Annotated in this window: 77 protein-coding genes and 2 tRNA genes (2 of these 79 cut by a window edge); 49 read left to right on the forward strand and 30 right to left on the reverse strand. The window is 61.7% G+C overall.

Annotated features, from left to right (window positions below; genetic code table 11):
• Positions 1-733, reverse strand: partial view of a DNA gyrase subunit A gene (gyrA, locus tag ACP150_RS14010; RefSeq protein WP_424967282.1) — the 5' portion only. The gene continues 2,003 nt to the left of window position 1, outside the view; only the first 733 of its 2,736 coding nucleotides appear in the window; it begins with the start codon at positions 731-733; its stop codon lies off the left edge, out of view.
• A 190-nt stretch (positions 734-923) separates the two neighbouring features.
• Here gyrA and ACP150_RS14015 point away from each other — a divergent pair, with 190 nt between their 5' ends.
• Positions 924-1,193 (forward strand): usg protein, encoded by a 270-nt coding sequence (locus ACP150_RS14015; RefSeq protein ID WP_424967283.1) that lies wholly within the window; start codon positions 924-926, stop codon positions 1,191-1,193.
• A gap of 26 nt (positions 1,194-1,219) precedes the next feature.
• Here the strand turns inward: ACP150_RS14015 and ACP150_RS14020 are convergent, their stop codons facing one another.
• From ACP150_RS14020 to ACP150_RS14030, 3 genes are all read right to left on the reverse strand, one after another.
• Positions 1,220-1,723, reverse strand: coding sequence for a DUF4188 domain-containing protein (locus tag ACP150_RS14020; protein ID WP_424967284.1), 504 nt, complete (start codon positions 1,721-1,723; stop codon positions 1,220-1,222).
• Positions 1,724-1,779: 56 nt separating this feature from the next.
• Positions 1,780-2,247: a disulfide bond formation protein B gene (locus ACP150_RS14025; RefSeq protein WP_424967285.1), complete on the reverse strand. Its 468-nt coding sequence runs from the start codon at positions 2,245-2,247 to the stop codon at positions 1,780-1,782.
• 75 nt (positions 2,248-2,322) lie between these two features.
• Positions 2,323-2,934, reverse strand: a complete 612-nt coding sequence (locus ACP150_RS14030; protein ID WP_424967286.1) for an exopolysaccharide biosynthesis protein — start codon at positions 2,932-2,934, stop codon at positions 2,323-2,325.
• A 506-nt stretch (positions 2,935-3,440) separates the two neighbouring features.
• Here ACP150_RS14030 and ACP150_RS14035 point away from each other — a divergent pair.
• From ACP150_RS14035 to ACP150_RS14050, 4 genes are all read left to right on the forward strand, one after another.
• Positions 3,441-4,484, forward strand: a complete 1,044-nt coding sequence (locus tag ACP150_RS14035; protein ID WP_424967287.1) for a TRAP transporter substrate-binding protein — start codon at positions 3,441-3,443, stop codon at positions 4,482-4,484.
• Between the two features lie 237 nt (positions 4,485-4,721).
• Entirely contained in the window at positions 4,722-5,303 is a 582-nt protein-coding gene (locus tag ACP150_RS14040; protein WP_424967288.1) for a TRAP transporter small permease, read from the forward strand.
• A complete protein-coding gene (locus tag ACP150_RS14045) occupies positions 5,300-6,652 on the forward strand; it encodes a TRAP transporter large permease (protein WP_424967289.1) in 1,353 nt (450 codons plus the stop codon). Before ACP150_RS14040 ends, ACP150_RS14045 begins: the two co-directional genes overlap by 4 nt.
• A 61-nt stretch (positions 6,653-6,713) precedes the next feature.
• Positions 6,714-6,798, forward strand: a tRNA-Leu gene (locus tag ACP150_RS14050).
• Positions 6,799-6,884: 86 nt separating this feature from the next.
• Here the strand turns inward: ACP150_RS14050 and ACP150_RS14055 are convergent.
• From ACP150_RS14055 to ACP150_RS14150, 20 genes are all read right to left on the reverse strand, one after another.
• The gene (locus ACP150_RS14055; RefSeq protein ID WP_424967290.1) at positions 6,885-7,382 is read right to left on the reverse strand and encodes an HNH endonuclease; all 498 of its coding nucleotides are present in this window, start codon (positions 7,380-7,382) and stop codon (positions 6,885-6,887) included.
• A complete protein-coding gene (locus ACP150_RS14060; RefSeq protein ID WP_424967291.1) occupies positions 7,382-8,398 on the reverse strand; it encodes a tyrosine-type recombinase/integrase in 1,017 nt (338 codons plus the stop codon). The genes ACP150_RS14055 and ACP150_RS14060 overlap by 1 nt, the downstream gene beginning before the upstream one ends.
• Positions 8,395-8,535 (reverse strand): hypothetical protein, encoded by a 141-nt coding sequence (locus ACP150_RS14065; protein WP_424967292.1) that lies wholly within the window; start codon positions 8,533-8,535, stop codon positions 8,395-8,397. The genes ACP150_RS14060 and ACP150_RS14065 overlap by 4 nt, the downstream gene beginning before the upstream one ends.
• A 78-nt stretch (positions 8,536-8,613) precedes the next feature.
• The gene (locus tag ACP150_RS14070; protein ID WP_424967293.1) at positions 8,614-8,817 is read right to left on the reverse strand and encodes a hypothetical protein; all 204 of its coding nucleotides are present in this window, start codon (positions 8,815-8,817) and stop codon (positions 8,614-8,616) included.
• A 218-nt stretch (positions 8,818-9,035) separates the two neighbouring features.
• Positions 9,036-9,329, reverse strand: a complete 294-nt coding sequence (locus ACP150_RS14075) for a hypothetical protein (protein ID WP_424967294.1) — start codon at positions 9,327-9,329, stop codon at positions 9,036-9,038.
• Complete coding sequence (locus ACP150_RS14080; protein ID WP_424967295.1) at positions 9,326-10,051, reverse strand: hypothetical protein; 726 nt, start codon at positions 10,049-10,051, stop codon at positions 9,326-9,328. The genes ACP150_RS14075 and ACP150_RS14080 overlap by 4 nt, the downstream gene beginning before the upstream one ends.
• 37 nt (positions 10,052-10,088) lie before the next feature.
• Positions 10,089-10,913 (reverse strand): phosphoadenosine phosphosulfate reductase family protein, encoded by an 825-nt coding sequence (locus ACP150_RS14085; RefSeq protein ID WP_424967296.1) that lies wholly within the window; start codon positions 10,911-10,913, stop codon positions 10,089-10,091.
• Positions 10,910-11,089 carry a hypothetical protein gene (locus ACP150_RS14090; protein ID WP_424967297.1) on the reverse strand — a complete coding sequence of 60 codons (180 nt, stop codon included), beginning with the start codon at positions 11,087-11,089 and terminating at the stop codon, positions 10,910-10,912. Before ACP150_RS14090 ends, ACP150_RS14085 begins: the two co-directional genes overlap by 4 nt.
• 385 nt (positions 11,090-11,474) lie before the next feature.
• Positions 11,475-11,801, reverse strand: coding sequence for a hypothetical protein (locus tag ACP150_RS14095; protein WP_424967298.1), 327 nt, complete (start codon positions 11,799-11,801; stop codon positions 11,475-11,477).
• The gene (locus ACP150_RS14100; RefSeq protein ID WP_424967299.1) at positions 11,798-12,034 is read right to left on the reverse strand and encodes a hypothetical protein; all 237 of its coding nucleotides are present in this window, start codon (positions 12,032-12,034) and stop codon (positions 11,798-11,800) included. The genes ACP150_RS14095 and ACP150_RS14100 overlap by 4 nt, the downstream gene beginning before the upstream one ends.
• Positions 12,031-12,423 carry a hypothetical protein gene (locus ACP150_RS14105; protein ID WP_424967300.1) on the reverse strand — a complete coding sequence of 131 codons (393 nt, stop codon included), beginning with the start codon at positions 12,421-12,423 and terminating at the stop codon, positions 12,031-12,033. The genes ACP150_RS14100 and ACP150_RS14105 overlap by 4 nt, the downstream gene beginning before the upstream one ends.
• Positions 12,420-12,788: a hypothetical protein gene (locus tag ACP150_RS14110; RefSeq protein ID WP_424967301.1), complete on the reverse strand. Its 369-nt coding sequence runs from the start codon at positions 12,786-12,788 to the stop codon at positions 12,420-12,422. The genes ACP150_RS14105 and ACP150_RS14110 overlap by 4 nt, the downstream gene beginning before the upstream one ends.
• On the reverse strand, positions 12,785-13,246 hold the full coding sequence (locus ACP150_RS14115) for a hypothetical protein (RefSeq protein ID WP_424967302.1): 462 nt from the start codon (positions 13,244-13,246) through the stop codon (positions 12,785-12,787). Before ACP150_RS14115 ends, ACP150_RS14110 begins: the two co-directional genes overlap by 4 nt.
• Complete coding sequence (locus ACP150_RS14120; RefSeq protein WP_424967303.1) at positions 13,243-13,851, reverse strand: ERF family protein; 609 nt, start codon at positions 13,849-13,851, stop codon at positions 13,243-13,245. Before ACP150_RS14120 ends, ACP150_RS14115 begins: the two co-directional genes overlap by 4 nt.
• On the reverse strand, positions 13,851-14,543 hold the full coding sequence (locus ACP150_RS14125) for a hypothetical protein (protein ID WP_424967304.1): 693 nt from the start codon (positions 14,541-14,543) through the stop codon (positions 13,851-13,853). The genes ACP150_RS14120 and ACP150_RS14125 overlap by 1 nt, the downstream gene beginning before the upstream one ends.
• Before the next feature lie 2 nt (positions 14,544-14,545).
• The gene (locus ACP150_RS14130) at positions 14,546-15,502 is read right to left on the reverse strand and encodes a hypothetical protein (RefSeq protein WP_424967305.1); all 957 of its coding nucleotides are present in this window, start codon (positions 15,500-15,502) and stop codon (positions 14,546-14,548) included.
• Positions 15,499-15,693: a hypothetical protein gene (locus ACP150_RS14135; RefSeq protein ID WP_424967306.1), complete on the reverse strand. Its 195-nt coding sequence runs from the start codon at positions 15,691-15,693 to the stop codon at positions 15,499-15,501. Before ACP150_RS14135 ends, ACP150_RS14130 begins: the two co-directional genes overlap by 4 nt.
• 89 nt (positions 15,694-15,782) lie before the next feature.
• Entirely contained in the window at positions 15,783-16,031 is a 249-nt protein-coding gene (locus ACP150_RS14140; RefSeq protein WP_424967307.1) for a hypothetical protein, read from the reverse strand.
• Positions 16,032-16,041: 10 nt separating this feature from the next.
• Positions 16,042-16,395, reverse strand: a complete 354-nt coding sequence (locus ACP150_RS14145; RefSeq protein WP_424967308.1) for a hypothetical protein — start codon at positions 16,393-16,395, stop codon at positions 16,042-16,044.
• 469 nt (positions 16,396-16,864) lie between these two features.
• Complete coding sequence (locus ACP150_RS14150) at positions 16,865-17,284, reverse strand: helix-turn-helix domain-containing protein (RefSeq protein ID WP_424967309.1); 420 nt, start codon at positions 17,282-17,284, stop codon at positions 16,865-16,867.
• Here ACP150_RS14150 and ACP150_RS14155 point away from each other — a divergent pair.
• The 16 genes from ACP150_RS14155 to ACP150_RS14230 all read left to right on the forward strand — a co-directional run bounded on the left by ACP150_RS14155 (position 17,264) and on the right by ACP150_RS14230 (position 25,069).
• Positions 17,264-17,500, forward strand: coding sequence for a helix-turn-helix domain-containing protein (locus ACP150_RS14155; RefSeq protein ID WP_424967310.1), 237 nt, complete (start codon positions 17,264-17,266; stop codon positions 17,498-17,500). The two genes, ACP150_RS14150 and ACP150_RS14155, sit on opposite strands and share 21 nt — an antisense overlap.
• 34 nt (positions 17,501-17,534) lie before the next feature.
• Positions 17,535-18,101, forward strand: a complete 567-nt coding sequence (locus tag ACP150_RS14160; RefSeq protein ID WP_424967311.1) for a winged helix-turn-helix domain-containing protein — start codon at positions 17,535-17,537, stop codon at positions 18,099-18,101.
• Positions 18,098-18,370 carry a hypothetical protein gene (locus tag ACP150_RS14165; RefSeq protein ID WP_424967312.1) on the forward strand — a complete coding sequence of 91 codons (273 nt, stop codon included), beginning with the start codon at positions 18,098-18,100 and terminating at the stop codon, positions 18,368-18,370. Before ACP150_RS14160 ends, ACP150_RS14165 begins: the two co-directional genes overlap by 4 nt.
• Positions 18,363-18,899, forward strand: coding sequence for a class I SAM-dependent methyltransferase (locus tag ACP150_RS14170; protein WP_424967313.1), 537 nt, complete (start codon positions 18,363-18,365; stop codon positions 18,897-18,899). Before ACP150_RS14165 ends, ACP150_RS14170 begins: the two co-directional genes overlap by 8 nt.
• Before the next feature lie 469 nt (positions 18,900-19,368).
• Positions 19,369-19,569, forward strand: a complete 201-nt coding sequence (locus tag ACP150_RS14175) for a hypothetical protein (protein WP_424967314.1) — start codon at positions 19,369-19,371, stop codon at positions 19,567-19,569.
• Positions 19,566-19,988: a putative PDDEXK endonuclease gene (locus tag ACP150_RS14180; protein ID WP_424967315.1), complete on the forward strand. Its 423-nt coding sequence runs from the start codon at positions 19,566-19,568 to the stop codon at positions 19,986-19,988. Before ACP150_RS14175 ends, ACP150_RS14180 begins: the two co-directional genes overlap by 4 nt.
• Positions 19,985-20,533 carry a GIY-YIG nuclease family protein gene (locus tag ACP150_RS14185; RefSeq protein WP_424967316.1) on the forward strand — a complete coding sequence of 183 codons (549 nt, stop codon included), beginning with the start codon at positions 19,985-19,987 and terminating at the stop codon, positions 20,531-20,533. The genes ACP150_RS14180 and ACP150_RS14185 overlap by 4 nt, the downstream gene beginning before the upstream one ends.
• Positions 20,530-21,258 (forward strand): MarR family transcriptional regulator, encoded by a 729-nt coding sequence (locus tag ACP150_RS14190; RefSeq protein WP_424967317.1) that lies wholly within the window; start codon positions 20,530-20,532, stop codon positions 21,256-21,258. Before ACP150_RS14185 ends, ACP150_RS14190 begins: the two co-directional genes overlap by 4 nt.
• Positions 21,224-21,607, forward strand: a complete 384-nt coding sequence (locus ACP150_RS14195; RefSeq protein ID WP_424967318.1) for a hypothetical protein — start codon at positions 21,224-21,226, stop codon at positions 21,605-21,607. Before ACP150_RS14190 ends, ACP150_RS14195 begins: the two co-directional genes overlap by 35 nt.
• Positions 21,604-21,903, forward strand: a complete 300-nt coding sequence (locus ACP150_RS14200; protein WP_424967319.1) for a helix-turn-helix domain-containing protein — start codon at positions 21,604-21,606, stop codon at positions 21,901-21,903. The genes ACP150_RS14195 and ACP150_RS14200 overlap by 4 nt, the downstream gene beginning before the upstream one ends.
• A complete protein-coding gene (ssb, locus tag ACP150_RS14205; protein ID WP_424967320.1) occupies positions 21,888-22,397 on the forward strand; it encodes a single-stranded DNA-binding protein in 510 nt (169 codons plus the stop codon). Before ACP150_RS14200 ends, ssb begins: the two co-directional genes overlap by 16 nt.
• Complete coding sequence (locus tag ACP150_RS14210; protein ID WP_424967321.1) at positions 22,394-22,774, forward strand: hypothetical protein; 381 nt, start codon at positions 22,394-22,396, stop codon at positions 22,772-22,774. Before ssb ends, ACP150_RS14210 begins: the two co-directional genes overlap by 4 nt.
• Entirely contained in the window at positions 22,771-22,926 is a 156-nt protein-coding gene (locus ACP150_RS14215; RefSeq protein ID WP_424967322.1) for a hypothetical protein, read from the forward strand. The genes ACP150_RS14210 and ACP150_RS14215 overlap by 4 nt, the downstream gene beginning before the upstream one ends.
• Before the next feature lie 292 nt (positions 22,927-23,218).
• Positions 23,219-23,878, forward strand: a complete 660-nt coding sequence (locus tag ACP150_RS14220) for a hypothetical protein (protein WP_424967323.1) — start codon at positions 23,219-23,221, stop codon at positions 23,876-23,878.
• A gap of 679 nt (positions 23,879-24,557) precedes the next feature.
• On the forward strand, positions 24,558-24,848 hold the full coding sequence (locus tag ACP150_RS14225; protein ID WP_424967324.1) for an HNH endonuclease: 291 nt from the start codon (positions 24,558-24,560) through the stop codon (positions 24,846-24,848).
• Positions 24,824-25,069 (forward strand): hypothetical protein, encoded by a 246-nt coding sequence (locus tag ACP150_RS14230; RefSeq protein ID WP_424967325.1) that lies wholly within the window; start codon positions 24,824-24,826, stop codon positions 25,067-25,069. Before ACP150_RS14225 ends, ACP150_RS14230 begins: the two co-directional genes overlap by 25 nt.
• Here ACP150_RS14230 and ACP150_RS14235 read toward each other — a convergent pair whose 3' ends face one another.
• Complete coding sequence (locus ACP150_RS14235) at positions 25,070-25,390, reverse strand: hypothetical protein (RefSeq protein ID WP_424967326.1); 321 nt, start codon at positions 25,388-25,390, stop codon at positions 25,070-25,072. It lies immediately after the preceding gene.
• A gap of 156 nt (positions 25,391-25,546) precedes the next feature.
• On the opposite strand from ACP150_RS14235, the gene ACP150_RS14240 reads away from it, so the two are divergent.
• The 26 genes from ACP150_RS14240 to ACP150_RS14365 all read left to right on the forward strand — a co-directional run bounded on the left by ACP150_RS14240 (position 25,547) and on the right by ACP150_RS14365 (position 45,848).
• Positions 25,547-25,957, forward strand: a complete 411-nt coding sequence (locus ACP150_RS14240; RefSeq protein WP_424967327.1) for a hypothetical protein — start codon at positions 25,547-25,549, stop codon at positions 25,955-25,957.
• 98 nt (positions 25,958-26,055) lie between these two features.
• A complete protein-coding gene (locus tag ACP150_RS14245) occupies positions 26,056-27,498 on the forward strand; it encodes a terminase large subunit (RefSeq protein ID WP_424967328.1) in 1,443 nt (480 codons plus the stop codon).
• Positions 27,498-28,712: a phage portal protein gene (locus tag ACP150_RS14250; RefSeq protein WP_424967329.1), complete on the forward strand. Its 1,215-nt coding sequence runs from the start codon at positions 27,498-27,500 to the stop codon at positions 28,710-28,712. Before ACP150_RS14245 ends, ACP150_RS14250 begins: the two co-directional genes overlap by 1 nt.
• Positions 28,699-29,283 carry an HK97 family phage prohead protease gene (locus tag ACP150_RS14255; RefSeq protein WP_424967330.1) on the forward strand — a complete coding sequence of 195 codons (585 nt, stop codon included), beginning with the start codon at positions 28,699-28,701 and terminating at the stop codon, positions 29,281-29,283. Before ACP150_RS14250 ends, ACP150_RS14255 begins: the two co-directional genes overlap by 14 nt.
• 68 nt (positions 29,284-29,351) lie before the next feature.
• A complete protein-coding gene (locus ACP150_RS14260; protein WP_424967331.1) occupies positions 29,352-30,599 on the forward strand; it encodes a phage major capsid protein in 1,248 nt (415 codons plus the stop codon).
• Positions 30,600-30,659: 60 nt separating this feature from the next.
• Positions 30,660-30,842 carry a hypothetical protein gene (locus ACP150_RS14265; RefSeq protein ID WP_424967332.1) on the forward strand — a complete coding sequence of 61 codons (183 nt, stop codon included), beginning with the start codon at positions 30,660-30,662 and terminating at the stop codon, positions 30,840-30,842.
• A complete protein-coding gene (locus ACP150_RS14270) occupies positions 30,842-31,402 on the forward strand; it encodes a head-tail connector protein (protein WP_424967333.1) in 561 nt (186 codons plus the stop codon). Before ACP150_RS14265 ends, ACP150_RS14270 begins: the two co-directional genes overlap by 1 nt.
• Positions 31,399-31,731, forward strand: a complete 333-nt coding sequence (locus ACP150_RS14275) for a phage head closure protein (protein ID WP_424967334.1) — start codon at positions 31,399-31,401, stop codon at positions 31,729-31,731. Before ACP150_RS14270 ends, ACP150_RS14275 begins: the two co-directional genes overlap by 4 nt.
• A complete protein-coding gene (locus ACP150_RS14280; protein ID WP_424967335.1) occupies positions 31,728-32,141 on the forward strand; it encodes an HK97 gp10 family phage protein in 414 nt (137 codons plus the stop codon). The genes ACP150_RS14275 and ACP150_RS14280 overlap by 4 nt, the downstream gene beginning before the upstream one ends.
• Positions 32,138-32,596, forward strand: coding sequence for a DUF3168 domain-containing protein (locus tag ACP150_RS14285; RefSeq protein WP_424967336.1), 459 nt, complete (start codon positions 32,138-32,140; stop codon positions 32,594-32,596). Before ACP150_RS14280 ends, ACP150_RS14285 begins: the two co-directional genes overlap by 4 nt.
• Before the next feature lie 12 nt (positions 32,597-32,608).
• Positions 32,609-33,004, forward strand: a complete 396-nt coding sequence (locus tag ACP150_RS14290; RefSeq protein ID WP_424967337.1) for a phage tail tube protein — start codon at positions 32,609-32,611, stop codon at positions 33,002-33,004.
• A complete protein-coding gene (locus ACP150_RS14295) occupies positions 32,994-33,389 on the forward strand; it encodes a hypothetical protein (RefSeq protein ID WP_424967338.1) in 396 nt (131 codons plus the stop codon). Before ACP150_RS14290 ends, ACP150_RS14295 begins: the two co-directional genes overlap by 11 nt.
• A gap of 199 nt (positions 33,390-33,588) precedes the next feature.
• Positions 33,589-35,364: a hypothetical protein gene (locus ACP150_RS14300; protein ID WP_424967339.1), complete on the forward strand. Its 1,776-nt coding sequence runs from the start codon at positions 33,589-33,591 to the stop codon at positions 35,362-35,364.
• Positions 35,361-36,185, forward strand: a complete 825-nt coding sequence (locus ACP150_RS14305; protein ID WP_424967340.1) for a hypothetical protein — start codon at positions 35,361-35,363, stop codon at positions 36,183-36,185. The genes ACP150_RS14300 and ACP150_RS14305 overlap by 4 nt, the downstream gene beginning before the upstream one ends.
• Positions 36,178-37,908: a hypothetical protein gene (locus ACP150_RS14310; RefSeq protein WP_424967341.1), complete on the forward strand. Its 1,731-nt coding sequence runs from the start codon at positions 36,178-36,180 to the stop codon at positions 37,906-37,908. The genes ACP150_RS14305 and ACP150_RS14310 overlap by 8 nt, the downstream gene beginning before the upstream one ends.
• On the forward strand, positions 37,905-38,465 hold the full coding sequence (locus tag ACP150_RS14315; RefSeq protein ID WP_424967342.1) for a hypothetical protein: 561 nt from the start codon (positions 37,905-37,907) through the stop codon (positions 38,463-38,465). Before ACP150_RS14310 ends, ACP150_RS14315 begins: the two co-directional genes overlap by 4 nt.
• A 2-nt stretch (positions 38,466-38,467) precedes the next feature.
• Positions 38,468-38,902 (forward strand): hypothetical protein, encoded by a 435-nt coding sequence (locus ACP150_RS14320; RefSeq protein WP_424967343.1) that lies wholly within the window; start codon positions 38,468-38,470, stop codon positions 38,900-38,902.
• Positions 38,903-38,955: 53 nt separating this feature from the next.
• On the forward strand, positions 38,956-40,359 hold the full coding sequence (locus ACP150_RS14325; protein ID WP_424967344.1) for a glycosyl hydrolase family 28-related protein: 1,404 nt from the start codon (positions 38,956-38,958) through the stop codon (positions 40,357-40,359).
• Between the two features lie 173 nt (positions 40,360-40,532).
• Complete coding sequence (locus tag ACP150_RS14330) at positions 40,533-40,736, forward strand: pseudouridine synthase (protein ID WP_424967345.1); 204 nt, start codon at positions 40,533-40,535, stop codon at positions 40,734-40,736.
• A complete protein-coding gene (locus ACP150_RS14335; protein ID WP_424967346.1) occupies positions 40,729-41,145 on the forward strand; it encodes a hypothetical protein in 417 nt (138 codons plus the stop codon). Before ACP150_RS14330 ends, ACP150_RS14335 begins: the two co-directional genes overlap by 8 nt.
• The gene (locus tag ACP150_RS14340; protein ID WP_424967347.1) at positions 41,142-41,720 is read left to right on the forward strand and encodes a glycoside hydrolase family 19 protein; all 579 of its coding nucleotides are present in this window, start codon (positions 41,142-41,144) and stop codon (positions 41,718-41,720) included. Before ACP150_RS14335 ends, ACP150_RS14340 begins: the two co-directional genes overlap by 4 nt.
• Positions 41,717-41,893, forward strand: coding sequence for a hypothetical protein (locus ACP150_RS14345; protein WP_424967348.1), 177 nt, complete (start codon positions 41,717-41,719; stop codon positions 41,891-41,893). Before ACP150_RS14340 ends, ACP150_RS14345 begins: the two co-directional genes overlap by 4 nt.
• Before the next feature lie 144 nt (positions 41,894-42,037).
• Complete coding sequence (locus tag ACP150_RS14350; RefSeq protein ID WP_424967349.1) at positions 42,038-42,235, forward strand: hypothetical protein; 198 nt, start codon at positions 42,038-42,040, stop codon at positions 42,233-42,235.
• 102 nt (positions 42,236-42,337) lie between these two features.
• Positions 42,338-42,616, forward strand: coding sequence for a hypothetical protein (locus tag ACP150_RS14355; RefSeq protein WP_424967350.1), 279 nt, complete (start codon positions 42,338-42,340; stop codon positions 42,614-42,616).
• Between the two features lie 14 nt (positions 42,617-42,630).
• Complete coding sequence (locus tag ACP150_RS14360) at positions 42,631-44,958, forward strand: hypothetical protein (protein WP_424967351.1); 2,328 nt, start codon at positions 42,631-42,633, stop codon at positions 44,956-44,958.
• Positions 44,955-45,848: a right-handed parallel beta-helix repeat-containing protein gene (locus ACP150_RS14365; RefSeq protein WP_424967352.1), complete on the forward strand. Its 894-nt coding sequence runs from the start codon at positions 44,955-44,957 to the stop codon at positions 45,846-45,848. The genes ACP150_RS14360 and ACP150_RS14365 overlap by 4 nt, the downstream gene beginning before the upstream one ends.
• 7 nt (positions 45,849-45,855) lie before the next feature.
• Here the strand turns inward: ACP150_RS14365 and ACP150_RS14370 are convergent, their stop codons facing one another.
• Together ACP150_RS14370 and ACP150_RS14375 are read right to left on the reverse strand one after the other, a co-directional pair.
• A complete protein-coding gene (locus ACP150_RS14370; protein WP_424967353.1) occupies positions 45,856-46,053 on the reverse strand; it encodes a hypothetical protein in 198 nt (65 codons plus the stop codon).
• A 12-nt stretch (positions 46,054-46,065) separates the two neighbouring features.
• Positions 46,066-46,422, reverse strand: a complete 357-nt coding sequence (locus ACP150_RS14375; RefSeq protein WP_424967354.1) for a hypothetical protein — start codon at positions 46,420-46,422, stop codon at positions 46,066-46,068.
• 78 nt (positions 46,423-46,500) lie between these two features.
• Between ACP150_RS14375 and ACP150_RS14380 the strand changes: the two genes are divergently transcribed.
• Positions 46,501-46,590: transfer RNA gene (locus tag ACP150_RS14380), tRNA-Leu, on the forward strand.
• Between the two features lie 34 nt (positions 46,591-46,624).
• On the opposite strand, the gene ACP150_RS14385 is transcribed toward ACP150_RS14380, so the two are convergent.
• Together ACP150_RS14385 and ACP150_RS14390 are read right to left on the reverse strand one after the other, a co-directional pair.
• Positions 46,625-47,224 carry a nucleotidyltransferase family protein gene (locus ACP150_RS14385; protein ID WP_424967355.1) on the reverse strand — a complete coding sequence of 200 codons (600 nt, stop codon included), beginning with the start codon at positions 47,222-47,224 and terminating at the stop codon, positions 46,625-46,627.
• A gap of 80 nt (positions 47,225-47,304) precedes the next feature.
• A complete protein-coding gene (locus ACP150_RS14390; RefSeq protein ID WP_424967356.1) occupies positions 47,305-49,719 on the reverse strand; it encodes a GcvT family protein in 2,415 nt (804 codons plus the stop codon).
• Positions 49,720-50,027: 308 nt separating this feature from the next.
• Between ACP150_RS14390 and ACP150_RS14395 the strand changes: the two genes are divergently transcribed.
• Positions 50,028-50,804 carry a Stf0 family sulfotransferase gene (locus ACP150_RS14395; RefSeq protein WP_424967357.1) on the forward strand — a complete coding sequence of 259 codons (777 nt, stop codon included), beginning with the start codon at positions 50,028-50,030 and terminating at the stop codon, positions 50,802-50,804.
• On the opposite strand, the gene ACP150_RS14400 is transcribed toward ACP150_RS14395, so the two are convergent.
• On the reverse strand, positions 50,785-51,768 hold the end of the coding sequence (locus ACP150_RS14400; RefSeq protein ID WP_424967358.1) for a dipeptide ABC transporter ATP-binding protein. Its footprint extends 1,098 nt past the window's final position; the window shows 984 of its 2,082 coding nt (coding positions 1,099-2,082); its start codon lies off the right edge, out of view; the stop codon is at positions 50,785-50,787. The genes ACP150_RS14395 and ACP150_RS14400 overlap by 20 nt on opposite strands.

Here is a 51,768-nt window from a genome sequence, read left to right on the forward strand (position 1 = left end):
GCGCGCCGGACCGTCCGAGGATCTGCCCGCCCGTGGGGAAATCCGGGGCCGGGACGTATTGCATTAGGTCCTCAACCTCGAGATCCGGGGTCTCGATCAGCGCGAGCGTCGCGTCGATCACCTCGCCGAGATTGTGGGGCGGAATATTCGTGGCCATACCGACCGCGATACCGCCAGCCCCATTGACCAGCATGTTCGGGAAACGCGCCGGAAGGACCGTCGGCTCCTGATCCTTGCCGTCGTAATTGTCCTGAAAATCGACGGTGTCTTTCTCGATATCCGCCAGCAGCGAGGCGGCGGGTTTGTCCATCCGCACCTCGGTGTACCGCATGGCCGCCGGGTTATCTCCGTCCATGGAGCCGAAATTGCCCTGTCCATCGAGCAGCGGCAGCGACATGGAGAAATCCTGCGCCATCCGCACCAGCGCGTCATAGATCGCCCCATCCCCGTGCGGGTGGTATTTGCCCATGACATCGCCCACGGGCCGCGCCGACTTGCGATAGGCCTTTTCGTGAGAGTTCCCGGTTTCGTGCATGGCATAGAGAATCCGCCGATGTACCGGTTTGAGCCCATCACGCAGATCCGGGATCGCGCGGCTGACGATCACGCTCATGGCATAATCGAGATAGGAGCTCTTCATCTCCTCCGCGATGGAGATGGTCGGCCCCGTATAATCGGACCCGCCGCCGGGGGTTTCGTCCATGTTCTCAGGGGGTTCCGGGGTGTCGGTCACGTGGGCCGAACTCCTATGTCAGAGGCACAATATTTAGTCCTTTGGAGTATAACAGAACCTTTATCTTGCGCACAAGTTGTGCATGACATTTACGAGCAGCCTCTGCCATGGAGTGCTAACATGCTGTTCTTATTGAATTCTTAAACACGATATGTCTCGATGAAGGGAACGGACCGGAACGGAGACGCATATGGCAGGCCACGAGACCGAATTGATGCTGCGCGGATACGGGTTGACCACGGCGGAGATGTATTACCGCATGCCCGACCATCCCAGCGTTCTGAACACCTTCATCTGGCAGGATTATGACCTCGCGCCGGACTACCCGGCGCTGTTCAAGTTCATCGAATTCTGGCAGGCCGAGATCGAGGGCGCGCTGCATTCCGTGCGATTTGCCCATCGCAAGATGATCTCGCCCGGTGAGTGGCGCCATGTCACCCATGAGCTGCCGCTGCACTGACGCGGCGGATCTGGGGTCCGCGGGATCTAGCCCGTCAGGCGCGCGCGGGCCTCGGCACGGTTGCCCGTGGCGGGCACCAGCGATGCCACCCGGCCGAGCCCGAAGGGCGGCATGCCGGAATAGATCGCTTCATAGGCCCCGTCGCGCACCAGATAGGTTTCGTGCCAGATCCCCACATCGCCCCGCGCGCCTTTCATCCGTTTGTTGAACGCGGTCCAGGCGGGGCGGTGGTGATGGTCCTCGGCGCGCGCATACGCCTCCAGATGATCGAAGCTGCGCCAGTATTGCACCGTGATCCCCAGGCCCACGCCGCTATGGCCGAGAAACCCGGTTTCATCCGCCGGTAAGGCCTCCAGCTCCTTGATCATCCGTGGCATGGCAAAAAGTGCGGGCAGCCATTTGGCGATCTTCCATGGCTTGTTGATCCGCATGCCGATCAGGAACAGCACGAAATCCCCGTCGATCTGCGCCGCCATGCGGTCCTCGATGATATGTGCGATCCCGTACCCTCCCCGTGGTTGCCCGCGCACAGGCTAGAGACGCAGCGATGTCTTGCCAACTGTGCGCCACGTGCGGGCGGCCGAGCTCAGCTGCGCCGCGCCCGGATCAGGGCCAGCGCCCAGAGCAGGGCGAGACCGAGGCTGATCACCATGTTCCAGCTCGCCATGGAAAGGCCCAGCATCTCCCACGCGACCTCGTCACAGCGCACGAGCGGGGCCTCCATGATCGAGGCCAGCAGGTCCTCGGGGCTCATGCCGGTGATGTCGCCGGAGGTGCAGGTGGTGGGCCCTTCCCACCAGCCGCGTTCCACCCCGGTGTGGTAGCCGCCGATCCCTGCGGTGGTCAGCGCGCCGCCGAGACCAAGCCAGGCTGCAAGGGGGGAGACGAGGCTCAGCCCCCCGGCCGCCACCGCGACCGCATGGGGCCAGCGCTGCCAGAGGCACATGGCGCAGGGGGCAAGCCCGCCGAGATGCTGAAAGCCGAAGGCGCCCAGCAGCATGGCAAGAGACCCGCCAGCGGCGATCAGTGCGAGCATGCGGGGATTATCGAGCATCGAGACCTCTGAGACCGGCGGATGGGTGTTCTTCGCCCATGTCCCGGGGCGCCGCAAGGCCCCGGCGGATCACAATCAGAGGCCGACCCATGATTTCAGGAGGCTGATGACCGTCGCACCGGCGAAGAGAAGCGTTCCGATCCAGGCGGTCCCGATAAGCGCGCCCAGAACGACAAGGATCCCGTCCCGCTGCAGCAGGCCCATTGCAACGATGACCACCGCGATGCCGGGCACCGTGTTGGTCGAGGGCAGGGGCACGAGAATCGACGCGCTGAACAGCACCAGTGCCAGCCCGACAATGCGGTCTGCGGGGGCGTGGGTCAGGGCCGCAAGCCGGGGGCGGCTGACACCTTCGAGCCGCCGCAGCCAGGGTTCGGCGCGTGTTGCGAGGCTCGACAGGCTCTCGGTCTTGACCTCCCGCGCGCTCAGCCGCTCTGGCAGCCAGGGGGTCTGGCGTCCGAACAGGATCTGGGCCGACACGAACATGAGCGGCAAGGCCACAACTTGCGGAACGCCGTAAAGAAACGGGATGCAGCAGGGCAGGGCGAGGATCAGCAGGAACAGCCCGAATGCTTGCTCATGGAGCTGCGTCATCACCCAGCCGAGGGACACGGATGTGCCCTCCGCATCCTCCGCCAACTGGTGAAGGCGTTGCGAGATGGACAAATCCTCAGACGGTGATGCCATCGGGCGAGGCTCCTGATCTAGGCGCGCTCGGACCATGAGGGCGCGTTGCAAGGGGGCTAGCAAATGCGCTTCGCCATGGCCAGAGCCAGACCGCAGGGGGGACCGGGAAAAGCTGTGCGGTCTCGGTGGGCTTTGATGGCAGGACGCATGGGACGGACCAGAGGCAGACACCGTCGGTGCCGGGATCTTCACACCCCGGCGCGGGTCCGCCCAAAACCAGAAGTGGGTCGGGTGGGGGCCAGCCCCGTTTAGGGCGCGGCGCTGCCCGTGGTTCAGCATAGAGATCGCCCCGGGGTCCAAATTCCCGTGTATGAGCCTGGCCGGGTGCGTGCGCCACTGCCGCAGGCTGGCCTGCGGCGATGCTCGAGTGCGCTCGTTGCAGATGCAACAAACCTCTGGCGCTTTTGCGTGGTCCGGCTACACTCGTCCCAGCCGGGGCCGCGATGGCAGAAGACCGATCCGCCCCGGGCGATATGTGATTGCAGTCGTTCCAGGGAGGGAACACCATGAACAGCCTTATGAAGACCGTCCTCACGGGGGCGGTGGCCCTGACGCTTGGCGCGGGCGCTGTGGCGGCCCAGGAGGTCACGCTCCGGTGCCAGCATTTCCTGAGCCCGCAAGGGTCGGTGCCCAAGTTTTTCATCACGCCCTGGGCGGAGAAGATCGAGGCGGACTCCGACGGGCGCATCAAGGTCGAGATCTATCCGGCGATGCAGCTGGGCGGCAAGCCACCCGCGCTCTATGACCAGATCCGCGACGGGGTGATCGATTGCGGCTGGGCCCTGCCGGCCTATACGCCCGGGCGCTTTCCCGAGAGTGAGGCGTTTGAGCTGCCCTTCATGACGACCATGTCCGCCGAGGCATCGTCCCGGGCCGCCTGGGAGTTCACCGAGAAATACCTGATGGAACGGATGGGGGATATCCACCTTATGGCCGTCCATGTCCATGGTCCCGGTGTGATCCACAAGAAGGGCGATCCGATTATGGGGACGGCTGATTTCGACGGGCTGAAGCTGCGCGGACCCTCGCGGCAGGCCAACAAGCTGCTGGAGACGCTCGGGGCGACGCCCGTGGGCATGCCGGTCCCGGCCTTTCCGGAATCCCTGTCGAAAGGGATCGTGGATGGGGGCGTGATCCCGTGGGAGATCGTGCCGCCCCTCAAGGTGCATGAGCTGGCCGACAGCCATACCCAGATCGGCGGAGACCGGGCGCTCTATAATACGTTTTTCGTCTGGGGGATGAACAAGGCCAGCTATGACCGGCTGCCGGAGGACCTCAAGGCGATCATCGATGCCAATTCCGGGCTGGAGGCGTCTGCCTGGGCCGGGCGCGCCATGGATCAGGGGGACGAGCTGGGCGAGGGCGTCGTCGCTGGAACGGACAACAAGATCCACGTGCTGGATGACGGCACGGTCTCGGAGCTGCGCAAGATCGGGGATGATCTGACGGCGGCCTGGGTCGCCGAGATGGAGAGCAAGGGCCTGCCCGGTGCGGCCATGGTCGAGGATGCTAAGATGTTCGTGACCAAGCACGAAAACGGCGGCAGCTAGGCGCGTCCGCAGGTCCCGCATGTCGGGGCCTGCCACAGATCCCACTTCAGCCGGGGCAATCGGAGACCGGGGCGCGACACGCATGCGCGTCGCGCGGACCCGCGCAGCCCCGGCGCACGCCGCGGGGCGGGCGGTGTTCTGCCCCTTGCGTCCCTGCCTGAGCAGGGTACATCAGGGACCGACCCAAGGGGACGGTCCCGGCCTGTTCCTGCCCGCCAGAGTAAGAGATACGCTCAGATGATCGCACCGACCCTGGAGGCCCGGACGGGCCGCGTGCTCGAAGCGCTGGCGCGGTGGCTGGCCTATGGCGGTGGTCTTGTCCTCGTGGCGATTGCCCTGCTCACCGTGGCCTCAATCACCGGGCGCGCCCTGATCGGGCTCGGGCTGGGCCCGATCACCGGGGATTTCGAGCTTGTGGAGGCTGGCTGCGCCGTGGCGATCTTTGCCTTTCTGCCCTGGTGCCAGCTCAAGCGCGGCCATGTGACGGTGGATATCTTCGTGGACCGTCTCCCGGCGCGGCTCAAGGCGCTGACCGGCCTGATCGGGGACATGCTCATCGCGCTGGCGGCGGGCGTGATCTTCTGGCGGCTCTGGCTCGGGTTTGGCGAGAAGTTTCCCTATGGCTCCGACGCTCTGCGCGAGACCCTCTCGATGGGCTATAAACCGTTCTTCCCGGAAACCACCTATGAGCTCGAGTTGCCGATCTGGATCCCCTATGCGCTGGCCGTTACCGGGGCTGCGGTCTTCGTGCTGGTGGCGCTCTACACGGTCTGGCGCAGCCTGAACTGGGTACTTGCCGGGCGGGAGGCCACGCCATGAGCGGGATCGAACTGGCCCTGATCGCCTTTGCCCTGATGCTCGGGGCGATCTTTCTGCGGGTGCCGATCGCCGTGGCCATGGGGCTGACGGGGTTCTTCGGCACCTGGATGGTGCTGGGGCATCCGAACGCGACCCTGAGCCAGCTCAAGACCCTGAGCTATGACACGTTCTCGAGCTATTCGCTCTCCATCGTGCCGCTCTTTTTGCTCATGGGGCAGTTCGCGACCAAGTCGGGTATGTCCGCCGCGCTGTTTCAGGCCGCGTCGGATTGGCTGGGCCATCGCAAGGGCGGGGTGGCCATGGCGGCGGTCGGGGCCTGTGCGGGCTTCGGCGCGGTCTGCGGGTCTTCGCTCGCCACAGCCTCCACCATGGGGCAGGTGGCCCTGCCGGAAATGCGCAAGCGCGGCTATTCCGACAGCCTGAGCACGGGCGTGCTGGCGGCGGGCGGCACGCTTGGGATCCTCATTCCGCCCTCGGTCATCCTCGTGATCTACGCGATCCTGACTCAGCAGAACATCGTCAAGATGTTCATCGCAGCGCTCATCCCGGGCATCATCGCGGCGCTGGGGTATATGCTGACCGTGGCGATCTATGTGCGGATCAAGCCCGATGCAGCCACCACCGCGGCCCGGATCCCCGTGGCCGAGCGGATGCGGACGCTCTGGCGGATCTGGCCGGTCGTGCTGATCTTCGGGCTGGTGATGGGCGGGATTGCCGGGGACTGGAACTGGGCACAGGATGGGGTGCAGGCGCTGTTCACACCCACCGAAGGGGCCGCCGTGGGGGCGGTTGCCACGGGGCTCTATGGCTGGGCGACCGGCGGGCTGACCTGGCGCGGGTTGCTCGATTCGATCCTGCAGACCGCAAGCGCCTCGGCGATGATTTTCTTCATCGTTCTGGGCGCGCAGCTCTTCAACTCCTTCCTCGCCTTCACCCAGGCGCCGCAACAACTGGCCGAATGGGTGACGACACAAGGGTTTGCGCCGCTGATGGTGCTGTCGGCGATGCTGCTGTGCTATCTGGTCTTCGGCTGCGTGATGGACAGCCTGTCGATGATCCTGCTGACCATTCCGATTTTTTTTCCCATCGTGCAGGCCCTGGATTTCGGCCTGACACCGGAGGAGGCCGCGATCTGGTTCGGCATCCTCGCGCTGATCGTAGTGGAGGTCGGTCTCATCACGCCCCCCGTGGGGATGAACCTGTTCATCATCAACTCGATGGCGAAGGATGTGCCCATGGGGCGGACCTATCGTGGTGTCGCGCCCTTCGTGGCCTCGGACCTGATCCGGGTGGTGGTTCTGGTCAGCTTCCCGGGGATCACCCTGTGGCTTGTCGGGGTGATGTTCTAGGGGCGGCCAAGGGCTTTTTTGCTCTGGACGCGGTGGCTCTGTGGCGGTAGCACACCCGCGTGCCCGAGTGGCGGAATTGGTAGACGCAGGGGATTCAAAATCCCCCGCCGCAAGGTGTAAGGGTTCGAGTCCCTTCTCGGGCACCATATTGAAAGCATTTGGGAATTTCTCCTCCCGGCCCGCTTTCTTGGCCGCGTTTGTTATGCCAATACCCACACCCATACCCACTTTCTCATTTCGTTTTTGTTCCGTTCCAGGACCGCCCCGTGCGAATCCTAGAGATCATGCTGTGCGTCACGGAGTACCTTTTGGCGATTTCCACGTTAGTCAGGCCAGCGGCGATCAGGGACCGAATTCGCAAGATGTCTCGGTCGGATAGCTTGGCTCGATTGTTCGAACTTCCCGCCTGATCGCCGTTACTGCTGCGGCCACGCTCGCCCGCTTGCCGCATGTTCTCCTCGTGAGTCCCTGCCGCGATGTGATGCGGGTTGCAGCATCTGGGATTGTCGCAAGAGTGAAGCGCGTGGCGACTCCCAAGTGGCTCACCGTTAATAAGCTCCCATGCCATTCTGCTGGCAATCTTCACATTCCCATCGACCTTTAGAATTCCGTACCCAGCGCCCTTTGTCCCCGCTTGCCACTCCCAGCAATCATCATTGTCGGGACGCACATCGACCTTGGACCAGAAGCGCGCGATAGTGATTGGACTGTACCCACTTTCGTTACCCATCACTTCCTCTTTCTCTGCGCTGATTTCGACATTTTCTTCTGAGACGCCCGCGCCCGGTATTTCTGCACCATGGCGGTCGTCTTGTGGCCGGTTACGGCTTGGATCTGGGCGTCACTGCACCCCGCCTCGGCAAGCTCCACAGCGGCGTTTGAGCGCCAGCCGTGGGCCACATAGCCCAGAACCTTGGCGGCGGTCCTGACCCGTCTGATAGCCCGCGACACCGCATCGTAGCCCATGGGCTCGGTTAGGTTCTTCGCGAGGATGAACTTGCCCTTGCGGGGCATGGCGTCGAGGTAATCCCTAAGCGGCTTGGGGCAGTAGACCGACAGCCGGGTCGCCGTCTTGTCCTGCACCACGTCCATGAATTCCCCGTCATAGTGCGCCCATTCCATTTTGCAGCAGTCTCCCGGCCTCTGCCCGGTGAAGACCCCCAGCATGTAGGCAGTGAGGGCGTCAGCCTCGTCGAGCGAGCGGCAGGCGTTCACATATGCTTTGCGGGCCTTGTCCGGCCATGGCTCATACTCGCGCTGCTTTCCGAACAGCTCTATGCCCTTTGCCGGGTTGTCTTTGATCCAGTCAAGCCGGATCGCGTGGGCGAACAGCAGGGACATGACTTGCACGATATAGTCAGCCTTGCGGGGCGTTGCGGCGTACTTCTCATGTGCCGCCCGAACGTGGGCGCGGGTGGTGAACCGGACATCGCGGTCGGCATTCTTTTCCAGGATCAGGTTTATAATCGGGTCGTATTTCCGGCGGGTGCCGGTGGCGAGCGCCTTGTAGCGCCGGGAGGCCTTGTAGCTGTCCACCAAGGCTTTCCAGCTCGTCGCGGGGGCCTTCGTCAGCTCCGGCGCGCGACCACTGCGCAACTCCCAATACTTGGCGTCAAACTCGGGCGTGTCTTCGGCGAACGGGATCAAGACAGAGCGCTCCCGGCGCTTGCCGTTCTCGGTCCACGTGATCCGGTAATGCACCTTGCCGTTGACGCGCTTTGTGTACGGGCGGGCCTTTCGGGTCATAGCTCAAAGCCCTGATCGGGCCGGTGCGCGTCCCCACGCATTACGCTTTTCAGCTGCTCCACATCCCACCTATCGAAGTTCACCGGACGCGGCAGCGCGCCTTGCTCGACCAGCCTACGAAATTCCTTCGTGGACATGTCAAGCAGGCGTGCAGCGCCAGTGTCTTTGACAAAGAGGGGTGTCGCGGGCACGGTCTATCCTTTCTCAGCTATGGGTTACTCTTGAAGTTGCTCGCTGATCTTGAGTGTGACTTTTTCAGCTTCGGCCAGCTTGTCGGCGACTTCCAAGCCGTAGTCTCGCCATTCGTCGGCGCTCGCGTCGTCACGCGGCTCAACCGGAACTGCGAAGTCGATCTGGGTTAAACCGGCTGCCATATCGTCTAGCCTGTCAGCCAAGTGTCGCATTTCAGATTTGATCATCGTCTCATTCCTTCCGTGTGTGGGGGCTAGCCGGGGCGATCAGGTGCCCCGGCGCTCTGAGTTATTCCCACATAGGGGCCTCCATACCGGGGCCAGATACCCGGCGGTCGGCTGTCTAGCGGACTGCGCATTCCCCTGATCGCAAGCGAGCCGCGCAGCGGGCCTCAGCTCGGGGCGTCTATGCGGCGGTGATCGGGTTCGAAGAATGACCATCGCCTCTATCCTTTGTCCTGCTGCGCGGCGCTCGGCACGTCATAGGCATCGACAGCCACGTTCATCGCGGCTCGCGCCATTTTCTCCCACTTGGCACAGTCGGCTCGCAGCTGCGCGTTCTCTTTCTCCAGCTCCGCGATACCGTTGACCTCGTGCCGCGTTTCGCCTTGCACGCTGTTTTGCGCGGGGTCGTTGCGGTAGAACAGCTCAGCCATGGCGCTGGGGTGTTCGCGCAGATGGATGGTGTCAGCGGCGATAGGTGACGCCAGCAGGCACGTTAGCAGGGTTGCTCGGATCATTCTCTCGCCTCCATGTTCGCTTCAAATACCGCCCGCGCAAACCCGCGCGGGGTCAGGTTGCGGATCAGCTTGGTTTTCCGCGAAGACCCACCCAGCCGCATGAACTGCCGGGACCCGCGAATGATGCGCCCGCTCTTGGTCTCGCGCTCCAGTATCTCGGGCGTGACCGGGCGAGCTTCGGGGAAGACGAACCCGCCCCCGAACCATGCCCCGGTTTTCTTCGTGTAGGCGTCTCGCGGCGCGATGTATCTGGGCCATTCGGGGTGCTCCTCTTCCTCGGGCAGGTAGCCCCCGAATTGGAACGGATCCCATATGGCATCCGGCTTGCGCCACAGCGTGCACAGCCGCCCGATTGGGTTTTCCACGAGCCAAGCAGCCCCTGCGGCCTCGGCCTCCTCAGCGACCAGCGTAGCGCGCCTGACGGCCCTTGCCTGGAAGTGCGGGTCCTTTTCCGCTTTCTTCGCGAAGTGCTTGGCCCCCGACGCTGTGAGATCGTCACACGGTGGCCAGCCCAACACGAGCTTGCGGCCCGGTCGGCGGAGGACAGCGCGAACAACGGTCCACCCTTCGGCCCCGGGGTCGAGGTCTGCCGGGATGAAGGCGACGTTGCCGTGACTGGAAAATGTCGCGTGTTCTTTGTCAAAACACAGGCACTCATGGCCCGCAGCAGCCCAGGGCTCAACGGCAATGCCGGAGTGATCGAACAGAGACAGGACAATCATTCTCTTGCCTCCATGTCATGCTTCGCTTCAAACGGCCTCATTTTCCGCAACCCTCACACATCGGCATAAACAGATTGGGCTGCGCCTTGTCCGGCTTGGGCTTGTTCTCGCCCCAGCCGAATTTGTGCAGGTGCAGCGCCTCGGCTTCTAAGTCGTCAAGCCAAGCCCCCCACTCAGGGTCATAGGCCGCCGCTTCTATTCGCTCCTCAGGGCTTTGCATGGTGCCGCACATACACTCACCAGACCTACAGAGTGCCCTTGCAACTGGGTTGAGGGGAATGTTGCGCGTTGCGAGGTATTCGTCGCGAAGCTCGGGCGTCCAATCGTGGATAAGGTTGAAGTAGATGTTGCTTTGAGCGCCGGGGTCTATGCGTCCGCGCGCCATGTTCTTTTTGCGGTTCTCACTCTCGGCCTTGTATGCCCCGGTCAGGAGAAGCACGCGCACGCCTCTTTGGCCTTTCCGGAGCTCAGACGATACTGCGCTCCGAAAGGGTTGTGCCTTTAGCACTCGATACGCATAGCTGTGCGCGTCGCGACCTTTTCCGAAGAACCCTTTTCGCAGCACATATTCCTCATACGAGGTTCCGGCATCTGCAATGATCAGGGGCGCATCGGTTCCGTAGTTTGCCTGGACAAAGTGCGTTGTGCCCTTGAGCCCGCAGCCAGTGTGTCCGTGAATTGTCGCCGCAATTGGTAGCCCCAGCTCGACAGCAAGCGCATGGCAGGCGGCGCTATCGTTGCCGCCTGAGACCAGCGTTACAACGTACTTGGGGGAGTATAGCTCCATGGCAAGATTTACGTAGAACGCGCTCTGCGCGATGGCTTCGTCAAGCGTCTTTGGCGCTTCGGGCGGTAGCATCATTGGCCTGCCTCCATGTCATATTGAAACTGCCCGATAGCCTTGGGGCCGGGCCAATACGTGATTGCTGCAATCAGCAAGAGCCCGACCGAGACGGGCACGGTCCACTCGCGCACTGCTGCCCAGATCGCCTCCCGGCGCATCCGCTCGGTGTTGAGGGTTTCGAAGGCGGATTTCATTGCTCGGCCTCCGGCGCAGTTTTTGCAGGGTTTGTAGTATGCCATTACTATCCCTCAACTATTTTGGCTTTTAAGAAAGCGCAGAGAGCAGCACGAGCGGGATATGGGTTGTCGCTAATGTGGGGTTCGCGAAACGGGGCGTCCCCAGAATGCCAAACCATCGCGCTACCGGCGCTGCTTATTGACCAATCAAATCCAGCAAGATCATTCTCGATAAGGTCTATCGCTGCTGACGCGTGGTTGTTATAGGCTCTCAAGACGAGGGACGTACTCACCCCCGCTGGAGGGCAGAGTGGAATAAGGCGCGTCCCAACGACCCCAGCCTCCACCATCGCCAGCAGTTCCTTGAGCGCTGCCAGCGTCTCGGCGTCCGTAGTCTTGTCTGTCATTGCTCGGCCTCCGGGAGAAGGCTCTTGAGAAAGGCGACTTCCTCACGGGCGGCGGCGCGGAAAAGGGGGCCGCGAGAAGCATCTTCAAGCCATTCTCCGCGCTCATGATACGCGTGCTCGTATGGGGTGTCCCAGCACGAGATTTCCCCGGTCCTCTCAGCCACAGGGCAGCCTTCACAGCCAAGCTTGTGGAACAGGTCGCAAAGCGGGCAATCAATAACGGTCAGCTTCGCATTCTCCGCCTTCCGCACCCGCGCGTTCTTCTCCCACTTCGCGATGCTGGCCTTGAGGGCTTCGAGCGTCTTAGCGTCCATATCGGTCATTGCTCGGCCTCTTGACCCATGTCCGCCAAATCGTTGAGCACTTCTTCGCGCCAGCGCTGCAGTTTTGGGTGCCTCAGCAAAGCGTCGATTGCCCGTTCATAGGCGTCATAGCCTTCTGCGGTTTCCTCGGCGTCTCGGGCCTGCACGAGCATGGTCAAAGACTGCCGCTGCGGGCGTGCCGCATCCCGCTTTGCTCTCGCCAGCATGGTTTTTAGGTCCTGATTGCAGGTCATTGCTCGGCCTCCCAGATCAGGGCCTTGATGATCGCGGTCAACCACGCACGTGCTGCGTTGTCGTCAACCACGTCTGCAGTATGTCCAACACGCCAGCTATGCGGACGCGAAACCCAAGCTCTTTTAGCCTCAGACTCCTTAGTCACCCCGTCGCCGTATCGTTCATGAAAGCGCCAACCCCACCCCGGCAGCACCGCGTCATGCAGCGCCTTGGCCGCGTCGAGGGAGCCCCCCTTGGCCTTTAGAAAGTCGCGCTGCTTGTGCTGGCCAAACCCTACGAAAACATCGTGGCCGGACCACCGGTCAGAGTCCTCTACGACAGCGGCCTGCAACTTCTTGAGCGCTGCCAGCGCCTCGGCGTCCATGGTCTTGTCTGTTGTGGTGCTCATTCGAACCGTCCTGTCTCAATCATGCGGTGCGCCCATGCAGTTCCGTCTGCTTCGGTGCCGTAGGCTGCAACGAACCCCTTGGGGTCGATGTGAATGGCGATCTTGTTCGGGTCTCCGCCTCGGTGGTGATGGGTGCACAAGGGCTGGGCTTCGACGTCCGGGGCTCTGTCTTGCGACAGCCGACCTATGATCGGGTGATGGGCCTCGGTTGGTGTGGTCTGTGTCATGCCGTATTCGTAGCAAGCCCAGCAGGGCAGGCGGCGCACGCGGGCCACGTGGGGCTTATCAACAAGCCCCTGACGCTCCCGGCGTGGCTTCTTCTTCCGCTTGATGGGCTTGGGCACGGGGCGCAGAGGGCGGTTCATGCCGCGCCCTCATACTTGCGGGCCACTGGTCCGGTCAGAGAAACGCCCTGACCGGACCAGTGGCGGTGCATCGAGTCCAAGTATTGCCGCATAAGCTTCACACCCATGATCCGGGACACGGGGTAATCGTGCGGCTCCAGCATCAAATCGAGCTTCTCGGCGTAGCTAAAGCGGTCGCGTATCAAGCGATCCCACTGCTCGCGAAAGTCCTCTTTGTGTGCGCGGAGAAGCCCGACGCCGATATGCAACTTGCTGAACGCCCGCGCGTCCTGTGCGGACCAGCCGTCCAACTGCCGCCCTACGTCCGCGTACCAAATGAACGACAGGTTGCGCTGTTCATCGCTCTGGCTTTTCTGAGGCCCCTTGATGGTAACAACGCTGTCCTTGTCTGCGCCCATTATGAGCGTGCAGGCGTACTCGCGCTGACTATCGCTGCGTAGAATAACAGGCCGGGTCATGCTGCCGGGGCCTGCATTGCGGGATCATCCGGCACGGCTTCCATGCGCGCGTTCTTCACGGCCTGCAGTTCAAGTTGCATCGGCTCAGGCAAGCCTTTATAGGCCGCGTCGAACTTGGGATTGGCCCATGTCGCGTTGACCAGTTGCTTGGTCGTCTGCTTTTCCAACAGGCCCTTGAGCGTATCCCGCTTCTGCGCGTCCGTGTATTCGGGGCGTTCAGGCTCATCGCCCTTGTTCGTGGCGTCAGGGTCAACTGACCCGTCATCCAAAGCCACAAGGCCGGACAGAGCGTACTTGCGGGCATAGCTAGATGCGGAGCCGGTGATCTGGGAAGGGTCCATGCCCTTCTTCGTCAGCGGGTGCAGGGCGTGGCCGGTTGCGCTGTATTCTTCGCCAGAGGCAAAGCTGATCTTGGCGGTCGCGGAGACAAAGATTTGCCCGGCAAGCTCCTGCAATTCATCGGTGACAGTCACCGTTGCATCATCGGGCAGCGCAGCCTTGATCGCGGACAGGATGCCTTCTGCCGTGCGGTAGTTGTACCCGCCGAAGTCGTTGCGGCGATCCTTGGCGACGTGCACCTTGCGTTGAAGTTCTGCGAATTCCATCAGTACGCCTCTTTCTCGGTCCACACGCGGACACCGGCGATGGGGGTGCCGTCCTTGTGGTAGCGGCGGGCGTACTCATTGCAGAATTCTTCGAGCGCGGGCCGGTCGTTCTTGTTCAGCCAGCGCAGCATGTCGCTGTAATCGGTGATCTCCCATTTGGTCACCGTGCGCATACCCTTGACGGTATCTTTGTTCGCTGCGCTTGCGGCCTTTTGGGCCTCTCGCGCCTCTTGGATCTTTGCCGCCGCCTCGCGCTGTTCCTCAATGTCAGCCACATTCGCTGCAGCGATGGCGGCCTGAGCCTCACGCTCTTTACGGCGGGCCTCCTCTTGGGCCGCAACCCGGGCGGCTTCTTTTTCATCCGCCAGCTTCTGCTTGAGCGGCGCGACTAGGGCGGTAAGGCCCTTGCGGATGCGCTCGATATCATCTTCGGTGGGCTTCCACCGTGCGATTTCAGCCTTCCAGGCATCGTGCAACGGAGCGGTTGCGGCCTTCTTCGCCTTGCCCAGATCGGAGTTTGCCGTGCGCATTGTCTTGATCAGCGCGTCAACAGCCTTCATCTGACCTTCGTCAGTGACAGGCTCTCCATCCAACCAGTTTTCGGCCTCGCTGATTGTGTCGCCATAGGGCGCTAGAGCTTCGTCAATGGGGTCCGGCGGGGTATTGTGGCCAATGGGTGCGATCTGGTTCATGGTCAAAACATCCGGTCGATGATTTCGGTGAGGTAGGCGGCGTCTACCCGGTTCGGGTCTTTGTCCTTCACTCGCTGGATGACTTGGGCGAAGTACGCCGCGTCAACGCCTGTGAGCTGTTCTTCAAGGACGGCGGGGTTCTTGAGGTCGAGATCGGAAAGCTGCATGGACATTTTGAGATACTGGCCAGCATTTATGCGCCAGCCGCGCTCTATGAACTTGCGGGTCCGGATGACCGAGCAGAGCGGGTATAGAGACCCAGAGTAGGCCAGTGTTTTGCTGAGAAGGGCCTCAAGGGCTTCTGGCCGCAGGGTCAGCTTGCCCGTTGACGCCTCCCAGTAGTTCTTGCAGTGGTCGAAATCATAGTTCTCATGGATTTCATCCGGGTCTCCGAAGAACCGAACTACAATCTGCACCTTGCCCTTTAGACTGATGGCGTTGGAGCTGATGAACGAGGGTTCATAGGGTGTTCCCTCCGCCAGTTCCTCTTTAATCGGCTCCACGATATCAGCGACCTCGCTGAGAGGGTCGAATGCCTCGGAGACATAATCGCCCGCTTCGTGGTCGGGTCGGCTCTCAAAGTATTTATAGTCGCTTTCGGCATCAGCGGAAGCCACGCCAGCAGACTGCACCACAAGGCGAACGCGGTCCTTCCCTCGGGTGTCTTTGAGGTCCTCCACGAAGACGTCGTAAGGGACACCGCCCTGCGCCGACTTGATGGCTTTGAAGCGCTCGCAGTAGTATTCGGCGAGCTTGCGAACTGTCTCCTTCTTGCGCAGATAGACGTCGAAATCGTTGACGGTCTCGCCCAGAAGCATGGAGGCGATGCAGCCGCCTGTTACCACAACCTCCTTTGCGCAGTCTTTGCGCAGGCTTTCGTCCTCAATTGACGCCAGCCACTCGTCCACCTTCTTGCGGAGGATCGCCTTGATGGTCTTGGCTTTCAATCCGTGGTTCATGACTGGCCCTCCAAGGCTCGAATGAGGTTCGTGTAATGCGCAATGCGCGCGCGGAGTGATGTGTATTCGCTGAGGAAGAGCTTGCCGCGCAGGCGGCTCTGACAGGCCGAGCGCTGGTTGCGGTAATAGCGGGACAAGTCGCAAGCCTCGGGAGACATGGCCGGTGCGATTTCTTGTGTCTGTGCGTTCATAGTCTCTGCTCCGGCTCGGACGCCCTGCGCCAAGGGCTGTTCCGGTGGGGGACGGTGCTAGGGGGATGCCCTAGGCGCGCACCGGGGGATCACTTGATTTCCTCGAAAAGCTTCTCGCGATGGTGCGCTAGGTCATCGCCCGGCCATTCTTTCTCGATGATTTCCCGTGCCTTTTCGCGGCCGAGTTCTGTCGCCTCAAAGGCCGAAACGAGCAGCCCCGCATCGATGAGCTTCTGAACGCGCTTGTGGGGCTTATCGAAGTTGCTATGCGAACGCAGTTCGCCCCCGCCGCGCGCGCTATGCACCAATTGCCTTTTGTCGATTTCTGTCAGCCTCATCGTTCTCTCCTCACTCAGCAGCCACGGCGGATGCGTGGTATTCGTTGAGGGTAATGTCGGTGAGGCGGGCCACGTCCAAACCAAGCTCGGTCAGGTTCGCGTTGTCATAAAAGACGTCGCCCACCAAGCAGCCGATCAGATCAATCTCGGTGTCATGGGCCGCGTCGAAGCAGGCGAAGCATTCCTCGCCGCGCTCGTTCTCCGGGTCCATGATCTCGGCCCACGGTTCGGACCAGTCGCTGCAATAGTCGAAGCCGCGCGCATTACCGTAGAGGTATTCAACAACCGCGCCGCCTTCGCTGGGGGCGATCTTGACCGTCACCGGCTCACCGTGGCGGAGGTCTGTTATGTGGCGCTGGTTCATCGTGTTCACCTCTGTTGCTTGAGGGCGTTATCGCTGAGCGATGAATGCGTGATCGGCAGCGCTGGCCGCAATGACCGGCAGAGTGATGGCTGTTCCATTGTCGCCACCGCAGAATGGGCAGGGCGGGGCGACGAGCGCGCCCATGTGCTGGAATTCGCTGTCAAACCCCGTGCCTCGGCAGTGCGGGCAAATCGTGGGGCGCAAACTGATGATGGGGGGCGATTGCATTGTGGTCTCTATCCGTTGTTGATAGAGGCACTGTCTCATATTGCGACATGACAGTCAACAAGTAATGTCACAATGTGCGACGGCTGGACCTCAGGGGCCTGATTTGTTAATTAAAGATTTTGTGAAACTGGCCCCGTACAGGAGACACAAGTGACCTATGAACAGTCGGCACAGAGGCTGATCGAGATGTTGCCACTGCTAAGCGAGAGGGATGTGGGAAGGCTGCTACTTCAAGTGCAGCTCATCGCTGATGCTTCTGCGCCAGAGCCTCCGCCAGATGCACAATCGCAGCACGATCTTCTTCGGAAAGACTGCGCATAAGGTCCATGATTTGAGCTTCTGGCCCGCCCTCTGAGAATAGTCGCTCAGGCGCCACCCCAAGCGCTTTGGCTATTGCGTTTAGTCTCAATGTGTTGGCGGGCCTTGTCTCCCTCTCGATCATAGCGAGTTGAGAGCGCGACATGTTCGCGCGTGCCGCAAGGTCAGCCTGGGTCCAGCCTTTAGCTTCCCGGAGTTCACGAATCCTAAGTGCCATGGGCACTGAGTAAAACTTTCGCATAGCCAACGCACGACCGTAATAGTGACAGGGCGGTTCGTTGCTTGTTGACGTGCTTGTCGCAATGTGAGACATTGCTCCGACATGAGCACTCTCCACAAACATATCAAGTCCCAAGGTTGGAACATGACTAACGCGGCGGCGGCGCTTGGTGTGTCGCGCCCGTATCTGTACGGCCTATTGGATGAGACCCGCGAACCCAGCCTAGAGGTTGCGCAGCGGATCGAGCAGGCAACAGGCGGCGCTGTCCCGGTTTCGGGTTGGCCCAAGTTTAAGAAGGTTCTCAGGGCCGCTTCTCCGCACGGTGAGGCCCCGCAATGAGCCCCCTCGCAACCACAGCAAGCGGGGGCCAGTGATGCACAGCCTTGAGCGCGAAATACGCGAGGCCCCAGAGGATCAACGCCTAGAGTACGCCATAGAAATCGTGCGGCGGCTGACGTGCGAGGATCAGGCGGCTCTTGCTCATATAGCCAAGAGATACGGCGTCACTCCGCAGGAAAGTCGGCTCATCTGGGTGCTGGCCTCCAGCGCTCCTGACGTTGCCCCCAAAGAGCGTATTTACACCGCCATCTGCGGCTTGCGCGGCGAGGTCGAAGAAAAGCTGATCGATGTTTTGGTTAGCAAGGTTCGCAAGAAAACAAGCCTGACGATCGAAAACGTTCGGGGCTTCGGTTACGCTCTGGATCCCGAACAGGCCAAAGAAGTATTGGCGGATGCGCCGAAGTGCCCTGAGCTTTTCCCCGGCACTCTCTCGACGCCGTTCCAGCGCAATTTGCCCTGGACCCCCGAGGATGATGCCGACCTGGCCATAATGGTTTCAACGGGCTCCGAGGTGTGGGCGATGGCCGAGGAGTTTGGCCGGACGCAGCGCGCCGTATTGGTCCGCATAGCTCTGCTACGTGAGCGGGGGGCTTTGAATTGACCATCATAGCCGCAGACACCCTCGGCACATACCTTGCAGTAGCCTCAGACGCCTATGTCGGCGGCAAGTTCGTCTCGGACGTGATTGCGCCTGTCGCGATGTTTGACCCGGCCATCATCATCGGCGGTCTGACCTTCGCTGTGCTGGCGGGCGTGAGCCTGTCGGATGTGGCGGCGTTCGTTGCGCCGGAGCCTACGGCCATTCCGCTGCCGTGGCCTGGGTTGCTGCTGCTGGGGGCGCTGGCTGCGCTGCGGTGGCGTCGTGGGTAAGCGCTCTGATTTTCCCCGTCGAAAGCACGACACCTACGACACACCGCGCGAGGCGGTGGAGCCTCTCAGGGGCCACCTGCCGCGCCGCGCGCCTTATTGGGAGCCTTGCGCCGGAAGTGGCGCGCTCATCAGAGCGCTTTCCTTTGGCAACTGCGTTGCTTGCTCTGACATCGAGCCGCGCGGCCTTGATGGCTGGATGCAGCGGGCGGATGCGCTTTCGGTCGGGCAGAAAAGCGTTGCGATGGCAGAAGCTGATTACATCATCACAAACCCGCCGTGGACTCGGCAAATCCTGCATCCGATGATCGACCATTTCGCGCATCTGCGGCCCACTTGGCTGCTGTTTGACGCGGATTGGATGCACACCAAGCAAGCCGCGCCGTACCTCAAGATGTGCCGCAAGATCGTCTCGGTTGGCCGCGTCTCATGGATGCAGAACGGCCAGACCGGCAAGGACAACTGCGCTTGGTATCTATTCGATGCCTACGACACCGGACCTGCCCGCTTTTTCGGGAGGGCCGCCCAATGACCACCACTCACAAGAACCGCGCTTCGGCGTGCAGGGCGACGGCTATCGGCGAGGAAAGGGCGGGTTTTCCTGGTAGTTCGCCTGCCCAAGTACCGCCTCTGGCCGACATCACCTCTGACCGGGGGCAGGGTGCCCGATCCCCCCGGACCCATTCCGAATACGCCGCAGGAACCGCCCCACGGGCCTCCGGCGCATCCCCTCGCGCAAAGGCGCGGGGGGTAACTGTTCCCGGCACGGCGGGTAATCCGTGCACTCCTCCCCTGAACTTCCCCGGGCGTTGCATGGCGTCCGGGGCTTTTTGAGAGGCGAGCATGACCCTACGCGAATTCGCAGCAATCCAAGAGAAGCGCAAGCGGGCCATAGAAGCCCATCGGAAGGCACTGACCTTCAAGGACACCCAACGCCAGAACAGAACCGCCCAGAGGCCACGAGAGGCCACCACAGAGGCCCTTAGGGCGGAGGTGGGGAAGTGAGGCAAGCTATCTACACCCGCGCCGAGAACCTTCCTATTGGCTCGCAAGAGTGGCGCGATCTCGTGGAGAATCGGTTGCTGGAGGGCTACGGGGTCGAGGACATTGCCTTGTGGCTGGATACGCCGCTGCGAGCCGTTCGCTCTCACGTCGCCACCCTGCGCGCTTCGGGCGCGCTGCAAAAGTGGTGGCGCAAATGACCGGGGCGAACTCACGCCGCAAGGGCGCTGCATTTGAGCGCGATGTCGCCAAGCTACTGTTTCTCGAAACCGGGATCGAGTTCAAGCGAGACCTTGACCAGACCCGAGAGGAAGCGCGCGGCGATCTGATCACGGAATGCCAAGACTGGCCGTTCCTGATCGAGTGCAAGAACTGGGCCGCTGCCAAGACCTTCCGTTCTGAATGGGCTGTCCAAGCACACGAGGCCGCAGAGAAAGCCGGGAAGTTCCCCTGCGTTGTCTACAAGGCGAACCGTGGCGAGGTCCGTGTGCGCGTGTGGTTCGACGCCATAGCTGCGACCTTCGGCGGTCACGCGATCACTCACCAGCACGCAGAAGTTAGCCTTCAAGGGCTCGCCTATCTCGCACGGGAAATGATGGCAGAGGGGGTGAGCAAGTGAGCGAGGGTTATGTTTACGCGCTGACCAACTCTGCGATGCCCGGGCTGATCAAGATTGGCAAGACCACTCGCGATCCGCACGACAGGGCAAGGGAGATAAGCAGCGGCACCGGCGTTCCTGCACCGTTTGAGGTCCATTGCGCCGTCTTCTGCCCAAATTGCCACGCGGCTGAGCGCGAGGCTCACCGCGTCTTAGCCGACCTTCGCCTGAATGATGACCGGGAGTTCTTCCGGTGCGAGATGCACGAAACTGAGCATGTCGAGAAACTTTTGGGCGACATCCAGAGAGAGCAAGTTGAGGGGTGGCTGGAGGCATTTATCCCAGATCAGATTATCGTCCCTGAGACTGACTTCTTTGACGTAGCGCTGCTGGCTGATGCAGCTGCGGCCTACGACATGCACACATACGCCCTGAAGGACGCTCTGGCGTACCTGACGCCAGAGGACATGAAGGGAGCCGTTGAACGCTATCAGGCGCACGTGGAAGCCCGGAAGGCAGCACGAGAGAGCGGCGAAGAAATGCCGCCCCTGAGGCTTGTCAGATGAGCGGGTGGTTCGCCATGCGGCGGGGCATTCACGAGCACCCGCTTTTCAAAAAGCGTCCTGACAGGCTGTTTGTCTGGTCTTGGATGCTGGCCACGGCTGCGTGGAAGCCCTACCGGATGGACGCTGGCGGATCGGTCATCACGGTGGAGCGGGGGCAGCTTTGCGTCACCCAAAGACAGATTGAGGAAGCGACCGGAGTGGGCCGACAGGCGATCCGCAGGCTCTTGGATGACCTTGAAGCCGAAACAGCGATTGAACGAAAACCGGCCACTGAAAAAACCAAAGGAAAAACCCTGATAACCATCTGCAATTACGGCAAATATCAGGATGCCGCCCCAAGGAAAAACCCAGACGAAAACCCAACAGCAACCCAACAGCAACCCATAAATAAACAAGATAACAATTATTCCGTTCCTTCGGAACGGGGCGAGACGCCCCCGCCGACGCCAGTTTCCGTGGCCACGACTGCGATGTGGTCAGCGGGCAAGGCTTACCTCGCGAGCAAGGGGGTCAGAGATCCGGGCAGCATGATCGGAAAATGGATGCGCGACACTGGCAACGACACCATCGCGATCCTCAATGCTCTCGACGCGGCCCACAAGATCGGCACCGAGGAGCCGGTTTCGTACATCACCAAAGTTCTCAACGGAGGCACCAATGCCCAACCTTCCAAGCAAGACCAGCGAATGCATGCCTTCATCTCAGGCGCGCGCGGTTCATCGTGAATGGATTGGCGGGCGGGCTCTGACCCTTCTCAGCCACTACTGGCGGGACGATGACCCGACCGAGTTGACCGCAGCCATCGGTCAGGATTGGGCAGACGTTCTGGAGGGCCTGCCGCAAGAGCTGATCCAGCGGGCCTGCATCGAGTATCAGCGCAAATTCCCCCGGAAGAAGCCGACGCCTGGGGCGATCTACGAAATCGCGAAATCCTACATGCCGAAGCCTGAGCCGGTGCGCATCGAGCAATTCAGCCCCGTGCGCGACCCGGATGAGATTTGCAGCGCCGAAGCAGCCGAGCGGATCATGCAGGAAGCGGGGTTTCGTCCGAAGAAGTTCGGGGGCGCGGCATGAACGAGGCCGAAATGATCCGAGCCGCCCTCAAGGCAGCGCGCCCGAACAACATGGCCGAGACCCGCCAGAAGTTCCGCATAGCTGCGAAGGTGGCCAATGCAACCGGCGTCAAGCTCTCCGAGATGCGCGGCATCCGCCGGGACAACGAAACCGTAGCCGCCCGCTGGGCCGCAATGCACGCCATGCGCGCCGCCGGTCACAGCTACCCGAGCATTGGGAAATTCTTCAACCGTGACCACACGACCGTGATGCACGCAATCAACAGAATGGAGGCCGCGACATGTCAGGCTCAGTGAACAAGGTCATCCTCATCGGCAATCTTGGCCGTGACCCAGAGGTCCGCACATTCCAGAACGGCGGCAAGGTCTGCAACCTCCGCATCGCCACTTCCGAGACATGGAAAGACAAGAGCACCGGCGAGCGGAAAGAGCGGACCGAGTGGCATTCGGTTTCAATCATGAACGACCCACTGATCCGGGTGGCCGAGCAGTATCTCCGCAAGGGATCGAAGGTCTACATCGAGGGCCAGCTCACCACCAGAAAATGGCAGGACCAGAGCGGACAGGACCGCTACAGCACCGAGATCGTCCTGCGCCCGTACAAGTCCGAGTTGACCATGTTGGACGGGAAGCAGGATGGGCAGTCATCCGGTGGCGGCTATGGCAGCGGCTACGGGGCAAGTCTTGGCGGCAACCACGATGCATCAATGCCCAGCGGCTACGGGGCAGGGGGCAGGCCGCAGAGCGATCTGGAAGATTCGATTCCATTCAACTGGGTGGGGCTGGTATGACCCTCATGTTCGAAGTCAGCGGCATTGTCGATACCATCGGCCACCGCACGCATCCCTGCATTGGCCAAGATGTGAAATGCCCCGGCAGCGCGCGCCAAAAGTTCGAGCGCGCCTATCCCGGCAAGGCTGTGACAAACGTAACCGTGCGGCGACTGGAGCACCAACGGGCCACGCCAGACCCCCATGCGGACGGATCCCTTGAAGGTCGCGTTCTGGCCGTTCTGGCCCCCGGTGTGACGCTCAGGTCAGCGGCGATTGCGAAGCTCTTAGGCGAGGAGGGCAGGTCAGTGCCTAACACGCTACGGCGGCTCAAGGGTAAGGGCTTGGTTCATTGCCAGCAGGTAGACAGCGCCGGTGGGCATTGGGGGCGGGTATGAGCGAGTATGCCATATTGGCGTTTGCGATCATCATCTTTCATGAGATGACCGGGTGCAGCATTGTGAGAACCCTCGGCACGGTCACTGGGGTCTATGCGGGGATCTTTGTCGCTACGATCATTGTCGAAACGATCAAGGTGGTGCTGTCATGACCACACTGACAGACGCAGAGCTGCTCTGCCTGCGGCACTTGGAGCGGGAGGGCGAGGGATGATCGACAAGAAGCCAGGAGACAGCCTCCACGAATGGCCGAGCTACTGGGACGGATGGCAGTCTGAGCCCCAGATTGACCACCGCCCCAGCGAACGCATCTCTGCGCTTCTAGGCCCAGACGGGGAGCCGTTGATGGTGCCGATCCCGCGTCGAGCAATGGGCTTTGATCTGCGGCAAAAGCGAGAAGGCTAACCACATGGGCAAGGGCAGCAAGAAGAAGGGCGGGAAGCCGTGACGAAAGCATACTCGAAAGGCGCAAAGCGTCGGGCGCGCAAATCCAACAAGGCCGACCTGCCGGAACTGGCACCCGTGGACCGCAAGCAACCCAACGGACGGCTGCGCCGGGATACGGATTACGTGGCAGAGCGCGACCCGCAAAAAACGGTGATCGAGGCCCGGAAGCGGCACTCAGGCAACAAGGACAAGGACGCAATGCGCCACCCGGCTTACGGAGAGCCCGCAGGGCAGGCGCTAATGGCGTCCTGCAAGGGTGACGAGGCAGAAACCCTTTGGGGCACCTACAAGGCGCTCACAGCGGCTCAGGACAATTACCACCGCCGCATTCTCGGCAAGGGGCTGCACCCCAAGACCGCCAAGCTTGAGATGATGCCTGATGTGGTAGAGGCGCGCCCGGACGATCAGCCCGACCTGCGCAGCGAGGATGAGCGGGACCGCGACACGGTGAATGCTTGGATGCGCTGGCAGGGGCACTTGGGCTGTCTCGCTGCGCATCACCGCCTTTCGATCCATGAGACGCGGTCAGATCAGGTGCAGGTGATGGGCGCAGTGGTTGACGCCAAGAACGAAAGGATCGTTGCGGTGGTGACCGGGCAGGGCAAGCGGTTCGTGGAGGCCATGCGAGCGCTGCAGGTTTTCGTTGACCGAGGCTGACCGCACCGCTAGTATACTGGCAAGGCCAGACTGCGCGATGTTGTGGAAGGCCATATCAATCTCCGCGTTTTTGAGGTGTGCCGTTACCGGCCTAGGGCGCGTGCGGCTTAGGCGATCTCGGGGAGGCGCGATGCCTCGCAAGATTGGCAACCCGGACACACCCCATGAACGCGGCGGCGTGGAAAGCAGACACGCAGACGGATCGGGAAAGGTCTAACGGCAGACGGGCGGACCAAGGTATCCCTAGGGGACTTAGAGGGACCGCCTCAACCAAGTGGCCCAGCTCTCAGCAGGCATGCTGGCAGCGAAAGTGTTAGAGCCGGAGATAAGCGCCCGGCCCGCGTTCAAACAATCTCTCGCGTCGGTGTAGCTCAGGGGTAGAGCGGCGGTCTCCAAAACCGCGTCAGCGGGGGTTCGAATCCTCCCACCTTCGCCAAGCACACATCCAACAGCACAGCCGCCTTAGCGGTTGCCCCAAGCCCACTCCCACGGCACGCCATCACGCTCGAAGTCAGCCTTGAACGCCTGAAACGCAGCGCAGTCATCAACGTCCTTTGTGGCCTGACACCGGGCCTCAAGCTCCTGCCCTACACGTACCGTCTCCAAGTGAGCGGCGGTTGACGTCTCTGCCATCTGGCAGGCGGGCAACATCGCAAGAGGTAGGAGGGCAATCAATCGCATGGCTTATCCTTCTCGGCATGAACGCGGGTACGATAGCAATTGGGTGCGCACGAGGGAAGTTGCACTAAGGCGAGACGATTATCTCTGCGTACCGTGTCGCAGGCAGGGCCGGACAACGCTGGCCAAAGAGGTCGATCACATCACGCCCAAGAAGCAAGGCGGGACGAATGATCTGGATAACCTCCAGTCCATTTGCACAGACTGCCACAAGGCCAAGACCAGAGCAGAGAACAGCACGACGCTAATACCAGTGGGGGAAGATGGATGGCCGATAGCACAACGAGGCTAAAGCTCTGCACAGACGACGATGGCGCGCTTTATGTGGCCACGTCCGAGGGGCTGCGTGTCGAAGGCGTTGAGAGCTTCGCTGTCTCGTCCTCAGTGGACGGCGTTACGGTCATGGAGCTACTGGTTAGCTACCGTCAAGGGCTCGACCTTAAGCTGCCTGTGCAGCCGCGCGCTGATCTGGGCAAGCTGCTTGAGGGTCTTGCCGACGAGGCCAACGATTAATCACTTGATCAGGCGGTAGTTTTGCAAGGATACGCGAGCGGCCTCGCACACCGCGGCCCGCTCAACACCTTCCATGCCTGAGTAGATGATCGTCCGAGTGCGGATGGCAGAGCTTAGCGTGGATATGAAGCGAATGTCTGATGGGTCAGCGTTGCGCCGAATGAAATCGACCACCGCTTGTTCTTCAAGGCCAAGCTCGCAGACTTCTCCGGCAGCAAGCAGAGACCCAAGATCAAGGGCGAGGTTGCCGCTCTGACCGTAAGCCGGTGCAGCCAGAAGGCCGGAGAGGGCCAGCGCCCTAGCGCTACGGGTTGGCAGCATTGGTGATCCCTTCCGGTTGCCAGTCGGCCACACGGTAGGCTGTGCATGTGCTCTGCGCAATCCCGGACGGGGGGGTAGGTAAAAGTCTATGACCTATATCGCAGGGACCGCCGCGGGAGCCTTCTTTTGCTACGCCCCGACAGAAAAGGTTTGACAATGCCAAGAAAGTCTGGAGCGGAAATCGAGGCTAAGGCGCTTGCTCCGGCGCGTGTTGAGCGTGAGGCGCGCCCTGATGCGCCGTATGATCTGACGGACGAGGAAAGCCAAGAATGGTGGGCCGTTGTTGACCGGATGCCAGCGGACTGGTTCCCCCGCGAAACGCACGGCTTGCTCGCGCAGTATTGCCGCCACGTGGTTTCGGCCCGGCGTGTGGCTCAGTTGATCGCCCAAGCTACGGCAGGCGAGGAATTGGACATTGGCGAATACGACCAGCTCTTGAAAATGCAGGAGCGTGAGGGTCGGGCGCTATCTTCCTTGGCAACCCGGATGCGGATCACGCAGCAAGCGAGCTACGACCCGGAGCGCCGGAAGGAAGGCAAGAAAACCGCGAGGCCGTGGGCTAAGTGATCCCTACATACCCGCCGTCCGAAAGGTCGGAGCGGAACATTGCGTGGATCGAGGAATACTGCCTGATCCCTGAGGGGCGGGACGTTGGCAAGCCGGTTGTGCTGCGCGAGTGGCAGCGGAACATCCTGCGCGGGATCTATGATGGAAAGACACGCCGAGCGGTAATCAGCTTTGGGCGGAAGAACGCGAAAACCGCTCTGAGCGCTATGCTTAACCTGTTGCACCTCTGCGGGCCGGAAGCGCGGCCAAACTCGCAGCTCTACAGCGCGGCGCAGTCTCGTGATCAGGCGGCAATCCTGTTCAACCTCGCGGCCAAGATGGTGCGTATGAGCGAGGTGCTTTCGGAATACGTCCTAGTGCGGGAAAGCGCGAAGGAACTTCTCTGCGCGGAGATCGGGGCGAAGTACAAGGCCCTCTCGGCAGAGGCCAAGACTGCTTACGGTCTTTCGCCAGTGTTCTCGGTTCACGATGAGCTGGGGCAGGTGCGGGGGCCTCGGTCAGAGCTTTACGAGGCGATTGAGACCGCCAGCGCGGCGCAGACGGACCCCATCACGATTGTGATTTCGACGCAGGCTCCGAATGCCGATGACCTGCTGTCCGTTCTGATCGACAACGCGAAGACAAACACGGACGGGAGAACGAAGCTATTCCTGTACGAAGCCGACACCAAGGCTGATCCTTTTGCGGAGGAAACGATACGTCAGGCAAACCCGGCATTCGGGGACTTCCAAAACGCGACGGAAGTCATGGGCCAAGCGAACGATGCACGCGAAATGCCGTCGCGGGAAGCGGAGTTTCGCAACCTGATCTTGAACCAGCGCGTGGAGGTGCATTCACCTTACGTGTCTCGGTCGATTTGGGAGAAGAACGGCGGGCCCGCACTAGACCTAGACGGGCCGGTTTACGCTGGGCTGGACCTTTCGGCCACCTCGGACCTGACGGCGTTCGTCATGGCGGGGCAGACCGGCGAGGCAACAAGCATCAAGCCGACCTTCTGGCTCCCTCGGGAGGGACTGGAGGCCAAGGCGCGGCAGGACCGGGTGCCCTACGATCAGTGGGCGAAAGAGGGTCTGCTGGAGACCACGCCGGGCAACACGGTGGACTACGAATTCGTGGCGCACTTTCTGCGGGAAATGACGAAAGAGCACGACATTCGTAAGATTGCGTTCGACCGATGGAACCTGCGCAACTTCAAGCCCTGGCTGTTCAAGGCTGGGTTCATTGAAGAGGAAGTTGACAGCTATTTCGTCCCGTTCGGGCAGGGCTTTCAAAGCATGTCACCGGCGCTGCGTGATCTGGACGAATTACTGCTGAACGCACGGGCACGGCACGGGATGCACCCCGTCTTGACCATGTGCGCGCAGAACAGCGTCACCAAGTCTGATCCGGCGGGAAACCGCAAACTGATCAAGCTTGGCGAAAAGAGAAGGATTGACGGCATGGTTGCACTGGCGATGGCCGTCTCTGTGATGGCGGAGGCGGATGAAGGCGAGCCGCCGTCTCCTTGGGACCTTGACCCCAACTACAAGTTGGCTGGCTGATGTTTGGCCTAGGCAAGCGGGCGAAAGAGCCCGAGCAGCGCGCGGTTGTGCAGTCTGCATCGGCGGCGGAGTTCTTCGCGGCCATGGGGCTGGAGCAGAAGGGCATTCCAAGCGTCACTGTTGAAAGTGCCTTGGAGATCCCGGCAGTTTTCGCGGCGGTCAACTTCATTGCGGGGACCATCGCGGGCCTTCCGCTGCACGTTTACGAGCGGACGGAGGAGGGTCGAGAGAAGGTAAAATCGCCCCTTGCGACCCTTTTGCACGACGCCGTTTCGGACGAAATGACGTCTTTCGAGTGGCGCAAATACGTGTTCCAGCAGTTCCTGACTGGCGGGCGCTCCATCACCCAGATCGTGCGGAATGGGCGCAACGAAGTCCGCGACTTGATCCCGTGGAACCCCCTCAACGTCACTGTTGAGCGCCGGGAGGGGCGGAAATTTTACATCTACAAGGACGGCGGGGCCGAGGTGCGACTACCGGCTGCGGACGTTATTGACCTTCCATTCATGCTTGCTCCGGATGGCGTCTCCCACGTTGGCCCGATCGCCAAGAACAGGGAGGCTCTGGGCGTCGCTTTGGCGGTACAAAAGTACGCCGGTCTGTTCTTCGCAAATGGCGGCGTGCCGCCTTACGCGATCACCGGCAACTTCCAATCTGCGGGGGCCATGAAGCGTGCCGCTGATGACCTTGAGCAGGCGGTGCAGAAGGCTGCGAAAGAGGCTCGGCAGGCGTTGGTTCTCCCAGCGGGACTTACGATTGAGCAGATCGGCTCCGACCCTGACAAAACGCAGCTCTTGGAGACACAGCGTTACTATGTCGAGCAGGTGGCCCGGATCTACAGCCTGCCGCCCACGTTTTTGCAGGACCTGACGCACGGGACGCACAGCAACACGGAACAGCAGGACCTGCACTTCGCCAAGCACAGCTTGAAGCGCCATATCGAGCAATTCGAGCAGGAAATGAACCTGAAACTGTTCGGGCGGCGGAATTCTCGGTTCTTTGTGGAGTTGAGCATTGATGGCTTGCTGCGTGGGGACTTCAAGACCCGCATGGAGGGCCACGCGACGGCAATTCAGGCCGGGCTGGAGACGCCCAATGAAGGCCGCGCCATGGAGAACCGCCCCCCTAAGGATGGCGGGGATGACCTACTGATCCAAGGCGCAACCGTGCCTCTGGGCACCCAGCAACAAGAGGCAGAAAATGACGACACGTGAGCCGCGAGGTAAATGGTCGCGCCAGCCCGTTGAGGTGCGCGCGGACGGTGATGAACTGGTGGTTGAGGGTTACGCCTCTGTGTTCGGGCAGCGCGCCAATATCGGCGGGTATTTCGAAGAACAGATCGAGCGAGGGGCCTTCAAAGACGCCATTGGGCGGGATGAAGTCGTGTTCCTGTTCAACCATGATGACGGAACGGTCATGGCCCGAAGCTCTGCGGGCAATCTGGACCTGTCCGAGGATGACACGGGCCTCAAGGTCACGGCCCGTCTGTCTCAAGATGACCCCGATGCGGCAAAGCTCGCCGCGAAGATGCGCGCAGGGAACGTGAACAAGATGTCGTTCGCCTTCATCCCCGATGTCGAGGAGTGGGATGACACTGGCGACCTCCCGCTGCGCACGATCAAGCGCGCATCCCTATTCGACGTCTCGGCGGTAACAACCCCTGCCTATGACGGGACCGATATTGGCCTGCGGAGCCTTGAGGCGCACCGCAAGCAACGGAATTTCAGCGCTGTCCGCACGCGGATGCGCATGAAAGCAGACCTCGCGCAGCGAGAGAACGGCTAGGGCCGCGCCCTGCCTATCCCTTGGCCCGCCGTGATGGCGACGCCTTTTCCCTTAGAAGGAGCTTAACCATGGCTACCCTTAAAGAGCTGCACGAGCAGCAGGCGCGGATTGCCACGAACGCACGCGCCAAATTCGAAGAAATCACCGACGAAACCCCGGAAGAACGTGCCGCCGAAATCGAGCGCGAATACGACGCCATGATGGCCGACTATGACAAGCTCGGTGCCAAGGCGGAGCGCCTCAAGCGTCTTGAGGACGCAGAGAAGGCGCTGGACGCGCCGGACCCCCGCGCGGTGCGCGGTGAGGACGTTTCCGCTCGCGCAGTGGATGACGGCAAGCCGATGGACTATCGCGACGCATTCCAGGCGTTCCTGCGCAATGGCGCGAGCTTGGGCGGCCTTGAGCCGGAAGCTCGCAAGGCGATGGCTGAAAAGCGCGCTCAGACCACTGCGAATGCAGCCGGTGGCTACTCCATCCCCGAGCAGATGCTTGAGGAGATCGTTGTCGCTATGAAAGCTTGGGGGCCGATGTATTCGGGCGCGCCCTTCCGGGATATTGTGACGACCGGCGGCAATCCCATGCCGTTCCCGACCATCGATGACACCGCTGTCACGGCGGAAGCCCACACCGAGGGCGCGACGATGACGGATGATGGTGGGAAAGACGCTACTTTCGACAACAAGCAGCTTGACGCCTATGCGTTTGACACCGAGTGGCTGCGGATTTCGAAAGAGCTGATGGATGACAGCTTCCTTGCGATGCAGACGTTCATCTCCGGCATCCTTGGTGAGCGCCTTGCCCGGCTTGCGAACGCTCAGCTCACAACCGGCACTGGGTCCAGCGCTCCGAACGGGATTGTTACGGCGTCGTCTCTTGGCAAGACCGCCGTGGGCGCGATTGCGATCACCTCTGACGAGATCCTTGACCTTGAGCACTCGGTTGACCCCGCCTATCGGACTGGCGGCTCGGTCGGCTACATGTTCAATGACAGTACGCTCAACGCGATCCGCAAGCTCAAGGATGGTCAGGGCAACTACCTCTGGCAGCAGGGCAACATCCAAGCGGGTGTTCCCGGCACCTTGAACGGGCGTCCGTACTGGATCAACCAGGACATGCCGTCCCTCGCCGCATCTTCGAAGGTCATGCTGTTCGGTGATATGTCCAAATACTTCGTCCGCAAGGTCGGAGCGCCCCTGATGCTGGCCATCCAGGACAGCAACTTCGCGCCGGGGGTTGGTGTGGCAGGCTACATCCGTTTCGACGGTGAGCTGTCCGACACGCGCGCGGTCAAGCACCTCATCACGGCTGCATCGTAATCAGTTCTCAGGGCGGCGGGCTGGCCCCGCCGTCTTATTGAGCCGATTGGAGGGTTCCACATGAAAGTCAAACTTCTGGTCGCTCGGGCATCTGCCGCCGGAGCGCAAAATGTTGGCGATGAAATCGAGGTGTCTTCTGATGAAGCGCGCCGCCTGATCGAAGCCAAGCAGGCCGCGCCCGTGCGTTCTGCAGCGCCTCAGAAGGCCGTCAAGCGGTCCAAGGCCGAGAAGGCAGTCAAGTAATGCTGACGCGGGTGACGGCCCCTACGGTGTTCCCTGTGACGCTGGAGGAGGCCAAGACCTACATCAGGTCCGAGTATGCCGACGAGGATGCGCTGCTTACGTCTCTGATCGCTGCGGCCTGCGGGACCGTGCAGGAGATGACCGGGCGTGCAATCGGTGTGCAGGAGTGGCGGTATAGCTTCCCCAGCGCAACGGGCCGTGTTGTCCTGCCGCTGGTGCCCGTGGCGTCAATTTCTTCGATCAAATACTTCGATGCGGATGACGTCGAGCAGACGGCGACCAAATCGGACTACTACCTGTTTGCGAGCGACTTCGAAGCGGCAGTGAAGCCTAAAAGCGGTGTGAGCTGGCCAGCCACTATCACGCGTGAGGACGCTATCCAGATCACCTTCGAGGCGGGGACATTGGCCACGCCCGAGCCGCTGGTACACGCCATCCGCCTGCTCATCGGCCTTTGGGAGGGCAATCGCAGCGATGCGACCGAAAAGCAGATGCACGACATCAAATACAGCGTTGAGCATCTGACAAACCAGTATCGCACCGGGTGGGTCGCCGCGTGAACGCAGGCAAACTGACAGAGCGGGTGACGATCCAATCTCCGGTCAAGGTTTCGGATGGAGCGGGTGGCGAAACAAAAACTTGGACCGATCTAGCAACGGCCCCCACGGTCTGGGCACGAGCCGCTTACCGGACGGGCAACGAGCGCATGGAGAATGACCGGATCGTCGCGGAGCGCAGTGTTGTGTTCACGATCCGAAACCGGCGCGACCTCACCGAGGAAATGCGCATTCTCTGGCAAGGCAGGGCGCACATCATCCGGGCCATCCATGACTTTGGCGGGCGTGAGATGTATCTCAAGATCGAATGCCAACTGGGCGTTCCGACATGAAGCCGACCGTTACCATTCGCGGCCTTGAAGACGTTGACCGGATGCTTGGTGAGATCGCGCCCAATCAGGCCGTGAACATCATGCGTTCAACGGTTCATGGGATCGCGGGCGACATCAAGAAAGAGGCCGTCGCGGACATGCCGCGAGATACCGGCGACATGGAGGAAGCCGCGAGCCACAAGCGCCGCCGCACCCGTGGGGGCTGGATCCGGTCGGACGTTCTGATGGGCCGTGAGGGCTGGTACTGGCGCTTCCTTGAGTATGGCCAAGGCCCTGATGGGGTTGAACACGCGTTCTTTTACAGCGCGGTCGAGCGCTTCCGGCGGACGATGACGGCCACGTTCGTCAAGCAATTCGGCAAGAAGTGGGAAGCCGCTTTGAAGCGTGCCGCCCGGAGGGCCGCGAAGTGATCGAGCCAGAGTTTCAGCGCGCCGTTTTCCAGAAGCTCGGAAGCGTTGCGGGCGGGCGGATCTATGACCGCGCTCCGCAAGTCGAAAGGCCAGAGGAGCAAGAATACCCTTATGTGACCTTTGGCCGGTTTATCGTCACATCGCGGGATGGCTCAAGGCGGTATCGCAAGGGCTTCGACATCTCCTTTCGCCTTCACACCTTCGACCGGAGCGGCTTGGAAGTCCGTGGTGTGCAGGCGGCAATCTATGAAATTCTCCACGGCGGAGACATGGGCATGACCTATTTCCCGACCGTCTTTGTGTCCCGAAATGACACCGATGTAATGCACGAGCCCGACCGGATTTCCCACGGGGTTTGTGAGTACTTGGCGCGCTGCACGTGGTCGCCTTGGCTGTTCGATGAGAACGGCATTCTGCGTCCAGAGGGGCGCATCCTTCCCGGAGAAACAATCTAACAGGAGGCCGATATGGCTGAACTTGATGGTGCGTTGTTCGTTCTTCAAAAGAACAGCGCCACAATCGGCACGTTGCGCGAAGTAACGATGACCGTCAACGGCGAGCCTATCCGCGTGGACGGCCAAACAGACAGCGGTGTCATTCGCCATTTGGCAAACAAGCTCATCGGGCGGTCCATCACCTTCGGAGTTTCCGGGCTGGTTGATGGCAGCACCTTGCGGGCGATTGCGGCTGGGGCGTCGGGGGGGGCCTTCATGGATGACATCTCCGTCACTTTCCCCGATGGGGACACGTTGACGGGTGACATGGTCATGACCGGGTACACCGAAACCGGTCCCTACGAAGACGCGCAGAACTTCGCGGCGACCTTCACGACCGATGGCCCTTGGACCTTCAATGCAGCTTGATGATAATACCGCCGTCATCGAGTGGGATGGCACCAAGTACGGCATTGCGCCTTCTGATCAAATGCGCCTGATCCGCCGGGTCGAGGATATTCTCGGCGGCAGCGCCGTGCAGAAGGTTCTGACGTACTACAGCGGTGGCGTCACGGACGGCCAGCTTGCAGAGGCTCTTGGTTGCATCCTGCGGGCGGCGGGGGCGAAAGTGTCTGATATTGAGCTTTATCGCCAAGTCACAGACGCGCAAATCAACGGCGATTTGAGTGCGGCCGCTTCTGCGCAAAACGTGATTATCGCTGTTTTGGGCCTTCTGGCCCCGCCGATTGCCTCTGAAATGGCCGAAAAGGCCAAGGCGCAATCTGAGGAAAAAAAAGTCTCCGCGAAGGGCTAGTCCGAACACTGCACCGGATCTGCGTGGGTGGGAAGATGTGCACCGGCCCGGAGTTTTGGGTGATGCCGCCGAATGAAGTGTGGTGGCTTATCGAAGACAACCTTCCTCCCGAAGTCAAAGACAGCATGTCCGACAACTCGGACAATGAGCGCCTTTACCGAGAATTGAAGCGGCGACAGATGCAGGAGCGATTAAACCAGTGAGCAAAGTTGTCGGCGATATTGCGGTTACGGTTGGGGCGGACGTCTCCGGCCTCCTGACCAACATGCAGAAGGCGCGGCGCTCCACAAAGCAGTTCGGCGATACTGCGGGGCGCATGTCGGTCAACGTCGCGAAGGCGGGCGTTGCAGTTGTCGCGGCAGCGGGGGCTATGGGCGCGAGCTTTGTTGCCATGCAGCGGCAGGCGGCAGAAGCGGCTGTTGAGGTCGGCAATCTGTCTCGGGTGGCCAATGCAACGCCGCGCGAGTTTCAGCGTATGGCAGCGGCGGCAGAGACCGTGAATATCAGCCAACAGAAGCTTTCGGATATTCTCAAGGACGTGACCGACCGGGTGGGGGATTTCCTGGAAACCGGCGGCGGGCCGATGGCGGATTTCTTCGAGCAGGTTGCCCCCAAGGTGGGGGTAACGGCTGACGAATTCGCGCGGCTTTCGGGGCCGCAGGCATTGCAGCTTTACGTCAAAACCCTTGAGGAGGCTGGCGCGTCTCAGCAGCAAATGACCTTCTATCTGGAGGCGATGGCCTCGGACGCCACGGCGCTTCTGCCGCTTCTGCGGGACAACGGAACCGCGCTGCAACAGCTCGGCGACCGGGCGGAGGAAGTCGGGCGGATCTTGTCGAATGAAACGATCCGGCAGGCTGATAGCTTAAAGCAGTCGCTAGATGAAATGGGGGCGGTTGTCCGCAACCAGACTATCTCTGCGTTGGTTGCGGTAGAGGATGAATTGGCGATCCTGCACCAGTTCGTTGCTGACTATGGTGCCCCCGCTCTGGCTTCGCTTGTGCAAGGCGCTGCGGCGGCGGCGAGATGGATGGACGCATTGGCCGGTGGGATCGCGAACGTTGCGAACAGTGACTTAGGCCAGAAGACCCGCGAGAACATGGGCGGCTTGCTCGAAATGATGGGCGGAATGTTTCCCGGCCTGCAAAGCATCCGAGGCCAAAACGGCGGTGTCAGCGAATTCAACGACGCTTGGAATGAACTGCAAAGCCAAGGCGAAGGCCTCTTGGGGAGCCCGGTAAGCATAGAAGTTGGCGGTGGCGGTCAGCACCAAAACAGATCCCCTCTGGCAAGCCCGGCTTCATCCGCATCTGGTGGCGGATCGACCTTGCCCGACCTTGAGCGGCAACTCGCGACCGAGCGCGAGCTTGTGCTGATGCACTACGAAGAAACGATGTCTGCGTTAGAGGAATACCGCGAGCGCAAGCTTGAGATGAACTTGTCCTACGATGAGTTGGAGAAGCGCGCGCTGGAGGAGAAGAACCAAGCCCTTGAGGAGCTGGACCGCAGATCCATGGAGGCGCGCCATGCGGCCTATTCCGGGGCGCTGGGGGATATGTCAGCGCTCATGACGACCGAAAGCCGCAAGCTTTTTGAGATCGGCAAGGTGGCGGCTTCCGCGCAGGCGGCGCTGGATGGCAAGGCCGCTGCGGTGTCTGCCTGGGAAAAAGGTATGCGGATCGGTGGCCCCCCTACGGCTGCGGCGTTCACCGCTGCGTCCTTGGCGAAGACGGGGGCTCTGTTAGCTTCGATCAACGCAACAAGCTTCGGCGGTGGCAGTGGTTCGTCAAGCGCCGCTGGCGGGACGTCCGCAGTTGCGACGGCAGAACCTGCGTCCGTGCAGCGAGGCGACATCAACGTCTATGCCAAGGATGGGATGACCAGCCGTTTGATGCAGATGATTTTCGAGGACGCGGACGTCTTTGCGGCTGACGGCGGCATCGCGAACGTGAACATTCGGAGCGGCCTTGCATGACCGTGATCTATACCAACTGGACGCAGGGAGCGAAACAGCCGCAGACGCACGCGCGGCTTCTCCACAGCGGCAATGAAGCCTCCAAGGTCGGGGTGTACGACATCTCGGGTACAGAGGACGGCTACTTTGCGGAAGGGCCGGACGGGCCTGAAACGTTTGAGGCATGGAAGCCAAACTCGGACACGGGCCGCTGGGGGCGCATGTGGTCGGCCCTGCGTAGCGTTGATTGCGTTTGCATCGCGGGGCACAATCTTGGCTCTACAGGCACCACCATTCGCCTGGACGCCAGCACGGACGGCTCAACCTGGGCACAGTTTCAGCCAGAGCAAGTGATCGAGGACGACAGCCCGATTTTCTGGATGTTCGATCTTTCGACGCTTCGAGGTTTGCGTATTCTGGTGCAGGCTGGAACTGAGCGACCGACTATTGGGGTGGTGCAGTTCGGGCGAAGCATGGAGCTTGAGCAGCCGATTTTTTCGGGCGTCACGCCATCGCGGTATTCCCGTTCGACCACCTACAACACGACCTTTTCGCAGAGCGGCAAGATCCTCGCGCGGGACGTGGAGCGGGCGAACCTTTCGGGGACTTTGAGCTTTCCGCACCTTACGCCGGAGTGGATCGACAGCGACGGCAGAGACGCAATCTTGTCGCTTGAGCAAGGCCCCTTCTTTCTGGCTTGGCGACCGGACGGCACAAAGACGACCAGCATCTACGACGACGTGATTTACGGCATGGCGACCGAGACCCCGAAGGTAACGACAATGGGCGTTTTGGACCTTTTGCAGATGTCGGTTAGCTACGTGGCGGAAGCTTATGAGTGAGCCGGTTTGCCTGATCAAGGTCGAGCTTCCGCGCTGCACCCGCACCCACGGCTCGGCACCCTGCACAGCTACCGAGACCGGGGATGCAAAGTGCTACAACACGTTCTCAAGCTGTAACGACCAGGAGAATTTCGACAAGGGGACCTTTGATGTTTGGTTCTCGCGGGGCAACCTCGCGGACAGCACGATCACGGACGCCCCGAGCTACATCCTGCCCTTTGTGACGTCTGTCAGCAGCACGGGCGGCACGATCAACTTCGCAGGTTCCAAGGACACCGAAATCGGGCTCGGGTATGTCAGCACGCTCACGGTGCAATTCAAGGACGGCCCGCACTCGGACCAATTGATGGACCCTTACCGGGATGATCGGACCTTTGATCCACGCACCAAGAGCACTTTCTGGCGCAAGTTCAAAGCCCGGAATGTCTACCTCACCAAAGCCAAGGTCACGCGATATGAAGGTTATAAGGGCGATGCCTTGGCGGATATGCGGGCAACTGTCTACTACGCCACGGAACTGACAGTCACACGGCAGGGCGCAACACTTACGGCCAAGGACCCGTTCACGTTTCTGGACTTCAAAAGCTCGGACGTGCCCGCGAAATCAACCGGCATCCTTTATCAGGACATCACAGACGAACAGCTTGACCTGCCGATCATCGGGGCAGGGGTCGAGGACTACCCCGCGCCGGGTATGGTTCGAATTGGCGACGAGCTGATTTCGTATGAAAGCGTCCATGAGGAAAGCTACGGCATCCGCATTCGGGCGACCGAGCGGGGGCACCGAGACACCGAGCAAGATGACCACTCCAATGAGACCGAGGTGCAGGTTTGCTTCGTCTTGGAAAACCGTTCTGTTGATGAAGCCTTTGGCGACATCTTGGCGGAGACGGACTTTCCCGACGCGGTTTTTGATGCGGCTCAAGCGGCCAGCGTGGCGGGGATCTGGCGGCGTCCATGGACCGGGGCGCTGTCTCGCGTCGTGAGTGAGCCAACGCCCGCCCGTGAGCTTCTGGGCCAACTGGTGCGCCACACTCTGACGCACATCGATTATGATGAATTCACCGGCAAGACCAAGCTTTTGCCGGTTCGGGGATACGACAGCAATTCGCTGGTTTTGGACGATGACAAGGACATCGTGGCGGGTTCGTTCCGGGTGTCTGACATGCCGCTGCAGCGCATTTCCCGCGCAATCCTGCACTACAACCTGCGGACGCCGGTATCGGATCCAGATGAGGAGCTCAGCTACCGCACGGTGGTCGAGGTCAACGGGCGCGGCGGCGATGATAACCGGGATGGCGTGGATATCAGCCGCAAGCTCTATTCGCCTTGGCTGACAAGCGACATTCTCGCCTTCTCGACGTGCTCACGCCTTCACACTCTGTGCGAGATCACACCGCTCAAGTGCTCGTTTCAACTGCACCCGTCGCGTTCAACAGTGAAGCGCGGGGACATCGTGCGGAAGGCTGACGACACCGTTGTTACCGGCGGGGGAGACCCGATCACCAAGGCTTGGTTCATCACGAAAGCGCACCAGCCCTCACCCGGCGGGCTGATCGATTGCGAGGCGTGGGACGTCTCCCCTCTTGGCCGGGTGGGATATTTCCAAGCCGCTGACACCCCGGCTTACGTTGGGGATGGGTCGGATGATCCTGATGGCTTTTTCATAGGCGATAGCAAAGGGCTTCTGCCCGATGGTTCGGAGGCACCAAGACTGCAATGAGTTTCTTTACCTTCCCGGCCGCACAGGTTGGCGATGCCGTGACCGTCGAGCGTTGGAACGCCCTTGAGGCGGCGTTTAGCGACTTCGCGGACGGCGTGACCGGCGCGCCGAAGATCAAAGGCAAGGCTATGGCCACAGACGACGCCTTTCTGATTACCGTTGCCGCTAGCGATGACTTTGCCATTTCCCGGGGGCTATCGCTTGTTCTGGGGGCCTCATCGACAAGCTCGGGGAGCTATGTCATGGCTCGGGAAATCACGGTGGTGTCTTTCACCGGCAGCATTCGCTTCAAGGCGACCCACAAAACGAATGCGAGCACCGAAGTCGATCTTCGCATCAGAAAAACAAGCGGCGGAACCACGACTACTCTGCAGACTTGGGATATCGGCAACAACCTGTCTCAAGCTGTATCAATCGACGTACCCGTAGCGGTCGGGGACGTGATCACTTGGGAGCACAAGGTATCCGGGGGCGTTGGTGTTGTGTCAAGCGTCAGCGCCTTCAGCCAGTCCGGTGATGACTACCTTAAAGAATACACCCCCATTGATGAGACCTAACGGTGCTGAACTTGCGCTGGACTGACGACACCCGCACGGCGGTTGTCTACGAGGAAGATGGTCGCTCGGTTGTGAACCAAGGGGCACTTCTTCGGAAGGCGCTGGCGGGCAAAATCAGCGTGGGCAAGCCCGCAAAGCCCCAGCCCGACCGGGCATCCATGACGCTTACCATGCCGCAACTGCTTATCGGCCTTAAGGATCGGGGCTGGATCACCGAGGCCGAGGGCGATGCCTGGGCGGCTGCCACAGCCCTGCCTGCCTCGGCATTGGCCGTAGTGGCCACACTGCCTTCTGAGGCGCAATACGCGGCCCGTATGCGGCTTCTGCGCATGAGCAAAGCCGAGCGCACCAGCGACCTTGTGCAGGACCTTGCTGCGGCGCAGGGCATCTCTGGCCCCGAACTAGACGCCTTCTTCGCGGAATTCGCGACCGCCTAACCACCCCCACTTTTCGAAGATGAGCCCCGCCAGCGGGGTCTAGGAGCGTGCCCATGCCACAGATTGCACTTGGCGATACGTCTGAACAACTTGTCGCTGCTGTCAATGAAGCGCTCACGGATGCCGCCAATCTGGATGCCGTCAAATACCCGGCTTACGCGGACATTGCTGCCGTGGCCGCTGCAACGCTTGCAGACGGGGACCGGGCGCAGGTCGGGGATCTGGTGTTCGAGAAGAAATCTTCGGACACGACCACCCTCCCGAACCAGCCGGGGTTCGTGCCCGCTGCGCCCAAGAGCACCCCGCACATCTCGCATTTTGGCGGCGTTGGGGATGGCGTAACCGACAACACCGCTGTCATGGAGGCGATCAAGGCTTTCTGCACAGCCAGCGGCGAGAAGGTCGATTTCGGGTCTGGCGGCACGTACCTGATCGATCCGTTGCGACTGGACGGCTCGGAAAAGCTGTTGCTGACCGGGGATCGGAACAACCGGCCTATCATCAAGCTTGCGCCTTTCGTTGACGCCCATGTGCTGAATACCGAGACCGGCAGTACGGCGACCTTCGATCTGTACGGGATCTGCATAGATGGCAACCGGGGAACCCGCTCGGCAGGGCATGGCCTGCGCTCTGCTGGGTGCGCTCTTATTCGGCTTGATCAAGTGCGGATCCAGAATTGCCAGAGCTACGGGCTCGGCATTCAAAACGGCACAACGCAGCGCGTTGAGATCGGATATCTTGAGATCGACACGACCGGCAAGGACGCGATTGATATCAAAGACCGTGATAACGACAACGGTATATTCGTCTTTGACCATATTCGCGTTCTCAACCACGCCCTTGACGATGCAGATGACGCGGCGCTTGACGCGCGCGGCCCTGTCTATGGGCGGCTCTTGACAGTGGAAATGTCGGGCGCGGCCTTGGGTATGCGGTATCGTGCGGACGGGAATGGGCGGGCGGGGTTCGGTTCTGTTCAAACTGTTGCGGTTACAGGCCCAGGGCTCGGGGGGGGCACAACTGTCGCTTGTTCCTTTGAAACGTCAGACCCGCGCTCGTTCGTGGGCGAGGTCATCGCAGAAGACGTCAGCACGGTTCTTATTCAGAACGGTGCCGGGGGGCGTGTCGGGCGGATCACTGGAACTGGTATTTATGGCGGTGACGGCGTTTCGCTGCGCGGCAGGGGCTTCTTGCTTGAGGGCGGGCACATCATCATGAACGCTGCGGCAAGCTTTGATGAAGTTCTGGAGATCACGGCCAGCGCACAGGACGCGACCGTGCGTGCCCTGACCATTGATGACCCGACCGGCGGGGAAAACTTGATTACCGTTGAGGCAGGCGCGACCGGCTCGCTTATCAGGGAGTGCATCCTGATTTCTGCGGGGATCACAGGCGCCGGGATCACGGACGCCGGGACGGGAACGATCATCGACCAGAACCGCATTCGCACCTCATGACATGCCCGTCTCAACCCTCCTGCACAGCCTGATTTGGCGTGACGGGGTTACGGCCCCGATCTGCGCGCGGGCTTGGTTTTTCTGTGCTGTTTGTGACCGCTGGGCGCTGTTCGTCCGCGTGATGGACCGGATCTCGCCGGGGCATTGCCAGAGAATGTTTGAAGGAATGCCGGATGGATGAAGACTGGGCGCGAAGCATCGAAAACCGGCTGAACATAGTCGAAAGGCGCAACGCGGTGGAGGAAGTGCATCGCATCAACGTGGAGAGCCGCTTAGGGGCAATCGAAGACACGTTGAAATGGCTGGTGCGGCTGATCCTCGGAGCGTTCTTGATGGCCTTGGTGGCTTATGCGTTCAAGGGAGGTTTCGTTGGTTAAGTTCAAGTATGTCGCGCTCGCGGTTCTCGTTGGAGTTGCGGCAGCGACGTTGCGACCTGTTGCGGGGGGCGTGGAGGGTCGTCTGTTCCCAGTTGTGAAGCGGGCGCAGATCACGTCCGTCGATGCATTGGGCGAAACCCGATCTGTGATTTACGGCACGTCTTCTCGATTGCGCTCCTGTGCGTTCCGCCGCGTGGACTTCTTTCTCGGAACGCCGGAAGCGAACGCGCGCGTGGATCTGGACATGCGAGAGACGTCCAAAGTCCGGCCCGGCGGCGAGTTCGATTTCGGGCCGTGGCTCGTGCAGCTGACACCCGACCAATTCCCGCGCGCCTTCGCGGTGGTGAAGCACCGCTGCCACCCGTTCTGGCTGACGGAAAGCCTGTTTTATCTGGGGAGTGTGGAATGAGCATCGATTTAAAGCTGGGGGACACGCCCGAGCTGATCAAGACGTGCCTGCGCGAAGAATGCTCGCTTGAGCAAGCCGCGTACATCCTCGGCACGATCTATTGGGAAACCAACAAGACGATGAAGCCCGTACGCGAGGCGTATTGGCTTTCCGAGGACTGGCGGCGAGACAACCTGCGCTACTACCCTTGGTATGGGCGCGGGCATATCCAGCTCACTTGGGAGACCAATTACAAGCGGATGGGCGAACGCCTTGGCGTTGACCTGACAACCGATCCAGATGCGGCCATGGCCTCGGGTGTGTCAGTCTCGATTGCAGTGATCGGCTGTATGGAAGGCGCTTTCACCGGCAAGGCTATCCCGGATTACATCAACGACACCAAGACGGACTATCGCAACGCGCGGCGTGTCGTGAACGGCATGGACAAGGCAGACACCATTGCAGGGCTTGCCGAGGACTACGCAGCGGCCCTTTCCGCCAGCGGGTACGGCGTGAAGGTCGTGCAGCCTACCAACGTGCTCGCCACGCTGCTGGCGGCGCTGGCCAACCTGTTCAAGAAGTGGAGCAAGGCATGAACTGGCGCGACCCCAAGGTCATGGGCGCAGCACGTCACTTGCTGACCAGCCTTGGCCCTCTGCTCGCTGTCTATGGCGTCACGACCGACGCCTATTGGCAGATCATCGTGGGTGTGGGCATGGCCGTCTGGGGCTTTGTGGCGTCCCTCATGGCCCCTGAGAAGCGCAAGTGACCCGCCTTTACCTCGCCGTAGGCGCGGTTGCAGTGCTTATAGCGTCCCATGCGGGCGCGTACTGGCTGGGGGCATCTAGCGCCCGTCAGGAAGCCGCAGAGCGCGCCGCAGAAGCATATGAAGCAACCATCAAGGAGATCGAAGATGCGGGCATTGATCCTAGCGACCTTGGCGGTCAGCTTGAGCGGCTGTGTGACCTCGCTCCGCAGCACCCCCGCTGTCTGTGACGGCACCCGCAGCGAGCGTGTGGCGCACGCTGACGCTCTGTTGACCGATGGCGGGCCTCTGTCCGTCGCAACCGGTTCCGACCTTCTGAGCAAGCTCCACGCGGGCTGCACCTAACACCAGCAACCTAGCCTTCCCCATCCTCCCCAGCCGGGTTGCCGGTTGCCCTGTCCTCTCGCGGGGGCGGGGCCTTTTTACATGCGCACAGGAGACCCCTTCATGACGACGCAATCCCATCAAATGACAGGCTCTTGGCAGAATGTCGGAACCGGCACGCTCACCGTCACGCCGCAAGGCGATGGCGGGCGGGCGCAGATCCAAGCGACCGGGGCCACGACCGACACGCTCGAACGCAATTGGGGGCACCCCCTGATCCCCGGCGCGCGGCAGGTGTTCACCGCTGGCTCTGATGCGGTCTGGGTCAAGGGCCGAACTGGCGAAATCTGGACGATCAGCGGCGACAATGCCGCCACCGGCATCGACGTGAGCGGGCTGTGAGGGAGGACTGATCAATGGATACGCAATCCCTCCAAATGGATGGCACGTGGATCAAGGTTGCGGACGGCGACGTCACGCTGACCACCGGCAGCCATTCCGGGCGCGTGCAGGTGCAGGCTGATGGGGCCAGCGCGGCAACTCTCGCGCGCAACTATGGCGAGCCGGTCTTTGCGGGCGCGCTCCACACGGTCACCGCAGGGTCTCTCGCTGTCTATGCGCGGGGCGTGGTTGATGACGTTTGGACCGTGACCGGCGCGGACGTTGTGCCCGGTATCGACGTGCGCGATCTGGTTCCGACACCGCCGCCGACCCCCGGCGATGACCCCGTTGTGTCCACAATCTTCTCCGATGGCTGGCAGGCGACCTATCCGAGCCCGCCTGCGGACGTGACCGGCAACACGGTGACGGTGACGCGCTCGGGCTACGACGCTCTGGGCGTGGCCACGACCTTTAACGAGGATCTGGACATCACGGCCCGCGTGCGCCTGCCCGGCGTGGCAACGGAAACCGCGGACACGGTTGCTCTGAGCGATTACATCTATTCCGGCGAGGCAATCACCGATGTGACGAACAGCTCGACCCGCGCCTATCCGTATGCGCAATTCGCTTGGCTGGTCCCGGACTGCCAAGAGGTCGGGGACAGCCAAAACAGTATCACGCTCAAGATTGCCGTTGCACATCGGCACGCTCGGGATGGCAAGCCCGTGGCGGGTGTCCGGTTCATCGTCACGGATCATCTGAGCGGCGAGGCGAGCGAGCTTGTCACGTCCTGCACTGGCGAGGCCTATACCGCATCTGGCTTTACTGCCTCCGTGTACGAGGGGACCGTGGACATCACGTCGCTTTCGACCGCAGGTGCACAGGGCAACCTGTTCACCATTGACGCGGAATTCCTTCCGTGGGTCGGCGCGGCGCACAAGATCAGTGTGATCACCTCGGGCAAGACCTTTGACCAAAACACGGTCCTGACCTTCGGCAACAATCGCAATAACTGGCGTCCGACGCTCTACGCCTATGTGGACCCGGCGGCGGGCGGCGGTGCGGCGGTTTCGACCGACCCGGCCGTCGCGGCGACCACACCCTTCACCACGACCGCACTCGCCTCTGCGGCCCTGCGCAACTGGCATGATGCGAACACCGGGCGAGGTGCGATCGACGGATCTGTCATGCGTCTTGTAGAGGCCACGCATACCCATTCGGTGATGCCCAATCGCGTCTGCGATGACTATTACATGATTATCGAAGGCGTTCCGGGCAGTACACCGGCCAATGTGATCTATCAGGATGCGGGGTCGAATACCGATCAGAGCTTCCCGGAAAAAGTTCTGGTCCGAAACCTGACGATCAGGCGCACGACTGCCGCGGCCATTCGCATGATCGATGCGGGCACCAGCACGCGGGACACCTACCTCGCGATGCAGAACGTTGAGATTGATGACGGCAGCTTCTCGCCCACGGATAACTTCTTCTGGCGCTATGACGCCTCCTACTTTGAAGAATGCACGCAGGACAGCGCACAGGTAGCGGCGCAAAAGCTCATCGGTTGCAACGGCAGCTTCACCGGGCCGTCCACCGTGGCTTGCGTGGCGAGCCGGATCCCTAACGGGAACATCGAGCCGAACAACGCTTCGCGCGCGGACGGGCTTTTTGTGGGCTGGTCGCACATCACCGCAGCCCGGACGGACTTCTCCCAACCCCTGTTTATCAACCACACGACCACAGCGCTTGGCTTTGCCGTGGTCGGCAGCGTCATGGAAAGCTATGGCTCGGGCGGCTCTGGATCTGCGTTCCTGATCAACGGCGACGGCAACACAGACAGCAGCGAAAACATCACCCTGATCGGGAACACCTTCCTAGGCGGGCGGGCCAATATCAGCTACACAGATGCAGGCGGATCGGTTGCATACCCCCACCTGACCGTTATGCGGTTCAACATCTTCTTTGAGCGGAACACAAAAGCCGGGGATTTCTTCGGATATCAAAGTAGCGGCACCGATCCTGCGCGTGTGCTGAACTGGAATATCCGATACGAAGTCGGTGCCCAGAGCAACACGATCATTCAAGGCGAAAGCCGCGACAACCCCCCGAACGTCGGCTTTTATCCCCTCTCTTGGCTGGGCGATGTGGGCTCCGAAGGCTCGATTTCGGGCAGTCAGGCAAACCCCCTCTCCGTCACCTTCACGGACGACCAGAGCGGCAGCGCTGGCTCCGGTGACGGGGACTATACACCTACCTCGGGCACCGATCTTGCCACGATCCCCAGCGGCCAAGCCCCGTATCCCTTCGACTTGTCCGGCGCTGCGATCAGCTCCGGCGGCGTGTCGGGCGCGCTGCAGCTTTGATTGTCGATACCCAGCTTGGGTTAGGCCGGGCGGTCACCAAGCTCTCGAAAGAGGGCGGGGAGATATGGCTAGAGCCCGGCTCCTATCACCTTGAGCGGTGGAAGGTTGGCCCAGAGACGGGCCTGATCCACATCCGCGCCCTGCGCCCGGACGATCCGCCGACCTTCTCCCGGATCGAACTCAAGCGGTCCCGCAACATTCTGTTCGAGGGGATCCGGCTCAGGGGAGGCGAGGCTTCCCACGATTTCCGCGTGATTGACGGGTGCGAGGGGATCACGCTCCGGGGGGCGGACTGCCGGGGTACGGCGACGGGATGGGTCGGCCGCGACGACGACACCCCCAACAGCTTTGCGCTTGTCAGCGACAGCTCGGGCATTGCCGTAGAGGATTGCCACATCCGTCGATACTGGCAGGGTGCGGCTTTTCTCAGATCCAGCCAATGCCGCTTTTCGGTCAATCGCGTGGAGTGGATGACGGCGGACGGCCTACGCATGAGCGATGTGCATGGCATGTTCATTTCGGACAACGAGTTCACGCGGTTCTTCGGGTCCGACCAGCGGGTCAATCACTCGGACATGATCCAGATTTGGGCAATGCCGAACCCGTCCAGCAATGTCTGGATTGTCGGGAACAATCTCGACAGCCAAGGCGAGGCGGCGACCCAGAGCATTCTCATTCTCAACGAGCAATTCGAGAAGACCGGCCTAAAGCACAACGGCATCTTCATAGCCGCGAACCGCGTCAGGAACGGCCATGTGAACGGCATTGTGGTCGAACACGCGGACGGGCTGCATCTCATGGCCAACGTTTTGGAATGGGACCGCGAGGCGGTTATGCGCTACGACTCTGGACCGCAGAATTCGGAGCCTCGGGTGCGGGTGAAGGGTTAGGCGGGGGTCATGATTTGCCCGCCAGTTCCTTCATGTCGCTATACGCGTTGCGCTGAAAGTCCTGCACCGTGCCGCGTCTGCGCGCCTCTTGATCGCGCATCATAAACAGGCATAGCCGCAGCGAACGCAAAACCGACAGGCCGGACCCCCGGAAGATGTGGTACGACATTGCCGCGTGGTAGATGTAGAACATGATGCGGTCCATCATCTCTCTCCTCTATGTGTCTGCGTGGGCGGCGTAGCCCCATTTCAGCGGCGGCTTTGCCCGCTTTTCGTGGGGCAGGCGGACGCTGGCTCCATGGGCGCGTAGGATCTGGGCCAAGACCTGAAGGTCAGCAGGGTTTTCAAGCGGGCTGACAGGTGTCAAAAACCGGCCTGAGTTCTGGCCGACGACGCAGACCTGTGAATGGTCGGCGTGGTCACAGGCTACAATCTGCCCAAAGCCAAAGTGGCCTTTTTCATCGAAATTGCGGCGGTTCTCGTGTCGTTGCCACGACTGCATGGCCTCGCGTATCGCTTCCGGCCATCGATCCGACTGATCATTGTATAGCAGTGCGGTCGTGTTGTAGCCCATTATCTTCTCCTTTTCTGATACATTCCGCCCATACCCACTTTCACCGCCTGTTCACGGTATGGGCGTGTGTTAGATTTCGCGTAAGTTATTGATTGGGCGAGATAGTCGCGGGATTCAAAATCCCCCGATGGCAACATCTTGTCGGTTCGAGTCCGACCTCGGGTACCAGCCGCAAATCCCAGTTTGATCCAAGTGACGCGCCTCAGCGCCCCGTTTCGCTGCGCCAGCTGGCCCAGTCCTCGGGCGTGTCGAGATCGCGTCTGGCCCGGGTGCCGGGCAAGGGCACCAGGTGGACGTGGTCGCGGTGCCGGGCGATGAGGCTCTGTCCGCCCTCGTCCCCTTTGAGCATCGCGAAATCCGGGAATGTCACGGGAGAGAACAGGATCGGATGACCGGGCGCGCCGGCCTCGGTCGTGCCGCGCCAGATATGCGCGTCCGGCACCACGTCCCGCGCGGCGACAACCGCGCGCAGATCGTCAGCGGTGATCTCGGGCAGATCACCCAGCAGCAGGAGCAGGCCGGTACAGCCCTCCGGCAGGCGAGAGACCGCGCCGCGCAAGCTGCCCCCCATGCCTTCGGCGCTTTCGGGGACCGAAAGCGCGGTCACGCCCAGACCGTCGAGGGCGGCGTATCTGGGATGGGGTCGGGGGGGGAGCGCGACAAGGACATCCCGTGTGACCTGCGCGGCCAGCGCAGCTTGCCGCGCCACGAGCGGCCTGCCATCCACTGGTTCCAACAGTTTGTCGCGACCGCCCATGCGGCGCGATTGTCCGGCGGCGAGGATCAGAATGACATCCGACATGGTCGCGAGACTGGCGACTGGCGGGGCATTTGACCAGTGGCGGGAGCCTCCGGCGGGGATATTTTTCGACTTAAGAGATCCTAGCCGCGCATCCGGGTTCCATCCGGGTCAAAGAGCGGCGTCGTCAGCAGCCTCGCGGTGCAGTGTTGTCCGAGGATTTCGATGCTGGCGGTCACCCCATCGGCGATCTGGTCGGAGGGCAAGAAGCCCAAGGCGACGGAGGTGTCCGTGTAATGCGCGTACCCCCCCGAGGTGCAGAAGCCGACGACCTCGCCCGCCAGCGAGATCGGCTCATAGGCAACCACATCGGCCTCTGTCGCCTCCACCGCGAAGGCGCAGAGGCGTCGGGCGGGGCCTGCGGCACGCTCGGCCTCGGCGGCCTGCCGTCCAATGAATGCGGTCGGTTTCGCGAACTGGATGAAGCGGTCGAGACCGGTTTCCGCAGCGGTGTAATCCTGTGAGTATTCCCGGCTCCAGGCGCCGAAGAACTTGTCGAGCCGCAGGGACATCATGGCGCGCATGCCGAAGGGCCGGATGCCGTGGGCCTGTCCCGCCGCCCACAAGGTGTGAAACAGGTGACGGTGTTCGCTGGGCGAGCAGTAGATCTCGTAGCCGAGATCGCCCGTGTAGCTGACCCGTTGGACGAGGCATTGGGCCATGCCAATGGTCATGGGGCGGACATCGAGGAAGCTGAGCGCCGTGCCGGAGACATCCGCGCGGGTGCAGGCGGCCAGCACGTCTCGCGCTTTGGGGCCCGCGATTTGGAACCCGGTGCGGCTGTCGGAGATGTTGTCCACCGACACGCCGTCTTCGAGATGGGTTTCGAACCAGCGCAGATGCTGGTCTTGCGCGCCATAGGAGGCGGTGAGCTGAAACTCGGCCTCGCCAAGACAGGAGACCGTGAAATCCCCCATGAGCTTGCCCGACGGTGCCAGCATCGGGGTAAGCGCGAGCCGACCGGGCCCCGGAATGCGCCCCGCCATGATCCGGTCGAGCCAGGCCCGCGCGCGCGGGCCCGTGACGCGGAACTTGCCGAAATTCTGCAGCTCGTTGAGGCCCACCCCATTGCGGACGGCCATCACCTCGGCCCGCACGGCCTCCCATGCGTTGGAACGGCGGAAGCTTGGCGTCTCATAGCGTGGCTCACCGGGCAGGGCGAAGTAGTTCACGACCTCAAGCCCGTAGGTCTGGCCGAACACGGCCCCCATATCGGACCAGATGTCGTACATCATCGTGGTGCGGAAGGGACGCGCGGCGGGCAGCTCCTCGTTCGGATAGCTGACCGAAAAGCGGTTCTGGTAGTTCTCGATCACCTTGGGGACCGTATAGCCCGGCGTCGTCCATTTGCCGAAACGGGCGACATCCATGGCACGGGGGTCGCGCTCGGTCTCGCCCTCGATCATCCATTGAGCCAGCGCGAGACCCACGCCGCCGCCCTGACTGAACCCGGCCATCACCGCGCAGGCGGACCAGTAGTTGCGCAGGCCCGGCACCGGCCCGACCAGCGGATTGCCGTCCGGGGCGAAGGTGAAGGGCCCGTGGATCACCGATTTCACGCCAGCCGTCTCGAGCACCGGGAAGCGGCGATAAGCGAAGGCGATGCTGTCCTCAATCTTTTCGAACTGGTCATTGAGCAACTCGTGCCCGAAATCCCAGGGCGTGCCATCCACGGACCAGGGCTCGCAGGGTTTTTCATAGAACCCGATGCAGAGCCCGCGCCCTTCCTGGCGCAGGTAGCTCTCGCCGCCGGGATCGATGACATGGGGGAATTCGGTGCCGCGCTCATAGATCGCCGGGATATCATCGGTGACGATGTATTGGTGGGCCATGGGCAGAAGCGGCAGATAGATCCCGGCCATGGCCGCAACCTCGCGCGCCCAGAGACCGCCCGCATTCACCACATGCTCGGCGATCACCGTGCCCTGATCGGTCTCGACGGTCCATGTGCCATCGGGGTTTGGCGTGGTTGCGGTGACCTTGGTATGGGTCTGGATCGTCGCGCCGCCCATCTTGGCGGCCCGCGCATAGGCATGGGTGGTTCCCGAGGGGTCGAGGTGACCATCCAGCGGATCGTAGAGGCCACCGAGAATGCCATCAGTGTTCACCAGTTCGGCCATCTCCTTGATCTCGGAGGGGCCGAGGATTTCGGTATGCAGCCCCATATAGCGGTGCTTGGCGCGCTCGGCCTTGAGCATGTCAAACCGCTCTGGCGTGTCGGCAAGGGTGATGCCGCCCACATGGTGCAAGCCGCAGGACATGCCGGTGATCTCTTCGAGCTCCTTGTAGAGCCCGATCGTATAGCCCTGCAAGGCGGCCATGTTGGTGTCGCCGTTCAGGGTGTGAAACCCGCCCGCCGCATGCCAGGTGGAGCCCGATGTCAGCTCCGAGCGTTCCAGCAGCATGACATCCGACCAGCCCAGCTTGGTCAGGTGATAGAGGACCGAACAGCCGACGACGCCGCCCCCGATGACGCAAACCCGCGTGTGAGTCTCCATGCTCCGCCTCCTTGTCATGCCCCCAAAGCGTCGGAGGCGAAGGGGCCTCGGGTCACGCCCGTTCCCGACACCAAAGGTCGGTTTTGCGCGCCGCGCCGCCCGGGTCGAGGGGACAGAGCGGTGGGGCATGGTCAGCCTATTGAGGCGGCAAGACGACCTGCGGTTGGGGCGGGCGCGCTGGCACCATGCGGATAAGCGCGGGCTGCGCAGGTCACAGGCAGCGCCCGCCGCAGATTGGTCCGGCTCAAAGGCGCTTGCGGGGACGCGCCCTTGCGCGCAGGGTTTGACCGATGCAACACGGAGCCCCCATGTCGCCCGCGCCCGCCTATATCCTCTGCACCACACCGCGGAGCGGCAGCACGCTGCTTTGCCGGATGTTGGCGGCCAGTGGTGTCGCCGGGGCGCCGGACAGCCATTTTCACAGCCCGTCGCTCGATCGCTGGCTTGAGGTCTATGGGCTCGCGGCGACCCGGTTTCCCGACCGGCGTGCCGCGATCCGCGCCGCGATTGCCGCCGGCAAGGCTCGCGGGACGGGTGCGTCGGGCTGTTTCGGCCTGCGCCTGCAACGGGGCAGCTTTGCCTATCTCATGGACCAGCTCGACATCCTGCATCCGGGGCTGGCCTCGGACCGCAGCCTGATCGAGGCGGCCTTTGGGCCGGTCACCTTCTTGCATCTCAGCCGGGCCGACAAACTGGCCCAGGCGGTCTCGCGCCTGCGCGCCGAGCAGAGCGGGCTCTGGCACGCCCATGCGGATGGGACGGAGATGGAGCGCACGCGCCCGGCGGCCCCGCCGCGCTATGACCATGCCGCGATAGCCGCGCATCTGGCGGAATTGTCGTCCTTGGATGCGGCATGGACCGACTGGTTTGCGACCGAGGGGATCGCGCCGCAGACCCTCAGCTACGAAGCCCTCGCCGCCGATCCGCGCGGGGTGCTGGCACAGACGCTTTCGGCGCTTGGGCTGGATCCGGCGCGTGCAGCGGCGGTGTCCGTGCCCACCGCGCGCCTCGCCGATGCTGAAAGCGCTGCGTGGATCGCGCGGTTTCGGGCCGAGACCGCCGGGCCTATTCCGCCGCGATCTTGATGACCGGGGTCATGCGGGCCAGTACCTCTTCGGAGAGATGGCATTTGATCTGATGCCCGCTCTCGGTGCGGCGCATCTCTGGCACCTCGCGCTCGCACCGGCCCTCAGGCACGTCCGCTTTCCAGCGGCATCGGGTCTGGAACGGGCAGCCGGGTGGCGGGTTCATGGCCGAGGGAATGTCGCCCTCCAGCACGATCCGCTCTTTCTCGACCGTCGTGTCGGCAATCGGCACGGCCGAGAGCAGCGCCTCGGTATAGGGGTGATAGGGCGGGGCAAAAACCTCATCCGTGGTGCCCAGCTCGACCACATGGCCGAGATACATCACCATCACCCGGTCGCTGAGATAGCGCACAATGCTCAGATCATGCGAGATGAAGAGAAGGGTCGTTTTGTTCTCGCGCTGGATCTCCATCAGCAGGTCCGTCACCGCCGCCTGCACCGACACGTCCAGCGCGCTCACCGGCTCGTCGGCGACCACGATCCGGGCATCCCCGGCAAAGGCGCGGGCGATGCCCACGCGCTGTTTCTGTCCACCCGAGAGCTGCCGCGGCATCCGGTCGGCAAAGGCCCGGGGCAGTTTTACGAGATCGAGCAGGGTCAGCATCCGCGCCCGGCGGGCCTCCTCGCTGTCGCCGACCCCGAAGATCTCCAGCGCGCGGATGATCTGCCGCCCGACCGTCATCGAGGGGTTCAGCGTATCGAACGGGTTCTGGAACACCATCTGCACATCCGCGACGGTCTTGGTGTCGCGCGCGGCGATTTCCGTGCCCTGGATCTCGCGATTGTCCAAGAGGATCCGCCCCTCGGTCGCGGTCTCCAGCCCCATCAGAACCTTGGCAAAGGTCGACTTGCCACAGCCCGATTCCCCGACAATGGCCAGGGTCTCGCTCTCGCGCGCCTCGAAACTCAGATCCTCATTGGCCTTCACCACTTTCGTGTTGGTCCCGCCAAACAGGGCCGAGGC

It is taken from the genome of Dinoroseobacter sp. S375 (assembly GCF_049800775.1).
Taxonomy (GTDB): Bacteria; Pseudomonadota; Alphaproteobacteria; order Rhodobacterales; family Rhodobacteraceae; genus Dinoroseobacter.

Bases quoted from the DNA above. Each gene is read 5' to 3' on its own strand.
- ACP150_RS14015 (WP_424967283.1), top strand. From the start codon at position 924: ATGGCAGGCCACGAGACCGAATTGATGCTGCGCGGATACGGGTTGACC.
- ACP150_RS14025 (WP_424967285.1), bottom strand. From the start codon at position 2,247: ATGCTCGATAATCCCCGCATGCTCGCACTGATCGCCGCTGGCGGGTCT.
- ACP150_RS14030 (WP_424967286.1), bottom strand. From the start codon at position 2,934: ATGGCATCACCGTCTGAGGATTTGTCCATCTCGCAACGCCTTCACCAG.
- ACP150_RS14035 (WP_424967287.1), top strand. From the start codon at position 3,441: ATGAACAGCCTTATGAAGACCGTCCTCACGGGGGCGGTGGCCCTGACG.
- ACP150_RS14040 (WP_424967288.1), top strand. From the start codon at position 4,722: ATGATCGCACCGACCCTGGAGGCCCGGACGGGCCGCGTGCTCGAAGCG.
- ACP150_RS14045 (WP_424967289.1), top strand. From the start codon at position 5,300: ATGAGCGGGATCGAACTGGCCCTGATCGCCTTTGCCCTGATGCTCGGG.
- ACP150_RS14055 (WP_424967290.1), bottom strand. From the start codon at position 7,382: ATGGGTAACGAAAGTGGGTACAGTCCAATCACTATCGCGCGCTTCTGG.
- ACP150_RS14060 (WP_424967291.1), bottom strand. From the start codon at position 8,398: ATGACCCGAAAGGCCCGCCCGTACACAAAGCGCGTCAACGGCAAGGTG.
- ACP150_RS14065 (WP_424967292.1), bottom strand. From the start codon at position 8,535: ATGTCCACGAAGGAATTTCGTAGGCTGGTCGAGCAAGGCGCGCTGCCG.
- ACP150_RS14070 (WP_424967293.1), bottom strand. From the start codon at position 8,817: ATGATCAAATCTGAAATGCGACACTTGGCTGACAGGCTAGACGATATG.
- ACP150_RS14075 (WP_424967294.1), bottom strand. From the start codon at position 9,329: ATGATCCGAGCAACCCTGCTAACGTGCCTGCTGGCGTCACCTATCGCC.
- ACP150_RS14080 (WP_424967295.1), bottom strand. From the start codon at position 10,051: ATGATTGTCCTGTCTCTGTTCGATCACTCCGGCATTGCCGTTGAGCCC.
- ACP150_RS14085 (WP_424967296.1), bottom strand. From the start codon at position 10,913: ATGATGCTACCGCCCGAAGCGCCAAAGACGCTTGACGAAGCCATCGCG.
- ACP150_RS14090 (WP_424967297.1), bottom strand. From the start codon at position 11,089: ATGAAATCCGCCTTCGAAACCCTCAACACCGAGCGGATGCGCCGGGAG.
- ACP150_RS14095 (WP_424967298.1), bottom strand. From the start codon at position 11,801: ATGACCGATATGGACGCTAAGACGCTCGAAGCCCTCAAGGCCAGCATC.
- ACP150_RS14100 (WP_424967299.1), bottom strand. From the start codon at position 12,034: ATGACCTGCAATCAGGACCTAAAAACCATGCTGGCGAGAGCAAAGCGG.
- ACP150_RS14105 (WP_424967300.1), bottom strand. From the start codon at position 12,423: ATGAGCACCACAACAGACAAGACCATGGACGCCGAGGCGCTGGCAGCG.
- ACP150_RS14110 (WP_424967301.1), bottom strand. From the start codon at position 12,788: ATGAACCGCCCTCTGCGCCCCGTGCCCAAGCCCATCAAGCGGAAGAAG.
- ACP150_RS14115 (WP_424967302.1), bottom strand. From the start codon at position 13,246: ATGACCCGGCCTGTTATTCTACGCAGCGATAGTCAGCGCGAGTACGCC.
- ACP150_RS14120 (WP_424967303.1), bottom strand. From the start codon at position 13,851: ATGGAATTCGCAGAACTTCAACGCAAGGTGCACGTCGCCAAGGATCGC.
- ACP150_RS14125 (WP_424967304.1), bottom strand. From the start codon at position 14,543: ATGAACCAGATCGCACCCATTGGCCACAATACCCCGCCGGACCCCATT.
- ACP150_RS14130 (WP_424967305.1), bottom strand. From the start codon at position 15,502: ATGAACCACGGATTGAAAGCCAAGACCATCAAGGCGATCCTCCGCAAG.
- ACP150_RS14135 (WP_424967306.1), bottom strand. From the start codon at position 15,693: ATGAACGCACAGACACAAGAAATCGCACCGGCCATGTCTCCCGAGGCT.
- ACP150_RS14140 (WP_424967307.1), bottom strand. From the start codon at position 16,031: ATGAGGCTGACAGAAATCGACAAAAGGCAATTGGTGCATAGCGCGCGC.
- ACP150_RS14145 (WP_424967308.1), bottom strand. From the start codon at position 16,395: ATGAACCAGCGCCACATAACAGACCTCCGCCACGGTGAGCCGGTGACG.
- ACP150_RS14155 (WP_424967310.1), top strand. From the start codon at position 17,264: ATGAGCACTCTCCACAAACATATCAAGTCCCAAGGTTGGAACATGACT.
- ACP150_RS14150 (WP_424967309.1), bottom strand. From the start codon at position 17,284: ATGTTTGTGGAGAGTGCTCATGTCGGAGCAATGTCTCACATTGCGACA.
- ACP150_RS14160 (WP_424967311.1), top strand. From the start codon at position 17,535: ATGCACAGCCTTGAGCGCGAAATACGCGAGGCCCCAGAGGATCAACGC.
- ACP150_RS14180 (WP_424967315.1), top strand. From the start codon at position 19,566: ATGACCGGGGCGAACTCACGCCGCAAGGGCGCTGCATTTGAGCGCGAT.
- ACP150_RS14190 (WP_424967317.1), top strand. From the start codon at position 20,530: ATGAGCGGGTGGTTCGCCATGCGGCGGGGCATTCACGAGCACCCGCTT.
- ACP150_RS14195 (WP_424967318.1), top strand. From the start codon at position 21,224: ATGCCTTCATCTCAGGCGCGCGCGGTTCATCGTGAATGGATTGGCGGG.
- ACP150_RS14200 (WP_424967319.1), top strand. From the start codon at position 21,604: ATGAACGAGGCCGAAATGATCCGAGCCGCCCTCAAGGCAGCGCGCCCG.
- ssb (WP_424967320.1), top strand. From the start codon at position 21,888: ATGTCAGGCTCAGTGAACAAGGTCATCCTCATCGGCAATCTTGGCCGT.
- ACP150_RS14210 (WP_424967321.1), top strand. From the start codon at position 22,394: ATGACCCTCATGTTCGAAGTCAGCGGCATTGTCGATACCATCGGCCAC.
- ACP150_RS14215 (WP_424967322.1), top strand. From the start codon at position 22,771: ATGAGCGAGTATGCCATATTGGCGTTTGCGATCATCATCTTTCATGAG.
- ACP150_RS14225 (WP_424967324.1), top strand. From the start codon at position 24,558: ATGGCTTATCCTTCTCGGCATGAACGCGGGTACGATAGCAATTGGGTG.
- ACP150_RS14230 (WP_424967325.1), top strand. From the start codon at position 24,824: ATGGCCGATAGCACAACGAGGCTAAAGCTCTGCACAGACGACGATGGC.
- ACP150_RS14235 (WP_424967326.1), bottom strand. From the start codon at position 25,390: ATGCTGCCAACCCGTAGCGCTAGGGCGCTGGCCCTCTCCGGCCTTCTG.
- ACP150_RS14240 (WP_424967327.1), top strand. From the start codon at position 25,547: ATGCCAAGAAAGTCTGGAGCGGAAATCGAGGCTAAGGCGCTTGCTCCG.
- ACP150_RS14250 (WP_424967329.1), top strand. From the start codon at position 27,498: ATGTTTGGCCTAGGCAAGCGGGCGAAAGAGCCCGAGCAGCGCGCGGTT.
- ACP150_RS14255 (WP_424967330.1), top strand. From the start codon at position 28,699: ATGACGACACGTGAGCCGCGAGGTAAATGGTCGCGCCAGCCCGTTGAG.
- ACP150_RS14260 (WP_424967331.1), top strand. From the start codon at position 29,352: ATGGCTACCCTTAAAGAGCTGCACGAGCAGCAGGCGCGGATTGCCACG.
- ACP150_RS14265 (WP_424967332.1), top strand. From the start codon at position 30,660: ATGAAAGTCAAACTTCTGGTCGCTCGGGCATCTGCCGCCGGAGCGCAA.
- ACP150_RS14270 (WP_424967333.1), top strand. From the start codon at position 30,842: ATGCTGACGCGGGTGACGGCCCCTACGGTGTTCCCTGTGACGCTGGAG.
- ACP150_RS14280 (WP_424967335.1), top strand. From the start codon at position 31,728: ATGAAGCCGACCGTTACCATTCGCGGCCTTGAAGACGTTGACCGGATG.
- ACP150_RS14290 (WP_424967337.1), top strand. From the start codon at position 32,609: ATGGCTGAACTTGATGGTGCGTTGTTCGTTCTTCAAAAGAACAGCGCC.
- ACP150_RS14295 (WP_424967338.1), top strand. From the start codon at position 32,994: ATGCAGCTTGATGATAATACCGCCGTCATCGAGTGGGATGGCACCAAG.
- ACP150_RS14305 (WP_424967340.1), top strand. From the start codon at position 35,361: ATGACCGTGATCTATACCAACTGGACGCAGGGAGCGAAACAGCCGCAG.
- ACP150_RS14310 (WP_424967341.1), top strand. From the start codon at position 36,178: ATGAGTGAGCCGGTTTGCCTGATCAAGGTCGAGCTTCCGCGCTGCACC.
- ACP150_RS14315 (WP_424967342.1), top strand. From the start codon at position 37,905: ATGAGTTTCTTTACCTTCCCGGCCGCACAGGTTGGCGATGCCGTGACC.
- ACP150_RS14325 (WP_424967344.1), top strand. From the start codon at position 38,956: ATGCCACAGATTGCACTTGGCGATACGTCTGAACAACTTGTCGCTGCT.
- ACP150_RS14330 (WP_424967345.1), top strand. From the start codon at position 40,533: ATGGATGAAGACTGGGCGCGAAGCATCGAAAACCGGCTGAACATAGTC.
- ACP150_RS14340 (WP_424967347.1), top strand. From the start codon at position 41,142: ATGAGCATCGATTTAAAGCTGGGGGACACGCCCGAGCTGATCAAGACG.
- ACP150_RS14345 (WP_424967348.1), top strand. From the start codon at position 41,717: ATGAACTGGCGCGACCCCAAGGTCATGGGCGCAGCACGTCACTTGCTG.
- ACP150_RS14350 (WP_424967349.1), top strand. From the start codon at position 42,038: ATGCGGGCATTGATCCTAGCGACCTTGGCGGTCAGCTTGAGCGGCTGT.
- ACP150_RS14355 (WP_424967350.1), top strand. From the start codon at position 42,338: ATGACGACGCAATCCCATCAAATGACAGGCTCTTGGCAGAATGTCGGA.
- ACP150_RS14360 (WP_424967351.1), top strand. From the start codon at position 42,631: ATGGATACGCAATCCCTCCAAATGGATGGCACGTGGATCAAGGTTGCG.
- ACP150_RS14370 (WP_424967353.1), bottom strand. From the start codon at position 46,053: ATGGACCGCATCATGTTCTACATCTACCACGCGGCAATGTCGTACCAC.
- ACP150_RS14375 (WP_424967354.1), bottom strand. From the start codon at position 46,422: ATGGGCTACAACACGACCGCACTGCTATACAATGATCAGTCGGATCGA.
- ACP150_RS14385 (WP_424967355.1), bottom strand. From the start codon at position 47,224: ATGTCGGATGTCATTCTGATCCTCGCCGCCGGACAATCGCGCCGCATG.
- ACP150_RS14390 (WP_424967356.1), bottom strand. From the start codon at position 49,719: ATGGAGACTCACACGCGGGTTTGCGTCATCGGGGGCGGCGTCGTCGGC.
- ACP150_RS14395 (WP_424967357.1), top strand. From the start codon at position 50,028: ATGTCGCCCGCGCCCGCCTATATCCTCTGCACCACACCGCGGAGCGGC.